The sequence below is a fragment of the Rothia sp. LK2492 genome (assembly GCF_040946345.1).
Lineage (GTDB): Bacteria > Actinomycetota > Actinomycetes > Actinomycetales > Micrococcaceae > Rothia > Rothia endophytica.
In genome coordinates, this window is sequence record NZ_JAYWLX010000002.1 from 56760 (window position 1) to 114430 (window position 57671).

The 57671-nt window shown below is 57.6% G+C and carries 48 protein-coding genes and 1 riboswitch; of the genes, 34 read left to right on the top strand and 14 right to left on the bottom strand.

The window, feature by feature from the left end:
• The first annotated feature begins 87 nt into the window (after positions 1-87).
• The 5 genes from dnaK (at position 88) to VVR27_RS02480 (ending at position 5388) form a co-directional block, all read left to right on the top strand.
• Complete coding sequence (dnaK, locus tag VVR27_RS02460; RefSeq protein WP_368546928.1) at positions 88-1935, top strand: molecular chaperone DnaK; 1848 nt, start codon at positions 88-90, stop codon at positions 1933-1935.
• A 2-nt stretch (positions 1936-1937) separates the two neighbouring features.
• Positions 1938-2534 (top strand): nucleotide exchange factor GrpE, encoded by a 597-nt coding sequence (locus VVR27_RS02465; protein ID WP_368546929.1) that lies wholly within the window; start codon positions 1938-1940, stop codon positions 2532-2534.
• A 110-nt stretch (positions 2535-2644) separates the two neighbouring features.
• The gene (locus VVR27_RS02470) at positions 2645-3664 is read left to right on the top strand and encodes a DnaJ C-terminal domain-containing protein (RefSeq protein ID WP_368546930.1); all 1020 of its coding nucleotides are present in this window, start codon (positions 2645-2647) and stop codon (positions 3662-3664) included.
• 2 nt (positions 3665-3666) lie between these two features.
• The gene (locus VVR27_RS02475; protein ID WP_368546931.1) at positions 3667-4101 is read left to right on the top strand and encodes a heat shock protein transcriptional repressor HspR; all 435 of its coding nucleotides are present in this window, start codon (positions 3667-3669) and stop codon (positions 4099-4101) included.
• A gap of 258 nt (positions 4102-4359) precedes the next feature.
• Positions 4360-5388, top strand: coding sequence for an LLM class flavin-dependent oxidoreductase (locus tag VVR27_RS02480; RefSeq protein ID WP_368547153.1), 1029 nt, complete (start codon positions 4360-4362; stop codon positions 5386-5388).
• A 328-nt stretch (positions 5389-5716) separates the two neighbouring features.
• On the opposite strand, the gene trmB is transcribed toward VVR27_RS02480, so the two are convergent.
• The 6 genes from trmB to VVR27_RS02510 all read right to left on the bottom strand — a co-directional run bounded on the left by trmB (position 5717) and on the right by VVR27_RS02510 (position 12897).
• Positions 5717-6535, bottom strand: coding sequence for a tRNA (guanosine(46)-N7)-methyltransferase TrmB (trmB, locus tag VVR27_RS02485; protein ID WP_368546932.1), 819 nt, complete (start codon positions 6533-6535; stop codon positions 5717-5719).
• A 139-nt stretch (positions 6536-6674) separates the two neighbouring features.
• The gene (locus VVR27_RS02490) at positions 6675-8348 is read right to left on the bottom strand and encodes an alanine/glycine:cation symporter family protein (protein WP_368546933.1); all 1674 of its coding nucleotides are present in this window, start codon (positions 8346-8348) and stop codon (positions 6675-6677) included.
• A 163-nt stretch (positions 8349-8511) separates the two neighbouring features.
• Entirely contained in the window at positions 8512-8916 is a 405-nt protein-coding gene (locus tag VVR27_RS02495) for a hypothetical protein (protein ID WP_368546934.1), read from the bottom strand.
• A 180-nt stretch (positions 8917-9096) separates the two neighbouring features.
• The gene (locus VVR27_RS02500; RefSeq protein WP_368546935.1) at positions 9097-10320 is read right to left on the bottom strand and encodes an MFS transporter; all 1224 of its coding nucleotides are present in this window, start codon (positions 10318-10320) and stop codon (positions 9097-9099) included.
• Between the two features lie 87 nt (positions 10321-10407).
• Entirely contained in the window at positions 10408-11241 is an 834-nt protein-coding gene (locus VVR27_RS02505; RefSeq protein ID WP_368546936.1) for an HNH endonuclease family protein, read from the bottom strand.
• A 216-nt stretch (positions 11242-11457) separates the two neighbouring features.
• Complete coding sequence (locus VVR27_RS02510) at positions 11458-12897, bottom strand: TY-Chap domain-containing protein (RefSeq protein WP_346873474.1); 1440 nt, start codon at positions 12895-12897, stop codon at positions 11458-11460.
• A gap of 150 nt (positions 12898-13047) precedes the next feature.
• Here VVR27_RS02510 and VVR27_RS02515 point away from each other — a divergent pair, with 150 nt between their 5' ends.
• From VVR27_RS02515 to VVR27_RS02525, 3 genes are all read left to right on the top strand, one after another.
• Positions 13048-15378 carry a Tex family protein gene (locus VVR27_RS02515; protein WP_368546937.1) on the top strand — a complete coding sequence of 777 codons (2331 nt, stop codon included), beginning with the start codon at positions 13048-13050 and terminating at the stop codon, positions 15376-15378.
• Between the two features lie 193 nt (positions 15379-15571).
• A complete protein-coding gene (locus VVR27_RS02520; protein WP_368546938.1) occupies positions 15572-16438 on the top strand; it encodes an aldo/keto reductase in 867 nt (288 codons plus the stop codon).
• A gap of 118 nt (positions 16439-16556) precedes the next feature.
• Positions 16557-17390, top strand: coding sequence for an aldo/keto reductase (locus tag VVR27_RS02525; RefSeq protein ID WP_368546939.1), 834 nt, complete (start codon positions 16557-16559; stop codon positions 17388-17390).
• A gap of 147 nt (positions 17391-17537) precedes the next feature.
• Here the strand turns inward: VVR27_RS02525 and VVR27_RS02530 are convergent, their stop codons facing one another.
• On the bottom strand, positions 17538-18848 hold the full coding sequence (locus VVR27_RS02530) for an MFS transporter (protein WP_368546940.1): 1311 nt from the start codon (positions 18846-18848) through the stop codon (positions 17538-17540).
• Between the two features lie 10 nt (positions 18849-18858).
• Entirely contained in the window at positions 18859-22581 is a 3723-nt protein-coding gene (locus VVR27_RS02535) for an SNF2-related protein (RefSeq protein WP_368546941.1), read from the bottom strand.
• A 239-nt stretch (positions 22582-22820) separates the two neighbouring features.
• Positions 22821-22948: riboswitch (SAM riboswitch) on the top strand.
• Positions 22949-22983: 35 nt separating this feature from the next.
• Between VVR27_RS02535 and VVR27_RS02540 the strand changes: the two genes are divergently transcribed.
• The gene (locus VVR27_RS02540; protein ID WP_251380616.1) at positions 22984-23184 is read left to right on the top strand and encodes a nuclease PIN; all 201 of its coding nucleotides are present in this window, start codon (positions 22984-22986) and stop codon (positions 23182-23184) included.
• Positions 23181-23621 carry a plasmid stabilization protein gene (locus VVR27_RS02545; protein ID WP_346873468.1) on the top strand — a complete coding sequence of 147 codons (441 nt, stop codon included), beginning with the start codon at positions 23181-23183 and terminating at the stop codon, positions 23619-23621. Before VVR27_RS02540 ends, VVR27_RS02545 begins: the two co-directional genes overlap by 4 nt.
• A gap of 16 nt (positions 23622-23637) precedes the next feature.
• Here the strand turns inward: VVR27_RS02545 and VVR27_RS02550 are convergent, their stop codons facing one another.
• Entirely contained in the window at positions 23638-24411 is a 774-nt protein-coding gene (locus VVR27_RS02550) for an SDR family NAD(P)-dependent oxidoreductase (RefSeq protein ID WP_368546942.1), read from the bottom strand.
• 101 nt (positions 24412-24512) lie between these two features.
• Between VVR27_RS02550 and VVR27_RS02555 the strand changes: the two genes are divergently transcribed.
• A complete protein-coding gene (locus tag VVR27_RS02555; protein ID WP_368546943.1) occupies positions 24513-26165 on the top strand; it encodes a DUF6350 family protein in 1653 nt (550 codons plus the stop codon).
• A gap of 8 nt (positions 26166-26173) precedes the next feature.
• Here the strand turns inward: VVR27_RS02555 and VVR27_RS02560 are convergent, their stop codons facing one another.
• Positions 26174-26587: a hypothetical protein gene (locus VVR27_RS02560; RefSeq protein ID WP_368546944.1), complete on the bottom strand. Its 414-nt coding sequence runs from the start codon at positions 26585-26587 to the stop codon at positions 26174-26176.
• A 67-nt stretch (positions 26588-26654) separates the two neighbouring features.
• Between VVR27_RS02560 and purN the strand changes: the two genes are divergently transcribed.
• Both purN and purH read left to right on the top strand, forming a co-directional pair.
• On the top strand, positions 26655-27233 hold the full coding sequence (gene purN, locus VVR27_RS02565) for a phosphoribosylglycinamide formyltransferase (RefSeq protein ID WP_346873464.1): 579 nt from the start codon (positions 26655-26657) through the stop codon (positions 27231-27233).
• Positions 27234-27330: 97 nt separating this feature from the next.
• Positions 27331-28935 carry a bifunctional phosphoribosylaminoimidazolecarboxamide formyltransferase/IMP cyclohydrolase gene (gene purH / locus VVR27_RS02570; RefSeq protein WP_368546945.1) on the top strand — a complete coding sequence of 535 codons (1605 nt, stop codon included), beginning with the start codon at positions 27331-27333 and terminating at the stop codon, positions 28933-28935.
• A 206-nt stretch (positions 28936-29141) separates the two neighbouring features.
• Here purH and VVR27_RS02575 read toward each other — a convergent pair whose 3' ends face one another.
• Positions 29142-30899 (bottom strand): substrate-binding domain-containing protein, encoded by a 1758-nt coding sequence (locus VVR27_RS02575; protein WP_368546946.1) that lies wholly within the window; start codon positions 30897-30899, stop codon positions 29142-29144.
• A 150-nt stretch (positions 30900-31049) separates the two neighbouring features.
• On the opposite strand from VVR27_RS02575, the gene VVR27_RS02580 reads away from it, so the two are divergent.
• The 3 genes from VVR27_RS02580 to VVR27_RS02590 all read left to right on the top strand — a co-directional run bounded on the left by VVR27_RS02580 (position 31050) and on the right by VVR27_RS02590 (position 33983).
• Positions 31050-31622: a TetR/AcrR family transcriptional regulator gene (locus VVR27_RS02580; protein WP_368546947.1), complete on the top strand. Its 573-nt coding sequence runs from the start codon at positions 31050-31052 to the stop codon at positions 31620-31622.
• Between the two features lie 187 nt (positions 31623-31809).
• Complete coding sequence (gene glyA, locus VVR27_RS02585) at positions 31810-33093, top strand: serine hydroxymethyltransferase (protein ID WP_368546948.1); 1284 nt, start codon at positions 31810-31812, stop codon at positions 33091-33093.
• 2 nt (positions 33094-33095) lie between these two features.
• The gene (locus tag VVR27_RS02590) at positions 33096-33983 is read left to right on the top strand and encodes a bifunctional methylenetetrahydrofolate dehydrogenase/methenyltetrahydrofolate cyclohydrolase (RefSeq protein WP_368546949.1); all 888 of its coding nucleotides are present in this window, start codon (positions 33096-33098) and stop codon (positions 33981-33983) included.
• Here the strand turns inward: VVR27_RS02590 and VVR27_RS02595 are convergent.
• Complete coding sequence (locus VVR27_RS02595) at positions 33980-34690, bottom strand: GntR family transcriptional regulator (protein WP_368546950.1); 711 nt, start codon at positions 34688-34690, stop codon at positions 33980-33982. The two genes, VVR27_RS02590 and VVR27_RS02595, sit on opposite strands and share 4 nt — an antisense overlap.
• A gap of 74 nt (positions 34691-34764) precedes the next feature.
• Between VVR27_RS02595 and VVR27_RS02600 the strand changes: the two genes are divergently transcribed.
• The 3 genes from VVR27_RS02600 (at position 34765) to VVR27_RS02610 (ending at position 36894) form a co-directional block, all read left to right on the top strand.
• Positions 34765-35217 carry a hypothetical protein gene (locus VVR27_RS02600; protein WP_346873458.1) on the top strand — a complete coding sequence of 151 codons (453 nt, stop codon included), beginning with the start codon at positions 34765-34767 and terminating at the stop codon, positions 35215-35217.
• 90 nt (positions 35218-35307) lie between these two features.
• Complete coding sequence (trpS, locus tag VVR27_RS02605; protein WP_368547154.1) at positions 35308-36342, top strand: tryptophan--tRNA ligase; 1035 nt, start codon at positions 35308-35310, stop codon at positions 36340-36342.
• 15 nt (positions 36343-36357) lie between these two features.
• Entirely contained in the window at positions 36358-36894 is a 537-nt protein-coding gene (locus tag VVR27_RS02610; RefSeq protein WP_368546951.1) for a 2'-5' RNA ligase family protein, read from the top strand.
• A gap of 56 nt (positions 36895-36950) precedes the next feature.
• Here the strand turns inward: VVR27_RS02610 and VVR27_RS02615 are convergent, their stop codons facing one another.
• Both VVR27_RS02615 and VVR27_RS02620 read right to left on the bottom strand, forming a co-directional pair.
• Positions 36951-38285 carry a hypothetical protein gene (locus tag VVR27_RS02615; RefSeq protein ID WP_368546952.1) on the bottom strand — a complete coding sequence of 445 codons (1335 nt, stop codon included), beginning with the start codon at positions 38283-38285 and terminating at the stop codon, positions 36951-36953.
• A gap of 95 nt (positions 38286-38380) precedes the next feature.
• On the bottom strand, positions 38381-39490 hold the full coding sequence (locus VVR27_RS02620) for a mannose-1-phosphate guanylyltransferase (RefSeq protein WP_346873455.1): 1110 nt from the start codon (positions 39488-39490) through the stop codon (positions 38381-38383).
• A gap of 313 nt (positions 39491-39803) precedes the next feature.
• Between VVR27_RS02620 and sdhC the strand changes: the two genes are divergently transcribed.
• The 15 genes from sdhC (at position 39804) to eno (ending at position 57550) form a co-directional block, all read left to right on the top strand.
• A complete protein-coding gene (sdhC, locus tag VVR27_RS02625; protein ID WP_368546953.1) occupies positions 39804-40184 on the top strand; it encodes a succinate dehydrogenase, cytochrome b556 subunit in 381 nt (126 codons plus the stop codon).
• 3 nt (positions 40185-40187) lie between these two features.
• The gene (sdhD, locus tag VVR27_RS02630; protein WP_346873453.1) at positions 40188-40673 is read left to right on the top strand and encodes a succinate dehydrogenase, hydrophobic membrane anchor protein; all 486 of its coding nucleotides are present in this window, start codon (positions 40188-40190) and stop codon (positions 40671-40673) included.
• Positions 40674-40714: 41 nt separating this feature from the next.
• Positions 40715-42478, top strand: coding sequence for a succinate dehydrogenase flavoprotein subunit (gene sdhA, locus VVR27_RS02635; RefSeq protein ID WP_346873452.1), 1764 nt, complete (start codon positions 40715-40717; stop codon positions 42476-42478).
• A gap of 1 nt (position 42479) precedes the next feature.
• Complete coding sequence (locus tag VVR27_RS02640; protein WP_345446280.1) at positions 42480-43265, top strand: succinate dehydrogenase iron-sulfur subunit; 786 nt, start codon at positions 42480-42482, stop codon at positions 43263-43265.
• Positions 43266-43435: 170 nt separating this feature from the next.
• Complete coding sequence (locus VVR27_RS02645) at positions 43436-44650, top strand: amidohydrolase (protein ID WP_368546954.1); 1215 nt, start codon at positions 43436-43438, stop codon at positions 44648-44650.
• Positions 44651-44958: 308 nt separating this feature from the next.
• Entirely contained in the window at positions 44959-46056 is a 1098-nt protein-coding gene (locus VVR27_RS02650) for a BMP family protein (protein ID WP_368546955.1), read from the top strand.
• 187 nt (positions 46057-46243) lie between these two features.
• Complete coding sequence (locus tag VVR27_RS02655; RefSeq protein ID WP_368546956.1) at positions 46244-47851, top strand: ABC transporter ATP-binding protein; 1608 nt, start codon at positions 46244-46246, stop codon at positions 47849-47851.
• On the top strand, positions 47841-49148 hold the full coding sequence (locus VVR27_RS02660) for an ABC transporter permease (RefSeq protein WP_346873448.1): 1308 nt from the start codon (positions 47841-47843) through the stop codon (positions 49146-49148). Before VVR27_RS02655 ends, VVR27_RS02660 begins: the two co-directional genes overlap by 11 nt.
• A complete protein-coding gene (locus VVR27_RS02665) occupies positions 49145-50437 on the top strand; it encodes an ABC transporter permease (protein ID WP_368546957.1) in 1293 nt (430 codons plus the stop codon). Before VVR27_RS02660 ends, VVR27_RS02665 begins: the two co-directional genes overlap by 4 nt.
• A gap of 63 nt (positions 50438-50500) precedes the next feature.
• Positions 50501-50887: a cytidine deaminase gene (locus VVR27_RS02670; RefSeq protein WP_346873528.1), complete on the top strand. Its 387-nt coding sequence runs from the start codon at positions 50501-50503 to the stop codon at positions 50885-50887.
• 112 nt (positions 50888-50999) lie between these two features.
• On the top strand, positions 51000-52298 hold the full coding sequence (locus tag VVR27_RS02675) for a thymidine phosphorylase (RefSeq protein WP_368546958.1): 1299 nt from the start codon (positions 51000-51002) through the stop codon (positions 52296-52298).
• A gap of 36 nt (positions 52299-52334) precedes the next feature.
• Positions 52335-54017, top strand: a complete 1683-nt coding sequence (locus tag VVR27_RS02680; protein WP_368546959.1) for a hypothetical protein — start codon at positions 52335-52337, stop codon at positions 54015-54017.
• A gap of 125 nt (positions 54018-54142) precedes the next feature.
• Complete coding sequence (locus VVR27_RS02685; RefSeq protein WP_368546960.1) at positions 54143-55357, top strand: adenosine deaminase; 1215 nt, start codon at positions 54143-54145, stop codon at positions 55355-55357.
• Position 55358: 1 nt separating this feature from the next.
• Complete coding sequence (locus tag VVR27_RS02690; protein ID WP_368546961.1) at positions 55359-56021, top strand: YabN family protein; 663 nt, start codon at positions 55359-55361, stop codon at positions 56019-56021.
• A 248-nt stretch (positions 56022-56269) separates the two neighbouring features.
• Positions 56270-57550, top strand: coding sequence for a phosphopyruvate hydratase (gene eno, locus VVR27_RS02695; protein WP_251380644.1), 1281 nt, complete (start codon positions 56270-56272; stop codon positions 57548-57550).
• Positions 57551-57671: the final 121 nt, after the last annotated feature.

Consider the following 57671-nt stretch of genomic DNA (forward strand, 5'->3'; position numbering starts at 1 on the left):
AAACAAGACATCTGAGTTGAGTGAAAGGCGCTCAACTTCGAAGATGTCACGAATGTAAATATCAAACCAATACAAGGAGTAAATCTCATGGCACGTGCAGTAGGCATTGACCTCGGTACCACCAACTCAGTTGTAGCAGTCCTCGAAGGCGGCGAGCCCACCGTTATCGCTAACTCCGAAGGCGCCCGCACCACCCCCTCCGTCGTAGCATTCAGCAAGGACGGCGAGGTTCTAGTAGGCGAGGTAGCAAAGCGTCAGGCAGTCACCAACGTTGACCGCACCATCGCGTCCGTCAAGCGTCACATGGGCACCAGCTGGTCCAAGGACATCGACGGTAAGGCGTACACCGCTCAGGAAATCTCAGCTCGTATCCTCATGAAGCTCAAGGGTGACGCTGAAGCCTACCTGAACGACACCGTCACCGACGCTGTGATCACCGTTCCCGCATACTTCAACGACGCTGAGCGTCAGGCAACCAAGGAAGCCGGCGAAATCGCAGGTCTCAATGTCCTGCGTATCGTCAACGAGCCCACCGCAGCAGCTCTGGCTTACGGCCTGGATAAGGGCAATGAAGACGAACTGATTCTAGTCTTCGACCTCGGCGGCGGCACCTTCGACGTTTCCCTGCTCGAAGTGGGTAAGGATGAAGACGGCTTCTCCACCATCCAGGTTCGTGCAACCTCCGGTGACAACCGTCTGGGCGGCGACGACTGGGATCAGCGCATCGTTGACTTCCTGCTGGAGCAGGTCAAGTCCAAGACCGGTGCTGACCTGTCCAAGGACAAGATTGCTCTGCAGCGTCTGCGCGAAGCAGCTGAGCAGGCTAAGAAGGAACTGTCCTCAGCCACCTCAACCAGCATCTCCCTGCAGTACCTCTCCGTTACCGCAGAGGGCCCTATCCATCTGGATGAGAAGCTGACCCGTGCTAAGTTCCAGGACATGACCTCAGATCTGATGGAGCGCACCAAGAAGCCCTTCAAGGACGTTATCTCAGAAGCCGGCGTATCCGTCTCAGAAATCGCTCACATCGTTCTGGTCGGTGGCTCAACCCGTATGCCCGCTGTCACCGAGGTCGTCAAGGAGCTCTCTGGTGGCCGCGAACCCAACAAGGGCGTCAACCCCGATGAGGTCGTCGCTATGGGTGCAGCTCTGCAGGCAGGTGTCCTGAAGGGTGAGCGCAAGGATGTTCTGCTGATCGACGTTACCCCCCTCTCCCTCGGTATCGAGACCAAGGGCGGCGTCATGACCAAGCTGATTGAGCGCAACACCGCGATCCCCACCAAGCGTAGCGAAACCTTCACTACCGCTGAAGACAACCAGCCTTCAGTGTCTATCCAGGTCTTCCAGGGTGAGCGTGAGTTTACCCGCGACAACAAGTACCTGGGCACCTTCGAGCTGACCGGCATCGCCCCCGCACCCCGCGGTATGCCCCAAATTGAGGTCACCTTCGACATCGACGCCAACGGTATCGTGCACGTATCCGCAAAGGACAAGGGCACCGGCACCGAGCAGTCCATGACCATCACCGGTGGCTCATCACTCTCCAAGGAAGACATTGATCGTATGGTCAAGGACGCCGAAGCACACGCTGAGCAGGACAAGGCACGCCGCGAGGCAGCCGAGACCCGCAATGCAGCTGAGAACTCCGCTTACTCCATCGAGAAGCTCATCAAGGAAAACGATGAGAAGCTATCCGAGGGTGTCAAGACTGAGGTTCAGGCTGACGTGGACGCCGTCAAGGCAGCCCTTGAAGGCGAAGACGATGACGCTGTCACGGCAGCATTCGAGAAGCTGCAGGCTTCACAGACCAAGCTGGGCGAAGCACTCTACGCCCAGGCACAGGCTGACGCAGCTAACGCTGACGCCGGTGCGCCCAAGGCTGATGAAGACGATGTAGTAGACGCCGAAGTTATCGACGAAGACGAAAAGAAGTAACTATGTCTGAGAACACCAACGAGCCCCAGGGCCAAGAAGCCGATTCGCTGGAGGAGGCCTTCAGCGCCCCCCCCGCTGACGGTCACCCTGAAGCGACCGAGGGTGTCACCGACGAGGCCGCTGCGCCGGGTGAAACCGGTGCAGCCGCTGAGGCGGGCGAGACTGCAGAAACTTCTGTAGATGCTGCCCTGGCAGCTGAACGTCTCGAAGACCTCCGCCGCCTTCAGGCTGAGTTCACCAACTACAAGAACCGCACCGCCAAGGAAAAAGAGCAGCTGCGCGACTACGTGATTGGCGATGTTATCGCCTCTTTGCTGCCCGTCTTTGACGACATTGACGCGGCTCGCACCCACGGCGACCTGGAAGACGGCCCCTTCTCCGCAATCGCCAAGAAGCTGGATGAAACCCTCACCAAGCAGGGCCTAGTCCGCTTCGGCGAAGTCGGCGACGCCTTCGATCCCCAGGTGCACGAGGCAGTGCTACAGCAGCCCACCGGCGAGGTGGAACCCGACCATGTATCCATGGTTCTGCGCTACGGCTACAAGGTCAACGACCGCGTCGTCCGCACCGCGCAGGTAGCGGTAGCAGTCGCTGAATAAAGCAGACTAAAACCACGGTGGGCGGGCACATCATGTGCCCGCCCACAGCCCTAATTGGGCACCAAAAAACTTTTTCTAAACGATCACCGTCTACCCGAAAGGAGACGCACATGGCTAGTGAAAATTGGCTGAACACAGATTTTTATAAGGTACTGGGCGTCTCTGAAACCGCCTCAGATGCAGACATCAAAAAGGCCTACCGCAAGCTAGCGCGTAAGTACCACCCCGACCAGAACCCCGGTGACGCTGCGGCTGAAAAGAAGTTCAAAGAGATCTCAGAAGCCAACGACGTGCTCTCGGATAAGAAGCAGCGCGAAGAATATGACCAGGTGCGTAAATACGGGGCTGCCGGTTTTGGCGGTGGCTTCCCGGGCGGTGCCGATGGGTTCCCCGGGGGAGGTTTCCCCGGTGGGGCAGGTAACTTTAGCTACAGTACCGGTGGTGGCTCCCAGGGCATCAATATAGAGGACCTGTTGGGCGGAATGTTTGGCGGCGGTATGGGCGGTGGCTCATCCCGCGGCGGCTTCCCCGGTGGTATGGGTGGAGGTTTCCCCGGCGGTTCCGGTGCCTTCCAGCAGTCCGCGCCTAAGGGTGAAGACGCCACCACCAGTGCACGCATCAGCCTCAAGCAGGCCTACGAGGGCGCTGAAGTTAGCGTTTTCCGTCCCGGCGGTTCCCAGACCACAGCCCGTCTGCCTCAGGGCGTCAAGGACGGTCAAAAGGTGCGTTTGCGCGGCAAGGGGCACGCCGGTCACGGCGGCGCTGGCGACCTGCTGGTGACCGTGCGTGTGGACCCGCACCCTATTTTTGAGCGCGAGGGCGATAACGTGCTGGTGCGTGTTCCCGTCACCCTGGAAGAAGCTGTTAATGGCACCATTCTTGAGGTGCCCACCTTAGACGGTAAGAGCGTGAGGCTTCGCCTCCCCGCAGGTTCACCCTCCGGCCGTAAGATGCGAGCCAAGGGCCGCGGCTTCGTGACCAAGAAGGGAACCGGGGATATGCTGGTGATACCCGAGGTGCAGGTACCCACCGACCTGACGGACGAGGCGCAGGCAGCTCTATCCCGTTTCATGGAGCTGGCACCCCAAGGTAACCCGCGCGAAGAACTCTTCAAGAAAGCCGGTGTGTAACCATGGCCTTTGAATCAGACAGACCGGTCTTCGTCATCTCGGTGGCGGCCGAGCTGGCAGGTATGCACCCGCAGACCCTGCGCCAGTACGACCGCCTGGGCCTGGTTCAACCCTCCCGTGCCCCGGGTAAGGCCCGCCGCTACTCTGAGCGGGATGTGCAGAAGCTCCAAGAAATCCAGGATCTCTCACAGTCTGGTGTGTCTCTAGAAGGCATCAAACGGGTCATGGAACTGGAGCGCCAGGTAGAAGCTCTTAAGGCTCGCAATGCTGAGCTTCTACGAGAGAACGAGGCCCTGTTGCACCGCTTGCATGACGGATCACGCGTTTTTGCTGCCGGGGTGTCGGGCGATATCGTGCACCTGGCACGTGGTCAGCGTCTTGTTGCCCGGCCGCGCTCCCAAGCTGTGGTGCTCTACGGCCCTAAGACCGGTAAATAATTAAAAGCTCCTTTCAGGCGGTTATTGACTCCCTGAAAGGGGCTTTTGTTGTTCTGGGCCATTGCATCACCTAATGGCCTGAAATGCGCGTTGTGCTGGCTTGTATTGTCTCTTGTGCCTTTCTCCGCACCGTGAGATACTTTCTTTGTAAAATATTTTATCATCGGATGAAAGGTGAAAATCGTGACCTCAGACCTCACTGCTGACGACATCACTACGTCAACAAGCCTCCGCGATCGCCTACCCTCGGTTACCGACATGGACGTCCAGTTCGGTCTGGATACCTTCGGCGACTCTACCCAAGATCTAGAGGGCAAGTCGCTACATCAGGCGCAGGTAATCCGCAACGTCGTGGAACAGGCAAAGCTGGCTGACCGCGTGGGTATTGACTTCTTCGGTGTTGGTGAGCATCACCGCCCTGACTATGCCGTGTCAGCCCCCGACGCCGTCCTAGCAGGCATTTCCACTGCAACCGAGCGCATCCACCTGGGTTCAGCTGTGACCGTACTCAGTTCCGATGACCCCATTCGCGTCTACCAGCGCTTCGCTACCATCGACGCCATGAGCAAAGGCCGCGCTGAAGTGGTTCTGGGGCGCGGCTCCTTCACCGAGTCCTTCCCGCTCTTTGGCTACAGGATGGAGGACTATAACCAGGTCTTTGCTGAGAAACTCGAACTCTTCTCGCGCGTTGTCACCGAGCAACCCGTCAACTGGAACCCCGGAAACCGCACCCCGCTGGTCAACCAGGAAATCTACCCCAAGACTGAAAACGGCCTTGCACAGTGGATCGCTGTGGGCGGCAGCCCCGAGTCCGTGGCGCGAGCAGCCCAGTACAAGATGCCACTGATGCTTGCCATCATCGGAGGCCCTGCAGAGCGCTTCAAGCCTTTCGTGGACCTCTACCACCGGGCCAACGCGCAACTGGGCAACACCGATCTGCCTATTGCCGTCCACTCACCCGGTCACATTGCAGATACAGATGAAGAAGCTAAGGCGCAACTGCGCCAGCACTGGATCACCAACCGCAACAAGATTGGCGCCGAACGCGGCTGGGGCCCCGCTAGCGCCGCCGAGTTCGACCACGAAATTACTCACGGCTCCCTCTATGTCGGGTCACCCGAGACGGTAGCGCAGAAGATTGCCGCTACCGTCAAGGCCCTGGGTATTCAGCGTTTTGACCTCAAATACTCTAATGGCCCCCTGCCCCACGAGTACTCCATGCGCTCTATTGAGCTCTACGGCACGCAGGTGATTCCTCGCGTGCGTGAGTTGCTGGCTGAGGGCTAAAGTGCGCCGGTTGAAAGATTGAAAGTGTAGCGAGAGCCGGGTTCATCCCGGCTCTCCTTCGTTGAATAATCGCTACTCGTTCAGAAATATGCTGCATTAAAGTCAGGGGCAAACGCCCCGCTTCATTCTCATCGGGTGTAGAGCGATCAACTGAGAAGTAAGACGGTGGCATACCTCAAATCTCAAACGGTGAAAGATGGTTTGCTGATGAGTTCCCTCTTGATGAAGAAGATGCCGCCGAGTCAGTAGGGTGATGGCTTGGGACGACAATGGCCCCTGCTAGCTGTGCTGGTCAGTACCGCTGGCAGGGGCCATTTGAACAAATCTTCTAATTGCGAATGTAGGTCAGGTCGTGGGCACGACGCCCTGCTTCGCTTGCCTTGCGCTCAAAGCTGGTCAGGGTGCGCCCTTCCCAACGCGGTGCCCAACCGCCAATGGGGTCTTCTTCGGTGATGCCTTCACCCGCGTGAGCGTTGGTGAAGTCGGGGTGAGCATCCAGAACTTCGCGCATCACCAGAGCGTATTCTTCCCAGTCGGTAGCCAGGCGCCAGATTCCTCGGGGTTTGAGAACTCGGGCAATCTTATCTGCAAAGCCGGGGGAGACCAGGCGACGCTTGTGGTGGCGTGCCTTGTGCCAAGGGTCCGGGAAAAATACCCACACCTCATCCACTGAGTTCTCGGGTAGCAGGTGATCTAGCAGCTCGGGGGCGTTTGCCTGGGCAACCCGCACATTTTCCACCCCTGCCTGACTCATCTTCAGCAGCAGGTCAGCGATACCCGGGTTGTAGACCTCAACCGCCAGGAAATCATTCTCGGGCACCTGCGCAGCACGGTGCACAACAGCCTCACCCAGACCAGAACCAATTTCAAGCACTAGAGGAGCGGTCCGACCGTAGAGTTTTTCCTGGTCAAAAACAGCGCCCTCGGCTACCGAGGTATCACCGATAGCGCGAGGTAAATCCAGCACGTGGCTGGGGGCGTAAGCGTCCCAGGCCTTCTGACGGCGGGCGGTCAGGCGATCACCGCGGCGCACAAAAGAGTAAGGCTGGCGATGAAAAATCTCGGGTGCCGGTGCGTAGATGTCCTTGCCGGCGGCTGCGCGCTGCGCCTTATCTTCTAAATCTGCCTTCTGCTTGTTGGTTTCCATGACTCTCCCTGAGGTCTCGTGTGCCGGCAGTAACCGGTGCGATGGGCAGGGGCACGGAAAACCTAAGTGCACACCTGCGCCCCGGGTGGGGCAGCTACCAGTTTACCGGGGAAAGTGCGCATGCACGTTGGCGTCGATTCTAAGGTTTACTGGCCCTGGGGTCAGTGGGAGTGCCGAAGGTGGGTTTAGCCTGCTGGATGATGGGCAGTGAACCGGTCTGCAGGGGTATAGAACCGGTCTGTACGTTAGTGAGGTTTACATCGTAGACCGGTGCCGCCTCAGCCGTTGCCGTATGCTCCTCAATCATTTTTTCGGTAATCACTTTGAGGCTGGTGGTGTCCGGGTGTTCAAGCTCGGGGTTCTTCTGGGACAGGTCCACCTGATGGTCAATCTGGGCGTCCAAACCGCCGGGCAGCCCGTACATAAAGCCGTCAATGGTATCCACGGTTGCCTCAAAATTGGGGTCGTGGGTCAGGTATTTCTTAGTCTCCCGTGCTACTAAGCCTGAGAGCAAGAGTAGGCCAATCAGGTTAGGTAGAGCCATCAGACCGTTCATCAGGTCTGAGAAAGTAAAAACAATAGTTAGGGGTGCAATGGCTCCCACACCGCACATAACAGCGAAGGCCAAACGGTAGCCAGTGATGGCACGACGCCCACCACCCAGAGATTCTAGGGCACGCTCGCCGTAGTAGGACCAGCCCAGCACGGTGGAATAACCGAGGAGAACCAGGCAGAAAGCCACGATGTAGCCGCCCCAGGCACCGGGTAATCCGGTAGCGAAGGCTAGGGAGGTCATGGTTGCGGGGTCATCGCCCGTCCAGGTGCCGGTGGTGAGGATGACGAAGCCGGTCATAGAAATGACGATGATGGTGTCCACGAAGGTCTGGGTCATGGACGCTAGCCCCTGGCGCACCGGGTGAGAAGTAGCTGCTACTGCGGCAGGAATGGACGCGGTGCCCATCCCCGATTCATTAGAAAAGAGTGAGCGCTGGGCGCCAATTTGCATGGCAATGAGGAAGCCAGCACCCACTGCGCCGCCGGCGGCACCTTCACCGGTGAAGGCACCTCGCAAAATCATGCCAAAAACTTCGGGAATCTGCCCGGCGTTGAGAATCATAATGTAGCTACCAAAGCCCAGGTAAAGCAGGATCATGAGGGGCACACAGATTGAGGCGACTTTAGACACAATCTTGATGCCGCCTAGGAGAGCGGCGGCAGTAAGTACAGTTAGGAAGATTGCCGTTGTTACCGGTGAGACGCCAAAAGAGTGGTCCAGGTTGGCAGAGATAGCGTTGGACTGGGTCATGTTGCCAATGCCAAAGCAGGCGAAGACGCAGCAGACGGCGAACATGGTCGCCAGGAACTTTCCGAACTTATTGGGGATGCCGCGTTGCAGGTAGGCCTGCGGGCCGCCGGTCAGTTCCCCCATTTTGTCGTAGTGGCGAAAGCGCACACCCAAAAAGCATTCCGCGTACTTGGAGGCCATACCCAAGATGGCGGTGACCCACATCCAGAAGAGGGCACCGGGACCGCCGATACTGATCGACAGAGCTACACCCACAATATTGCCGGTACCCACCGTAGCTCCGAGGGCGGTGCTCATGGCCTGGAAGGCTGAAATCTCGCCCTTGAGCCCGGGCTGCTTGGCGCGGTGTCCAAACTGGATGCTCATTGCCTTGGTAAAGAGCCGAAGCTGGATAAGGCCCAGTCGCAGACTCAAAAAGAGACCTGTCCCTACCAGGAGGGGGAGCAGGAGCCAAGGCCCCCAGATAAAGGAGCTAGCGGAATCGAGTATGTTTTGGAGCGTGTCCATGGTGTGTCCTGTGATGCAAGGGTAGTTTGCCTAGACAGAAATGTATCACGAAATAAACAGTAGGCTGTTGATTATGGCTGGTCACACGGTGTTGTTTGCAGGCACAAAAAACCCCGCACCTGCTGCTCTGAGGCAGCTGGTGCGGGGCTTTATGAATATTGAGCTACTTCTTTGATGAGAAAAGCAGGGCTAGGCCAGCGCCGAGCATGATGAAGTCCTTAGCCAGGCCGTTGCCTTCCTGGGTGGGACGGATGCCGTCATTCTGGGTCATTTCATCGTTGCCGAAGTACATGGTCAGCATGCCGGCTGAGAAAACGGTCAGACCCAGGCCAGCCAGCTTAGCGGGGACGACGGGGAGCAGTAGGGCAGCACCCAGTGCGGTTTCGCCGAAGGCAAGTGCCTTACCAAACTGCTGATTTGAGAGCTTTTCAACGGCAGGGACGCCGGTGGCTGCCATGCCCTTGAGGTAGCCGTAGGTGCCCTCGTCCATATTCAGCTTGCCGATGCCGGAGTTGAGGATTAATGGGCCAGAAGTTGCGCGTAGAGCTGCGTTTGAAAGAAGGCTCATGAAAATTCCGTTCTGTTGGTTTATCAGTATGACGAAAACTTTACCGTGAAAACATTTTTCTGTGAAATCCATCAACGGAAGACACAGGTTTCAAGCGGAAACAGTCTTGCTACTCCCAAGCGTAATCACCATTGCTTCTTAGCTGAAGACGGCACGCCAGGGGAAAGAAAGCTCGTATTTTCACCCTGCTTTTTTGCCCAGGGCTAGAGCTGAAAAAAGAGCAGATACCAGTAGCATGCCCGTGCAGGCAAGGGCAGTGCCTGACCAGCCAGCAGCCGTGTAGAGCAAGCCTGTAGCCCACCCCACGAGAGTAGACCCAGTGTAATAAAAAGAGTTGTAGAGGGCAGTTGCCTGGGTTTTTGCATCGAGGGAGAGCAATCCCACCCAACCAGAGGCAATCGCGTGTGCGGCAAAGAAACCGGTGGTGAGAACAGCTAAGCCAAGCACCACCACCGGCAGGGGACCCGCCAGGGTGAGTAGAGTACCTGCCGCCATGAGCAGGCAGGAGGCCAGAAAAACAGGTTTGAGCCCGTGTCTACCAGTCAGCCGTGAGGCCGCCCCCGATGACACCGTGCCAAAAAGATACATCAGGAAGAGGAAGGCGATGAGGGTGGGGGAGAGAAAATAGGGGGGTGCCTGCAGCTTGAAACCGATGTAGTTGTAGATACTGACCAGGGCGCCCATCAGAGCGAAACCAGCAAAGAAGAGAGCTAGCACCTGCATATTGGTCAGCAGGCCTCTCATTTTGTGGAGGAAACCCGGTGCAGAGCCTACCCCGCTAGATTCTGGCGAGGCGCCAGGTGTTCGCTGACGGTCGTGGGAGGCTGGTATGAGCGTGATAAAAAGAACCGCAGCTAGTGCCCCCACCACCGAGACAGCGAACATGGAGAGCCGCCAGCTCATGACCTCAGAGAGAGGGCCAGCAATGATTCTGCCTGCTAGCCCACCAACACTGGTTCCCGAGATATAAAGCCCGGTAGCAGCAGCGCGCACCGAAGGGTGGGCTTCTGACACAATGACGGCGACAGCCAGACCAGCCACCCCACCCAGAAAGGCGCCCTCAACGGTGCGAAGCAGGAGCATGAGCGGGTAGTGACTGACCCAAGGGGTAAGCAACCCGAAACATGTGGCACCCAGTACTGCAACGGTCATGGTACGCACCCGCCCAAAATGGTCAGCCACCGACGCCCAGAGCAGAGTGCAGAGAGCAAGACCGGCGGTGGCACAGGACATGGTTAGCGCTGCTGTATCTGCAGAAACACCCAAATCCTCTGCAATAGCAGGTAGCAAGGGTTGGGGAGAATAGAGCTGGGCAAACGTGGCAAGACCGGCGGCAAACATGGCGATGAGCAGGCGGCGGTACTCACTCGAGCCGCGCCGATAGCCGGCAAACTCCGTGCTCACTGATGCCTCCTTGCTGAGCATTAGGCGGGGCGTCCTTGCCCCCTTCTATCTTTATCACGGGTAAAGACGACGCTCACCGGATTATTATTAGCGGCTAAATTCCGATCGGTAAGCGGGCTGCTCAGGGCAGCTGCTCAGCACGCGAGCCATGGTACGTTTCTCAGTCGAGGTGACAGACAGCCCGTAGGAGGCCTTGACGGATACTTGGCGGGCCACATATTCGCAGCGGTAGCCCGGTTGCGGCAACCAGGCATCCGCGCTCTTATCGGATTTTTCGGTGTTGGGGCGCTGCCCGGTTGCCTGAAGGTTCAGCGGGTCGTTGGCCAGCAGTACCCGCTTCTCATAGCTCCACTGCCAGGCGCCGCTATCCCACGCATTAGAGAGGGCTACAACGTGGTCGATAGGAACCGCTTCACTGGTTTTAGGGCCTCGTTCGAAATGAATGGTTTCGGCGGTGTAGGGGTCAATAATGGTGCCCGCCATGACTCTGCATTCCCCGTTTTTCTCGAGATCCTGCAGATCGCGGGTCAGCACGTCATTGCGCTGGTCACAGCCGTTAGAGTCTATGTCTGCCCAGGGGTCCCCATAAAGACTCCGTTTGTAGGTGCTCTGAGCCGCGGTGTTGCTCACCTCTAAACCGTTCAGCACATCGGAGGCTTTACCGTAGGTCTGCACCCCGGAGCCGGCAAAACCGGTGCTGACCGACTGACCCCTGCTGTGCCGGGTGCCATTTAGGGCATCCTCAACATCCCAGTTATAGGACTGAAGCCAGAGAAGACCAGCGGCAAGAAGCGTCAGAAGTAAACCTACTGCCAGGACGGCGCGTAGCTTGGTAGGGAAGCTGCCGAACACCCGCACAGCGTTTCTAATCTGACGATCAGTAGGGTTAGGTAGTCTGCGATGGGGGCGGCGGGGAGTCATAAGAGTCTATCCTACTGTGCATTAATTGCCGAGGAGTAGCCGAATCGGACCACCTTCGACCCCGACGGCGAGTTTTCCCTAGCGAAGCGAGCTGAAGCGTCGCGCGTGCGAGCTTGTGAGCGCACAAGAGCAATCGCCATCAGTTAAGCGCTAGCGTGCTGGTTTGAGCTTGATGGGTCTGGTGGTGTGGAGATTCGCGGTATTTTGAAGGGTGTTCTAGAAACTGTCGATGGAGACGTAGCCTTCACCGGTGACCGGCACCATGGGGATTGACCCGGTGCTGGGGTTAGCTTCGAGGGCCTGCATATTAGCCGGGTCATCTGACTGGTAGTAGTCCGGCTGGGTGCAGCCCATGCCATAGCGCATGGCGGCGATGATGTCTTGGGCGGCTTCGCCGACGGAGAGGAAGTTTTTGGTCCACCTGCCGTTGCTCAAGGGGTTTTCCCATCCTGCGGCAGCGAGAACCTCATCGGTGATGGTGACATCGATAGACGTGAATTCGCTGGCTGAAGTGAGCTCGCAGAAGTAGCCTGCGGGGGAGCGTAGCACACTGGCGTAGTTGGTGTAATCCCCGGTTGCTGCTACTGCGGGGGAGATGTAATAGAGGTGCAGTGAGAGGCTCCAGGGTAGTTCTTCGAGGCGCTGCTGCATGACCTGGGTGAGGCCGTCCCAGGCTTTTTGGGTCTCTTCTTCGGTGCTAAGTTTTTTGGGCTGGACTATGCCGATGCCCTGGGCTGTGATGTCATCGATGTTAAGGGGTTCGGTGGGGTCAGGGTGAGTGGTGCTCCGCACGGGCAGGGCAGCTGAGCTACTGAGGTTCAAGGCATCATTAATGAGTGCGCGGCCTTCTTGGAGTGCGGTGTGCCATGAGCCGTATTTAGCGCGGATAGCGCCGAGGTGAGGCGCCTTGTAGTGGCGGGTGGTGGACTCCGCCCAGTGGCCGTACAGCATCACGGTGGGTTTGCGGTCGTACCGCACGCAGTAGTTGAGGAACTCGCCTAGGGCGTTGCGGAAAGTGCGGTCGGTGAGGGAGCTTGCTGAAAGCGAGATACCTTGGTCGGCAGCGTCCGGCGGGCAGATACCTGTTTTGAGGAGGGCAACGGACCAAGAACGGTCCCCCACTCGGCTTTCGATGACTGCGCGGGTGGGGGGCCATTCAAGGGTGCCGCCGCTTAACCGTGCTGCCGGGGCGGGCAGGTTTTCAAGCAGATCATCATACTCAGCTTCGTGGAGCTCAGTGTAGGGGTGCTTTGCCAGATACTTCAGGGCGGCACCCAGCTTGCCCATGATGTCAGAAATATCTTCGGGGGTGGATCCCAGTGAGTCGAGCAGACGGGGCAAATCTTGCAGGATGACGGTGTCAAGGTGAACCGCAGCGTATTCAGGATCTGCCTCAAGGTCGTAGGTTATCGCTACTGCGTACCAGAGTGCTGCCGCCATCATTACATTATTGAGCGTTTGTTCCTGGCGCCCGGTAAAAACCCAACGGTCTGAGGCCATTGCGGCCTCGAAGTGTTCACGGTTGATATGGGGGAAGAGAGTAGTGACTCGAGTGTAGACCTCGGCGTGCGTCCACCCCATTGAGACTAGCCCAGAAAATAGGGACTCATAACGGTCGCAAAAAGCCAGATAGTCGGCGTCATTGGTGCTGGTCATTATGGTTCTCCAAGAGCTGTGGGGTAGCACCCTGAACGGATGTCTTCCATAACTTTAGGGTGGCTAGCGCCTGTATGCTACTAGACAGGCTAACTGTTACGACATGTTTTAAAGCTCACCGCTGATCCGCTTAATGAGAAACTAGGAACTATGACGTTAGCAGGCAGCACCCACCGCACAATTGAGCAGACTATTGCAGATGAGCTGGGGATTAAACTTACCCAAGTTCGGGCCGCTGTACAGCTGCTGGATAACGGGTCTACGGTGCCTTTTATCGCTCGTTACCGTAAGGAAGCTACGGACGGCCTGACCGATGTGCAACTCCGTGCTCTGGAGGAGCGACTGCGTTACCTGCGGGAGCTTGAAGAACGCCGCGAAGCTATCGTGCGCACTCTACACGAGCGGGCGCTTTTGACCGATGAACTGGGGGAAGCCCTGGTCGCTGCAACCACAAAAAATGAGCTTGAAGCGCTCTACGCCCCCCACAAAACCAAGCGTAAGACCCTAGCCTTCCTGGCACGGGAAGCTGGCATGGAGTCCCTAGTGGAGGATCTGCTGGAAGTGCCTTTCGCTTCTGCCTACGATATCGCTCAGGCCTATGTTGAGCCAGAGCTGGTCGATGCTGAACCGGGCACCGTGGAGCACGTGGTAGCTAACGCTGACAATGCGCTAGAAGGTGCCCGCGCCATCCTGTTAGAAGCTGCTTCGACCGACGTCGCCCTTGCTACTACCCTGCATCAGCGTTTTACCCGCCGCGGGGTAGTAACTGCCCGGCTCGTGCCCGGCCAGGAGGTGGCAGGGGCCAAATTCAGTGACTACTTTGAATTCAGTGAAGAGATCCGCCGCATCCCCTCTCACCGAGTGCTGGCGCTACTGCGCGCCGAAAAAGAGGGGGCAGTTAAGATCAACATCGACGTGGACGTACTTCCCCCAGCCAAATCCAAACTGACCGGTGCTGCCCGTGAAGCAGCCGAAATCCTGGCAGAAGAATACGACCGCGAACGCAGCTGGTATGAGCGCACCATCGCGGAGTCTCTTGGTATTGGCGCCCAGGTGCTCAACATGGTTTCTGATGAGGAGCGCGTGGTGGGTTGGCTGACAAAGACGGTACGCCTTGCCTGGCGTCAGCGCCTTTTACCGCGTCTGGCCGGGCAGGTGCGTACTGACCTGTTTGAGCAGGGACAGAAGGACGCCATCGGGGTCTTTGCTTCTAACCTGCGAGATTTGCTCTTGGCGGCCCCTGCGGGAGAACGCCCTACCCTGGGCCTGGACCCGGGCTTGCGCACCGGGGTCAAAGTAGCGGTGGTGGATGGCACCGGGCAAGTGCTAGAGACCTGTGCTATTTACCCTCACGTTCCACGCAACCAGTGGGAGGAGGCTCTAGCGCGCCTAGAAGATTTAGTTAAACGCTACGGGGTGCAGTTGATTGCCATTGGTAACGGAACGGCCTCACGAGAAACCGACCGCCTGGCAGCTGATCTACTGAAGCGCCTGACGTCCGCCGGTGTTAGCGGGGTGCAAAAGGTAACGGTCTCTGAGGCGGGCGCCTCGGTTTACTCGGCCTCCGAGCTTGCCTCGGTGGAGCTACCTGACCTGGATGTATCCCTGCGCGGTGCTGTCTCTATTGCCCGCCGCCTGCAGGACCCGCTGGCTGAGCTGGTCAAGATTGACCCCCAGTCCATCGGTGTGGGCCAGTACCAGCACGATGTTTCACCTGCAGCTCTGGGCCGCGCCCTGGACGCCGTGATTGAGGACTGCGTGAACGCCGTGGGTGTGCTAGTTAACAGTGCCTCACCAGCCCTGCTGGCGCGTGTTGCTGGTTTCAACCGAACCATTGCCGAGAACATCGTGGCCTACCGTAATGAGAACGGTCCCTTTGCCAGCCGCCAAGACCTACTCAACGTGCCTCGTCTGGGCCACAAAGCCTTTGAACAGGCAGCCGGCTTCGTGCGCATTATCGGCGGCACCGAACCTCTGGACGCCTCCGGTGTGCACCCCGAAGCCTACCCGGTCGCCCGCGCCATCCTGGTGGACGCCGATGCGTCGGTCGGTGCGGTGGATGAAGCAGCCCTAGCGCAGCTAAACCCCGCCCACTACGTCACCGACACCCTGGGCCTACCCACCGTCACCGACATCTTTGCTGAACTCGCCAAACCCGGCCGCGACCCGCGTCCTGTCTTCAAAACCGCCCAATTTGCCGAAGGCATTGAAAGCATCAGCGACCTAGCCCCCGGAATGATCCTCGAAGGCACCGTCTCTAACGTTGCCGCCTTCGGAGCTTTCGTAGATATCGGGGTACACCAAGATGGCCTGGTACACGTCTCGCAGATGAGCCGCAGCTTTGTCTCTGACCCGCATACCGTGGTCAAATCCGGCGAAGTGGTGCGCGTGCGCGTGGTGGAGGTAGACCCCAAACGCAAACGTATCTCCTTGTCCCTCCTACTAGAAGACAAACCCGCACCGGCCCGCAAGCGCCGCTAAGTTCATCTGAGATTTATCAAAAGTTAGACCCAACCGCTGATTAGCATAGCAAGGGCGAGCTGACCCTCTCGCCCGGTTCGCTTCGCTCACAAGGTGATTCATGCCAGCCCCATGCCAGCTCGCCCTAAGCTGCACTAACCCGCGGTTAGGCCCCACTGCATGTATAGAAGTTCACCGTCGAAAGGAAGACCTCATGACTACTCCGCTGACTCTGCCCCTTAATGATGGAAAGAGCATTCCGCAGCTGGGCTTTGGCACCTGCCGTATTGCTCCCGAAAAGACCGAGGGCGCCGTCCTAGCTGCTCTAGAAGCCGGCTACCGCCATATAGACACCGCTACTATCTACAAGAATGAGGCCGGGGTAGGGGCAGCGCTCGTCGCTTCTGGACTGGCGCGGCAGGACATCTTTTTAACCACCAAACTCTGGAACACTGACCAGGGGCGTGAGACTGCCCTTGAAGCCTGCGAACGCTCGCTGGAGATCGTGGGGCAGGACTACCTCGACCTTTATCTCATTCACTGGGCGCAGCCTGCCCTGGGGCGCTACCGGGAGTCGTGGGAGGCTCTGGTGGAACTGCGTGAGCGCGGGCTGGTGCGTTCTATTGGAGTTTCTAACTTCACTGGCGCTCAGCTAGATGACATCATCGCAGATACCGGTGTGACTCCTGTAGTCAATCAGATTGAGGTGCACCCCTACCTGGCACAGACCCAGGCGGCAGAGGATCATGCGGCGCGCAATATTCTTACGGAGTCCTGGAGCCCGCTGGGTTACGGGTTGGAACTAGGGGACGAAACCCTGGGTGAGCTGGCAGCTGCTCGCGGCGTAGGAGTTGCCGAACTGATGATTGCCTGGCACGTCGCCCGCGGGTTTGTGGTCATTCCCAAGACCGAGACACCCGCGCGCATGGCATCCAACTTCGTTGCCCAGTTCCTCCCGCTCACACCTGCTGAAGTTGAGACCATCAGCGCCCTTGATCGCGGCCACCGCCTGGGTGGCGACCCCGCTGAAGGAGATGTGGGCGCACCCACCTACAGCGACCGGCGTAGCTTTACCGCCTAAGATCCTCCACCTTTTATGACGCAAGGTGACGGCACTGTTTCACTGCTGCCGAAACCCCTGTTCAGCTAATCCGGCACTCGCCTAGGCTGGAGTAAAGAACATTTAGGAAAGGAAATTCATGACTGTTTCACCCAGCCTCACCTTCAACGATGGCAACGAGATTCCCCAGCTGGGCTACGGCGTCTGGCAGGTAGAGAACGAGACTGCTGAAAAGGTTGTTGGCCTGGCACTGGACGCCGGTTACCGCCACATCGATACCGCCAAGATTTACGGCAATGAAGAGGGTACCGGCACGGCGATTGCTAACTCGGGCGTTCCCCGCGAAGACGTCTTCCTGACCACCAAGGTTTGGAACGATGAGCAGGGCTTTGAAGCAGCTAAGGCTGCCGCTGAGGCATCTTTGAAGCGACTGGGCACTGACTACGTTGATCTGCTGCTAATTCACTGGGCCAAGCCTTCGCAGGGTCTCTACGTTGATACCTGGAAGGCTCTGATTGAGCTACAGAAGGAAGGCAAGACGCGTTCCATTGGTGTCTCCAACTTCCCCGAGGAGCAGCTGCGCGAGATTATCGCTGAAACCGGCGTGACCCCCGCTATTCACCAGATTGAACTGCACCCCTACTTCGCTCAGGAGAACCTGCGTGAGGTGCACGCTGAGCTGGGTATCGTTACCCAGGCGTGGAGCCCCCTGGGCAATGGGTCAGACCTACTGTCTAACCCGGTTCTGACTGAGATTGCGCAAAAGCATGACGCTAGCGTCGCCCAGGTAGTTCTTGCATGGCACCGCGCCATCGGCAACGTGGCTATCCCCAAGTCGGTGACCGCCGAGCGTATCGTTGAGAACTTTGAGTCCCTCAAGGTAGAGCTGACCGGTGATGAGGTTAATGCTATTGACGCCCTCTCCCGTGAAGACGGCCGTATTGGCGCTGACCCGGCAACCATCACCTTCTAAACCCACCCGGTTTTGAATTGTAGGTAGCGGCCCGGCACCTGTGTGTGCCGGGCCGTTTTTGTGCGCTGGTTATTAGTCAACGTGCTGCTTATTACCGAGAGTGCGCCTCTCCGCTGTACGTCCGGCAATAAGGTACATGCTCGCACTTTACACAGAGGACATCTGCCGGGTATCGGGCAAGGGCTCTGGGACGTAGCGCCAGAGGGCAGGCTGCACCAGCGTGGCAAGAGCAATCAGCACGATCACCAAGGCACCACCGGCAAGAGCAGTGGCAGCACTACCCACCAGCTCTGCCGACGCACCGACCAGCGCAAAACCCAGGTTGGGCCCTCCGGCAACGGTGATGATGAACAGCCCCTGCAGGCGTCCGCGCAGGGAATCCGGGGCAGCGGTCTGCAAAATGGTGGAGCGGTAGACCCCACCCAGGGCGTCCGCCCAGCCCATAAACGCCAGGGGAAGAGCCGCCAACAGCAGGGGAACCAAAGACTCGGAGACCGAAGAGCTCACCGGCCGCCCCTCGTAGGCAAGAACCACCAGCCCAAAGACCATGAAGCCGCCACCCCATCCGGCGTAGCTGAGCGTTAGAAAACGCCCCTGGCGGGCGATGCCGCCCAAGAAACCTGAGAAGAAGAGACCTAGCAGGGCACCAGTTGGAGCCGCGGCTAGAAGGAAACCGGCCCCTGCCTCACCGCCGCCAAAGGTCAGTGCTGCCAGTGCGGGGACGAGGGGACGTACCTGGGCGAAAAGCATGCCAAGAATGTCCACTAGGAAGGACATACCTACCACTTTGTTGCCCTTCACAAAAGCGAGGCCCTGGGCCACCGAGCGGAAGCCCCGCACTTTGGGTTGGCCGGTTTCTTCGGGGAGCATAGGGGGTAGTTTGTAGAGCGCCCAGAGCCCGACCATGAAGGCAAAGACGTTAATGAGGTAGGTCCACCGATAGCCCACGCTGGCCACCAGTAAACCGCTGAGTAGAGGCCCCAGACTCATCCCTAAGGTGCCTACGCTCATCATGAGGGTATTAGCAGCGGGTAACAGCCTGCGCTTGACCAACCGGGGAATAATAGCCCCGCGGGCTGCCTGGTTGATGGGTTGTAACAGAGACTCACAGGCAATGAGCGCATAGAGAACCCATACCTGCTCCAGCGCCAGCCAGGCCTGCAGAGCGACCAGCATTGCCAGCACCCACATACCGATAGAAGCGGTCAGAGCCACCTTACGTCGGTCATAGCGATCGGCAATGACACCACCGTAGAGCCCGCCGATAATCATGGAAGGCAAAGCAACCAGCCCAGTTAGCCCGACTGCTGCCGGTGAGCCTGTGAGCGCATAGATTTCCAGGGCAATGGCAACCGCTGTGATCTGGTAGCCGACGGTCGAGAACATGCCACCGAGCCAAATCCGCCGGAATTCCGGTGAGGTTTTGAGCGGGGCGGTATCCATAAAGAGCTTGGGCATGAGCTTTAGTCTAGCTAGTGGTCTGTTGCCTGTCAGTAGAATCTTCCGACGCTGACGTGAGCAGGTCGCGCACCTGGGTTGCGGTGAGTTGACCGCTAAAGAACTGACCCTCGTCTACTACAGCATCGAAGAGTGCTGCCTTGGTGTCCTTGAGTTCCATGACTTTCTCTTCAATGGTTCCCGCAGAGACCAGCCGGTAGACCATGACGTTCTTAGTCTGCCCGATGCGGTGCACACGGTCTACCGCCTGCTGTTCAGCGGCAGGGTTCCACCAGGGGTCCATGATGAAACAGTAGTCCGCGCTGGTCAGGTTCAGACCAAAGCCACCTGCCTTGAGGGAAATCAGGAAGATTGGGGCAGAGCCCTGCTCAAAGGCCTCCAAAATTTCCCCGCGGTTGCGAGTGGAACCGTCCAGGTAGAGGTAGGGGATGCCCATATCAGCCAACCGTTCAGCGATCTTTTTCAGGTAGCTGGTGAACTGGCTAAAAATCAGGGCACGGTGCCCGTCGTGAATAATCTCGGGCAAGTTCTCCTGCAGGTAGTCCAACTTGGAGGATTCCACTGCCCCGTACTTTTCAGCATCAATCAGGGATGCATCCAGAGCAAGACGGCGCAGGGTGGTCAGGGACTGGAAGATGGTAAAACGGTTCTTATCCATGTCCTCCAGCAGACCCAGAATCTTTTGGCGCTCGCGCTGCAGGTGAGTGTCGTAGGCCTTGCGGTGGGCAGGGGCCAGAGGGACGTCCACGCGCACATCGGTCTTCTCGGGCAGGTCAGCTGCCACCAGTTCTTTGGTGCGGCGTTTCATGAGCGGACGCACACGGCGGCGGAGTCTGCCCAGCGCCTTGGTCTCCTCCCCGGATTCGATGGGCGTGGCGTAGGTGTCCTTGAAGGCGCGGGCTGAGGGGAAGAGGCCGGGGGCTGAAATAGAGAACATGGACCATAGTTCCATGAGGTTGTTCTCCATGGGCGTGCCGGTGACCGCGATTTTGACGCGGGCAGGGAGGTCGCGGGCTGCTTTGTGGGCTTTGGTCTTGGCGTTCTTCACGAACTGGGCCTCGTCCAAGATGAGCCCGTTCCACTCCGCGTCCGCACCGATATTAAAGTAGCTGTCCTCGTCCAGACGGAAGAGGGCGTAGCTGGTAACCACAACGTCAGCACCGGCAGTGGTGTCGGTCAGCCGCTGCTTGGACTTTCGGGTAGATTCTTCTATGCCCACCACCTTCAGGCTGGGGGCGAAGCGGTGGATTTCCCGCACCCAGTTGGGCACCACAGAGGTCGGCGCAACCACCAGGAAGGGTGGGAAGCTCGCCTGAGTCTCATCGGCGTCCTGTGTAGCTTTTTCTGCCTGCTCGGCTTCCCACACTGACTTGGCCTGTAAAAAGAGGGCGATGGTCTGCATCGTTTTACCCAGACCCATATCATCGGCGAGCACACCACCCAGATACTGTTCCCAGAGAAAGGCAAGCCACTGGTAGCCCTCTACCTGGTAGGGGCGCAACTCGGCAGCAAGGGCAGTGGGTACCTCTGCGGGGGAGTGGTGGTCAAGATCTAGCAGAGCGGCGACCTGCTCGTCCCAGGTAGTAACGGTCTGGGTTTCAGCCGCTAACTCTTCGAGCTCTTCCCAGAGACCTACCTGGTGGCGGCTGATTTCTAGAGGCCCGCTCTTATCGGAAAGCTCCCGCGCTTCACGTAGCAACTCCTGTAATTTCATGAACTCCGGGCGGTCTAAGGCAAAGTATTCGCCGTTGCCCAGTAATAGGTGGGTCTGGCCCTTAGCGAGGGCTGCCAGCACATCGGCGAAAGCAACGTGCCACTCGCCGGCCTTGATAGCGATGCCCAGACCGAACCAGTCACGGCGGCGGGTATCATCTACGGTGACTACGATTTCGGGGGCTTCATCCAGTTCACGGAACTCCGGTACCTGACCCAGTAGTTCCACCTGAACCCCGTCGATATCCCGGTAGGCGGGTAGATAGGTTTCTAGCAGGGTGCGGGTAGACCAACCTTCAAAACGATTCTTGCCAAAAGGAACACCGGGGCGTACTCGCTTCACTTCTTTCAGCACCCGATGCTCATAGGCAGTATCTCGAATATCTGCCCTGTCCTCACCGGGGTAGCCCAGAGCGTCTAGGGTAATGACCTCATCATCGGTGCCTACCGGATGAGCCGGGTAGTCCCAGTGCCAGCGGGTGGCCGCCTCAAATCCCTGGCTACCGGGGGTGAACTCCACGGTTAAGACCAGTTGTGGTGAGCGGACGGCGGGTAGCTGCACTTTTTCGTCGGCGGTAAAGAGGGGAAGGGACCGGGTGAGCTGGGGGTAGAAATCGCTAAAAAAGGTGGGCACATCGGCGGCAGGTACGGTGACTGATTCACCGGACACCAGAGCTTCGGCCACCGGTTCCAGCGGCTCTGCCAGCGGAATCAAAACCAGCTGGGCCTCAGCGTCGAGCCAGGAGGGGCGGTGGTTCTCACCGTCTACCGAGCTGCCTTTACTGGGCACCGCTACTTCATCGACGTGAGCTAGGGCAGAGGGCAGAGCGGACTCCCAACGGGCAGCGGTGGCAGCGTCCACATAATGTTTTTGGGCAGCCCCACTCAGTGCAATAAAACCGCGGCGGGTGACGCCTAGTTTGTGGGTAAGGTTGGCCGGCAGGGTGTAGCCACCCCAGCGCAGAATGGGGGTAAGGCGCAGCGCATCGCTGCTACTGCCGCGTTCAGGTACTGTTTCAAGGCTGAGCTCTACCGCAGGCTCGTCAGCTACCGCTAAACCTGCCTCTTGTCCGTCGAGCAGGATAGGCAAATTCAACTCATCTGCGGACCGCAAGAGCTGCCAGAGCAGAGAGGAATCAACGTTTGAAATGGATGCCCACTCGCGGTGTGAGGAATAGATGGACTGAGAACCGCGAATGACCGCATAGAATTCGGTAAACCAGCTGGCATGCTCGGGGAGTAAGCCCGTGCCGGACGCCCCGGCTGCTGTGCCAGAGAATTTCTCCCAGGTCAGCCCACCCTTAATCCACTTGCCGCGGGCACCCATCATGACCGGGCGGACCTCCAAACTAATCTTGGGGGCACCGTTATTTTTGCTCCAGCCGTACTTACCCGGCACCACCAGCCGTAAATCCAGGGCGCCGGAGACCCCGTGCGTCCTGCTATCAAAGCTCGGCCGGCTAGAGAGAGAATAGGCAAGAGACCTGCGCCAGGCAGGTAACTTGGGCGCTGTCCCATGAGCAGGCGGCACCGTTTCGGTGGGGTCACCAGCCGGGAGCGCCAGCTCGGCTTCCCTCTGAGCCATCTGCTGCCGCAAGTCCGCCACCAGCTTTTGCTTGTCCTCCACCGGGAGAGAAGTTACCTCGTTTTCAGCAGCAGACCGCCAGGTTGAAGAGCTAGCAGTCAGCGCTTTCTTTGCCTTAGCAGACCGGTCAATGGCGGTCAGCATCAGAGCCACCGCATGCTTGCAGTTATGGGACACCGGGCAAGAGCAATACGAGGTGAAAGATGATGACCCGGCCAGCACCTCAGCCGGAAAGATCACGGTCGTCTCATAAGGCGTTGAACCGCTACCAGCCACCTGACCCGTCAGCGTCCGGGCACCCTCATCGTAGGTGTAGCGCACCACCATACCATCGCGCATATACCGCTGACCGCGCGTATAGGCCCCGTGACCCACTTGCCGAATCAAGGCAGGGGCAGTCACGGGAATCTCGGGGAAAGCAGAAGCGGATGACACAGTAACCTCGGTGCGAAATCTAATAAACCGGGGCAAATTCAAAAGCGGCTAATCGTTGAAGCTCCACTTAGTGGGCGGAAACGAGCGCATTCGACTTCTGAATGAACCTAGTCTTCTAGCTTATCGCAGAAGCAAAGGGTGCAGCTGGTGGACAGGTAGCTATCGGTCTTGATTTGCTCAACCAAATGGTGAGAAACCTGTTTACAGGCTGGGCCGGTGTAGGTTACAGTTTTAACCAGCTTCAAGAGTTTCAACTGCTAAGCTCCGACTTTAGTTGAACGCCAACCCCATGTTCACGGGTGGCTCGGATGACGAAGCGGTCTGCATCGCGCATATCGGCGCTGTTTGGTGTAGACAAGAGCACGTTATGAAAGGAACGCGCACCTTACGCGCAAAGGCACCATGTCAAATGCTCGCCCCCACATCTCTGTCCAGAAGAATATCTCTGCTGCATCTGTACCTGCCCGCGGTGGTTTTACCGCGATGAGTATTCAGGACTACACTCGTATTTCGAACGAGCGTAGCGAGTTCCTGAATTTTTTGCTGGCTCCTAACCCGAGCGGCATCCCTGCTACTGAATACGGTGTTCTGAAAGCTGCATGAGCCAGGTAGGTCTTCTTCTTGATTCGGACGTCCTTGCCGAAATCCGCAAGGTAAACCCGCACCCCACTGTGGTGGCATTTTTGCGCCGCAGCTCCTACCGCACCCTCTACATTTCGGTGCTGAGCCTTGGTGAGCTAAAGGGTCTCTACCCCTACCCCGAGACAGACCGCTGGTTGGCTGAGCTCACCGACCGCTTTAACGATCACGTGCTGGACGTGGACGCCCGAGTCTCCCTGGAATGGGCCGGACGGCACGCCGAACCTAAGTTACACGCGGTGGGCTCAGCGGCGTCCACCCCATTGCCAACCGCTGCTCTGGAAGGTCTGATGAGCGCCACAGCGGCGGTACATGAGCTTGAAATTATCTCATCTAAGGCGGAGGTCTACCGCAGCTGGGGCGTGCCCGCTTCAAATCCCTGGCTCGAAGGCGCCTCATGACATCCCTGCTGTTCCTCTAGTAGTTGCGTGTGCGCGCAATCAGCTTGGCCACCGCTGCCCGGGGCAGAATCTTGGTGAGGCTCACCGCAACTTTGTAGGGTACTGAGGGCACGCAGAGCGCTTTGCCCCGGTGACTAGCAGCAGTGGCATCCGCTACTACCCTCTGCGGGGTCAACCAGAGAAAACCAGGTAGAGAAGGGGCTGCTTGCCCCATGGCATCGTGGAATTCTGAGCGGGTGAGACCCGGGCAGACGGCTGTGACGGTGATGCCGCGCGGCGCGTACTGTAGGTTGGCTGACTCTGAGATAGAGACTAAAAACCTTTTGACCGCTGAGTAGGTGCCGCCGGGGGTGAAGGCTGCCACCGAGGCGACGTTAATGATGCGCCCCCTGCCCCTGGGCAGCATGGTAGTGATAGCGGTGTGCATGAGCAGCAACGGAACTTTAGCGAGAACATCCACCTGGGCAAGGTGCTGCTGGGCAGTGGCAGCGTCGAAAGAGCTGCCTAAACCGAAGCCTGCATTGTTGACCAGAATTTCCACCGGAGCTTCATCCTGCTGTAAACGGGCTACCAGGCGCTCTAAATCATCGGGATTGAGCAGGTCAGCGGGAAGCACCTCAACGGTGACACCGCACTCCGCCCGCAGGTTTTCAGCCAGCTCTTGCAGCGGGCCAACCCTGCGAGCTGTCAGTACCAAATGGTAACCGGCGGCGGCGTACTGGCGCGCAAATTCGGCGCCGATGCCAGCTGAGGCACCAGTAATCAGAACGTAGGATGGGTCAATGCTCATAGGTGCACTTTACCTAACATGCTCAACATCATTCGGGGAACTTGCTGTAAAGGCGCCGAGCGCTTGGGTATCAGCAAACGAAACATGACATGATAAAAGCGATGAAAACACCAGCCCGCCCCCCGCGTTCTTTACCCATGCCCCTGTGGTTGCAGGGTGCCGTTGAGCTTGCCCTCGTTGCAGCGCTGAGTTACCTGGCCGTTGTCTTTTTGTTGGCAGCTGTTTGGTATACCAACGGTTTTGATAACAGCACCTTTGCCGGTGCTACCTCGGTAGCCGGCCATACTTGGTTGCTGGTGCACGGTGTTCCACTGGCTATGGACATCCCAACGCAGGGTGCATTCTCGGCGATTTCGGGCACGATGAGTCTTATGCCTCTGGGGCTGACACTGATACCTTTAGCGCTCTGTTACCGTTCGGGTAGGCGTTTGGCGAGGGCCTCCTATGAGGGGCAATTCTGGCAGCCACTACTGGGCGGTATGGGTGCTTACGCGCTGGTTAGCGTAGCTATTAGTGCGCTTTCAACCGGCGACTACTTTGCCACCTCGCCGGTTTTTGCGGCGCTTATTCCCCTGTGGGTAGTGGCGCTGGGTGTCCTAGCCGGTGGTTACGCGGAGTCAGGCTCCTTGGCTGCCATGATTGGTGTGAATGCTGCCGACTGGGTTAAGAAATTTAGCCAGTATTCCCGCTGGGCTGGCTCTTACATTTGGGCAGCGGTACGTGCTGCTCTGGTGAGTGTGCTGGCGCTGGGAGCTGGCGGGGCCCTGCTGTTGGCGCTCACTGTTTTCTGGCACTGGGATGATGTTATCGCCCTCTACCAGACCCTGCGTGCTGGGGCTGTGGGCGGTACTGCTCTGACTCTGTTGCAGCTGGGTCTCATCCCTAATTTTGTTATATACGCCATGGCGTGGAGCTCCGGGGCTGGCTTTGCTCTGGGCACCGGTACATCGATTGATTTGACCGGCACCGACGCTGGTGTGATGCCCGCCCTTCCCATTTTGGGGGCTCTGCCGCACGCGTCCTACCCACTGGGGCTGTTGGCGCTGGTAGTGCCGGTAGCTGCCGGTGCGGTGGGAGGCTGGTGGTTCTTCCGTGAAGGTGAAAATCACCTGGATGAGTGGTTTGCCCTCAAAATTCGTTTCCGTTGGTATTCTTGGCCGCTCTCTACCCTCTGTCTAGCGATCTTTAGCATGGTTCCTACCTTTACGGTTACAGCTCTGCTGGGCTGGATTGCCAACGGTTCTTTGGGCCTGGGGCGCTTTACCGAGATTGGCCCCAACCCCCTGGTGTTTGGGCTGTATGCTGCGGTGCTACTGGCCGCTGGCATCATGCTGGGTCTGGGACTAGCCCACGTGATGGTGCGTGATACCACCGGTGAGCTTGACCGATTCGCAGAGGATGCCGCCAACCCCAAGACTCGTTTTAAGCGCAAGCGCCGGGGTCAGAAGGTAGCAAGTATTGAGGCTGAGACTCCTGAGACTAACGGGGAAGAAGCCACCGGTTCAGTACGAGCTGAAACGGGAGAAAAAACCACTGATGATGCCGCAGAACTAGACTCGGCAGCTGACGCGGTGCCTGAGGCTGAAAGCGTCAGCAGTGAGATTGAGACGGACGCTGAAGAAACTTCGGCTCCCTTACTGCCTGAGGAAGAGGCCGCTGACACGGTAGCTGGTACAGATACCGAGCCTGCCGAAGAGCCTAAGAAAACCTTCCGGCCGGTCATACGCCGCCCTAAGTCCCGGCGTCGGAGCTAGCTCTTAGGCTAGTTGCCGCCCATAATCTGACTGAAAATACCGTCACTCATTTGTTCGGTGCACTGATTGCTGCGGGCAATGGTGAGCGCTTGCTCTAGACAGGTGGCGTAATTGCCGGCAGTCTCGGGGAAGAGTAATTGAACACCCGATGAGAGGCTAAGAAAGAGCGACCAGACCACGATCATAACCATCAGCAGCACCGAGAAAAAAGGGAACTTAGCCTTCAGCATTTTTACCATGGTGGTGATAGCGAAGCCAATGGTGAGCGCAAAAAGAGGCAGTGCAAGAGCGTTGCCCCACCCCGGAAAGTTGGTCATTCCAAAAGCGAGAACCAGTGACAAGAAGGTGCACCGCGACCAGATGCGGATGTTCTCTAGGGCTTCAAGGCTGGGCGCACTCGGCTGCTCATGGTTCTCAGACATAGATACCACCTTACCGCCCCACTGAAAAGAGCAACATCTCGTGGGTGAGTGAGCTAAACTATAGTCCATGCGTGTTGTTGTAATGGTCTCCGGTTCGGGCACCAATCTGCAGTCTATTGTGGACGCCGTTAAGGCCGGCCAGCTGCCCACCGAAGTGGTGGCAGTGGGGGCAGATAAGCCCTGTCAGGGCATTGAACGAGCCGTAGCCGCCGGTATCGAAACCTTCCTAGTACAACCGGCTGACTATCAAGACCGCCCAGCCTGGAACAGGGCACTAGAAGAGGCAATCGCTGCTTATCGCCCCGACTACATTGTCTTCGCGGGTTTCATGCGCATCGTAGATGCCCAGCTGGTGGATCGTTTTGCTGGCCGTATCATCAACACCCACCCCGCCCTTCTGCCCTCTTTTCCGGGAGCTCACGGGGTGCGTGATGCACTAGCCCACGGGGTGAAAGTAACCGGTCTAACCGTGCACCTGGTTGATTCTGGGGTTGATACCGGCCCCATCTTGGCACAAGCCGCGGTGGACGTCCTGCCCGATGATACCGAAGAAACCCTGCACGAACGCATCAAGCTGAAAGAACGAGCGCTTCTGGTTAAAACTATCGGTCAGCTAGAAGCCTCCCCCTTAAACCCACAGTTTTAGCCCCGCGGGGCTGAGCCCGCGGGTCGGGGCTCTCAAATACGACTCACGTATCTCAACCACCTGCTGCCCCACGCAGCACAAGAAACGGAGTTCATTAGTGAGCCTCATTCAGCTGGATCGCGTACCTCTCAAACGCGCTCTCATTTCTGTTTTTGACAAGACCGGCCTTGAAGATCTTGCCAAAGGTCTGCACGAAGCCGGGGTCGCGATTGTCTCCACCGGTTCCACTGCCTCCACCATCGCTGCAGCTGGCGTGCCCGTCACTGAAGTCTCAGATGTGACCGGTTTCCCCGAGTGCCTAGAGGGCCGCGTTAAGACCCTGCACCCCCGCGTCCACGCTGGTATCCTGGCTGACCGTCGCAAGCAGGAGCACATCGACACTCTGGCAGAGATGGACATTGAAGCTTTTGACCTGGTGGTCGTGAACCTCTACCCCTTCGTCGATACCGTGAAGTCCGGCGCTGATCAGGACGCTATCATCGAGAAAATCGATATCGGTGGGCCTTCCATGGTGCGTGCCGCTGCTAAGAATCACGATGCTGTAGCTATCGTGGTGGATCCGGCCCGCTACAACACCGTGGTGGAAGCTGCCAAAAACGGGGGTTTCAACCTAGCTCAGCGTCGCGCCCTGGCGTCCGCCGCCTTCGCCCACACCGCAGCCTATGACACCGCTGTTGCCACCTGGACCGCAGCCCAGTTTGAAACCAATGACGAGCAAATCTGGCCGCCCTTCGCAGGGAACTCCTTTGAACTGACCGACACCCTGCGCTACGGCGAAAACCCCCACCAGGCAGGCGCGCTCTACACCAACGCCGCCGCCTCCCCGGGCATTGCCCAGGCAACTCTGCTCGGTGGCAAGGCCATGAGCTACAACAACTACGTCGATGGCGATGCCGCCCTGCGCGCCGCCTACGACTTTGATGAGCCCGCCGTTGCCATCATCAAACACAACAACCCCTGCGGAATCGCTGTTAGCTCAGCCAGTGCTGCTGACCCAATTGCTGACGCCCACGCTAAAGCACACGCCTGCGACCCCCTCTCAGCCTACGGCGGCGTTATTGCCGCTAACCGCGAGGTCACCGCAGCCATGGCAGAAACCGTCAAGGGCATCTTCACCGAGGTCATCATTGCCCCCTCCTACAGCGCTCAAGCACTGGAGATTCTGCAGAGCAAAAAGAACCTGCGCATCCTACAGCTACCCGCCGACTTCGCCCTGGATACCCTAGAATACCGACAGATCTCAGGTGGGGCCCTCATTCAACAGGCGGACCGCCTGGACGCAGATGGCGACGCCCCCGAAAACTGGCAACTGGTTGCCGGCGAAGCCGTCGACGCAAAAACCCTAGCAGATCTGACCTTCGCCTGGCGAGCACTACGCTCAGCTAAGTCCAACGCCATCCTGCTGGCTAACCACGGTGCTGCAGTGGGCATCGGCATGGGCCAGGTCAACCGCGTAGACTCCTGCCGCCTCTCGGTAGAACGCGCCAACACCCTAGCCGACGGAGACGAACGCGCCCGCGGGGCAGTAGCTGCCTCAGACGCCTTCTTCCCGTTCGCAGACGGCCTACAGGTACTTTTGGACGCCGGGGTGCGCGCCGTCGTTCAGCCCGGTGGCTCCATCCGCGACGAAGAAGTCATCGCAGCAGCTCAAGAGGCTGGGGTGAGCATGTACTTTACCGGTGCCCGTCACTTCTTCCACTAAGAAGTTTCCGCTGGAGGGCGGGCACCGATTCCGGGCAAAATTTATATCCATCGCTCGCTCGGAATTTTGCCCTCCATCCCGTCACTTCTTCCACCAACACCCCTTGCACACAAAAGGACCCGCTGTCCCCTGGAGAAGTACCCACCTAGAGAGGTACTTTCAGGGCACCGCGGGTCCTTTGCTTCTGGCTCATCTAGCCCGCTGGTTTACTGGGTTGCTTCCTTCGCCTTTTTGGCAGCAACCTGAGTCAAGCCTTCAGAGAAGATCACCTGAACGTCAGTGGGGGAGAGCGCCGGGTAGGCCTCACCGCCGGTGACCGACGCGATAGTCTGGAGCGCCTCCATGTTGGCGTCCTGCGAAATACCAATCAGAAGGATGAAAACAGGCTCATCGGCGTCCTGCTCAGCCTGGATGGTGGAGATAAGTTCCTCTTGAGAGATGGAACCCTCATCGTAGTTCTCACCATCGGTCAGCATAATGACCACGTTGGCTGCCCCGGGTTCGTAATGTTCTTTTAACTCTCGGAAGCCCGCTAGCAGGGTGTCATGCAAAGCTGTGGGATCGGTGCTCCCGATAGACCCTGAGATGCTGGTTCCAGCCTCCTGAAGGAGTTCACGTTGAGTCTTCCCATCGGTGAGCTCTTCCATACCACGCACCGGTACCAGTTTCTGGTAATCGGAGATACAGCCATCGGGTAATGCGAGATTACGGGAGAACTTCCAAAGACCCATAGAATCACGAGCTGGGAAGAGCTGTGACCCTGCCAGCGCGGAGTCCACCGTGAGGTCCATACGGGTCTTATCGGTCCCCTCTACGGGAGTCAGCATAGACCCAGAAGCATCCAGAATAACCAAAGCGTTCAGAGGGGCGGACTGCAGGGAGTAACTCAGCCAGGTCCGCTCCAAAATTTCGGGATCGGTTGGGGTCAGCGGGGTGACACTGCCTAGGGCCCCACCATCCTTTAGAGCTTCTTGCCCGGTGGGCCGCAGACCTGCCTCAGAAAGTGCCTGGTGGCCTTCATCGCTTGCCATAAAATCGCTGATTAGTGCGGCGGCGTCGTCGATAGCGCTATTGGTGCCGGTCGAGGTTCTGTAGAGCGGAAAATCCAGTATCGCTGAGCTGCTACCCGGCGCGGTTGCCTTGAGGGATTCACTGCCGTGTTCTGCGCGGTAGCGGGTAAATACATCCTCGGTAACTACCGCCGCCGGGATTTCGCCCTTCTCAACCTGTGCGAGTAAATCTTCGGACGTAGGGGGTTCGCCGTCCACGCCAATGGTGGTGGCACGCAGGCCCGTACCTTCAGCGAGTTTCTCGGGGGAACTTTGACCAGCTGATACCTCAGCAACTCCCGACATGAATGCCGCGAAAGCACCCGAATTTTGCCGAGGATCCCCCATTTTTGCGGCGTCGCCGTCAGCGAGGGTATCGGTCCAATGATTGAAGTGGGGGGTATCAGCTGCGGTAACCACCACCGCTACCGTTTGAGCCAGTGAATCTGAGATGGAGGTCAGCTCGGTCTTGGCTTCGGCCATGGCCAGCGTGGCACGGGTTGAAGAATCAGGGATCCACAGGTTGGTATATGGGCTGCCGCTTGCCGCCTGCGAAAGCACCTTTCCCGAGCTCTCACCGATATTTACATCAAGGGTGATACATTTTTCTGGATCAACCGGGATTTTTTCAAGAACCTGTGCCATGGTGGGCGTGGTCTCAACGGTGACGTTCCGGGTGGTTGCGCACTCCGGAGGCAGAGCTTGCTGAGACGGTGAGGTTCCCCTACTCTCACCTTCAATGAGATGATTAGCGACTACTACTCCGCCCGAAAGCAGAATAGTAGCTGCTGCAGCAGTGGCTGCCCATTTCCGGATGGTTTTCTTTCGTTGTTGCTCGCGCATTGCGCGCCGCGACGGTGAGCTATCCACGGTATTGCCTTCCCCCATGACGATACGGAATACACGTGCGGGCACCTATGCCTAGTAGGCCAGGCAAAGGGGCATGGTTGGCGCGTATTCCCTAGTGCGCCACAATATTCTTTCAAAGTCTAGCAACAAAAGGGGATGTTTATGTGCGGAGGCACTGGCGCACCTGGGTTATCAAGGTGTCCTAAAATAGGGAACGTGCCGAAAGTCAGTCAAGAATATATGCAAAATCGCCGTTCCGAAATTGTGGAGGTGGCTCGGTCTCTTTTTGCCCGGAGCGGCTACCAGCAGGCTTCAATGAGCGAAATTATTGCTGCGACTGGTCTATCGGCCGGAGCTATTTATAATCATTTTTCGAGCAAAACCGAGCTGATGTCTGCTGCAGCCCGTGTAAATCTAGACAGGTTTACTGCTTCCTCTGATGAATTGCCCTGGGACTTTGTGGAACATTGCTTGCGAGAACTACAGACCGACCACCAGCTCACCCGTTTTTTTGCTATCACCTGGGGTGAGGCTGCGACCGTCCCTGAAATCGCGGCGGTAGTTGACGAGCAACTGGGGCAGTTGAGAGATCGTATGATAGCGGTTTACCGACGGTGGGCTGAGGCTGAACTGGATCTGACCGGTTCTGAACTGGAAATTTGGTTAGACATGCTGGCAGCTGCTGTGCTGAGTGTTTTTACCGGTTTTGTGATGCAATCGACTGCATTAGCTAACTTCGACGCTGACCGCTATTTCGAGTTTGCACGCACGATTTTGCGTCAGGGCTAGACCCGGCCACTCTTCTCTGTGAGTTCAGAGCGGACGATCTGCCGCAATTTCTCAGATAGCCATGTCTCAATTGAGCAGACGGGGTGCAGCTCACATACACTTAATCCTTAGAACCCCACCTGTTTACGGGTGGGAGTCTGCCCATTGTGCCGGGCAGCGCCTGATTCACTACACCAAAGGATGTGGCATGACCAACCTTTCCCCGAACGTGACCAATCTGCCCCTGGCAGAGGTAGACCCTGAAATTGCTGAAGCGATTGCTGCTGAGCAGGGCCGCCAGCAGAACACCCTAGAAATGATTGCTTCAGAGAACTTTGCCCCGCGCGCGGTTCTTGAAGCCCAGGGTTCCGTTCTGACCAATAAGTACGCTGAAGGCTACCCGGGGCGCCGCTACTATGGCGGTTGCGAGCACGTGGACGTGGTGGAGCAGCTAGCTATTGACCGCGCTAAAGCGCTTTTTGGTGCTGACCACGCTAACGTCCAGCCGCATTCTGGCGCCCAGGCGAATAATGCGGTGATGCATGCTCTGCTCACCCCCGGGGATAAAATTATGGGCCTATCCCTAGCCCACGGTGGTCACCTGACGCATGGCATGAAGCTGAATGTGTCTGGCAAACTCTATGAAGTGGTTGCCTACGGCGTAGACGAAGAGACCGGACGGGTGAACATGGACGAGGTTCGTGAGCTGGCTCTAGCGGAAAAGCCTAAGGTAATTATTGCCGGCTGGAGTGCCTACACTCGCCAGCTAGATTTTGCTGCCTTCCGTGCGATTGCTGATGAGGTGGGAGCCTACCTCTGGGTTGATATGGCGCACTTCGCGGGTCTGGTCGCGGCCGGCCTACACCCCTCACCGGTGCCCTATGCCCATGTGGTGTCCTCAACCGTGCATAAGACTTTGGCTGGCCCCCGATCGGGCTTCATCATGTGCATTGAAGACCTCAAGAAGAAAATCGATTCGGCGGTATTCCCCGGTCAGCAGGGCGGCCCCCTCATGCACGCTATTGCGGGTAAGGCAACCGCCTTTAAAATTGCTGGCTCTGAGATGTTCAAGGATCGCCAGCAGCGCACTCTTGAGGGAGCTAAGATTCTTGCAGAGCGCCTATCTCAGCCAGATGTTGCTGAGGCGGGTATTAGCGTCCTAACCGGTGGCACCGGTGTGCACCTGGTGCTGGTTGATCTGCGCAACGCTGCGATTAACGGTAAAGAGGCAGAGGACCTGCTGCACGAGGCAGGCATTACCGTGAACCGCAACTCGATTCCCAACGATCCCCGCCCGCCCATGGTGACTTCCGGCCTGCGTATCGGTACCCCTGCGCTGGCAACTCGCGGTTTTGACGCTGAGGCCTTCACCGAGGTTGCAGATATTATCGCTGAAACCCTCAAGCCTGGTGTTGACGTTGCTGCACAGCGTGAGCGCGTCACCGCCCTGTGCGAGAAGTTCCCTCTCTACTCCGGCATTGAGGAATGGTAAGGATGGCTGCTCAGATTCTTGACGGTAAGGCAACTGCAGCCACCATCAAGCAGGAGCTCGCCGAGCGCGTTGCTGCCCTCAAAGAGCGCGGTCTATCCCCCGGTCTGGCCACCGTTCTGGTAGGGGATGATCCTGCCTCACACTCCTACGTGGGTGGTAAGCACCGTGACTGCGAAGAGGTGGGTATTGCCTCCCTCCGCGTGGAGCTGCCCGAGACCGTCACTCAGGAAGAGTTAGAAGCAGAGCTGGAGCAGCTCAACAGCGATCCTGCCTGCACCGGCTATATTGTTCAGCTACCCTTGCCCAAACACATCGACACCCACCGTATTCTTGAGAAGATTTCACCCGAGAAGGACGCGGACGGCCTGCACCCCACTAATCTGGGGCGCTTGGTGCTGAACGTGGGGGATGAGCTGAATTCACCTCTCCCTTGCACCCCCAACGGAGTCATTGAGCTGGTGGAGCGCCACGGAATTTCCTGGAAGGGCAAGAAAGTGGCGGTACTGGGCCGCGGTATTACCGTGGGTCGTCCTCTAGGTCTGCTACTAACTCGTAAGGAAGTTAACGCAACTGCTACCCTGGTGCACACTGGCACCGAGGATGTCAGCGCAGCCCTGCGCGAGGCGGATGTGATTGTTGCTGCTGTGGGTGTACCCCACGCGGTGAAAGCCGACCAGGTTAAGGACGGCGCCATCTTGCTGGACGTTGGTGTCTCACGAGTTGAGGATGCCGAGACCGGTAAGAAGAAGCTGACCGGTGATATTTCCCCGGAGGCCGTTGCTAAGGCTAGCTGGTACTCACCCAACCCCGGCGGCGTCGGCCCCATGACCCGGGCTATGCTGCTAGTCAACGTGGTTGAAACCGCTGAGCGTATGGCGGATGCCGCTTAGCGTTCTACCTGCACTTCAAAGTCATAGCGGTCTGCGCGGTAAAGAGTCTGAGTGCTCTCCACCGCCAGGCCGCGGCTTGTAAAACCAACTTTTTCGACGCGTAGAGCAGCGGTTCCCTGGGGCACTTCTAGCCAGGTGGACTCTTGCTTTGTGAGGTTGGTAGCCGAGATGCGCTGGAGAGCTGATTCCACACTGTATCCGCTGCGGCGCAGCTGTGCATCAAGAGATCCGCTCACCGCGGGTTGTAGATGGGCAAAAGCCTCGGGTAAAAAATGGGCCGTCTCCAGTGCGACTGGGGCCCCGTCAGCGCTGCGCAGGCGCTTCATTTCAATGACCTTTGCGCCGGCGTCCAGGGTTAAATCTCTGGCAACGAGCGGCGGAGCAACCACCATGTGGCAGGAGATCGTTACCGATTGAGGCCTGTGACCGCGGGCCTTCATATCCTCGGTAAAGGGACGCAGAGACGGTGCTCTCACGGTGTTGTGCTGTGCAGCAACAAAAGTGCCCGACCCCTGAACGTGATAGACCAACCCTCGGTCAGCTAACACCCGCAGGGCTCGCCGCACAGTATCTCGCGACACCCCAAACTCAGCTTGCAACTCGCGCTCCGCGGGCAAGGGGGAGTGGGGCGGCTGGGGCTTGATATAACGTTCCTTTACCGAACGCGCTACCTGCACATACTTGGTTTCACGTGTAATACCGGTCATACTTCCAGTCTAGGTGCTGAAAAACTGCTCGGGCAGTTCACTACGCCGCTATTTCCTTTGACATAATGGTGAGCATGCAAACAAACGGCTCAGAGAACATAGCGCAGCAGCAAAGCAATAAAACCGTGCTCATTGGAGCAAGCATCGGTATGGGAATCCTGGTGCTCCTTTTGGTATGGGCAATCTTGCAGGCAGCCCATGAGGAGTCAGTCCTGGGGTGGATCCTAGCGGGTGTTATCACTGCCTGGCTGGGCTTAGCTATTTATTTACTGGTGAGCGTCAACCGTACGTTGATTGCCCAGCGTAAGGCCTATGAAAACCACGCAGAGAAGCGGGCAGAGTATGAGGCTGATGTGCATACCGAAAAACTGGCGCACTCCTTCCAGATTTGCCTGGTCCAGTCCAAGGTTATTGCTGAGCAGCTCGAAGCTGATGATGCTCACTCGCGTGACATGATTGACCGAGCTCTGGACACCATTAACTTCACCGCCAAAAACGGCATGGAACTTGCCAAAGAAGGCGCGTAAGCCCCAAGGCCAACCCCACCGACTAGCAGCTTGAAAGCCCAGCCTTTTCAGCACAAAGGAAACCCCGTGAGCACCTCACAGCCTGAACAGATGTCAAAAGCCTCTATTCCTCATGCAGCTACCAGCGCTCCCCGCGCCTTCTCGGGCGCCCAGCCCTCAGCTGATTCTATGCACCTGGGTAACTATATTGGGGCCGTTAATAACTGGGTGACCTTGCAGCAGGACCACGACTGCCTTTACTTCATCCCCGATATGCACTCCATTACCGTGCCTCAGGACCCCGTGGTACTTTTAGAACGCACCCGCAAGACAGCTGCCCAGTACATCGCTGCGGGTATTGACCCCGAAAAGACCCCACTCTTTGTGCAGTCTCACGTACCCGAGCACGCGCAGCTTGCCTGGGTGCTGAACTGCATTACTGGTTACGGCGAAGCAGCGCGCATGACCCAGTTTAAGGACAAGGCAGCCAGGCAGGGTGCTGATAACGCCTCGGTAGGTCTTTTCACCTACCCCGTTCTTATGGCCGCTGACATTCTGCTTTACCAGGCGGACGTCGTGCCGGTGGGTGAGGACCAGCGTCAGCACCTGGAGCTTACCCGCAACCTTGCTCAGCGCTTCAACTCCCGCTTTGGCGACACCTTTGTAGTGCCGGAGCCCAAGATACTCAAAGAGACCGCCAAGATTTACGATCTGCAGGAGCCGGGCAACAAGATGAGCAAGTCGGCAGCCACCGACAAGGGCATTATCTGGTTGCTCGATGACCCCAAGAAGACCGCTAAGAAAATCAAGTCAGCGGTCACCGACGCGGGCACAGAGATTTCCTATGACCGCGAGAATAAGCCCGGGGTCTCCAACCTGCTCTCCATCTACTCCGCCGTCACCGGCCGCGATGTTGACAGCATCGTCGCTGACTACGAGGGCAAGATGTACGGCCATCTCAAGGTTGACCTGGCAGAAATCGTGGTCGAAGAGCTCTCTCCCATCCGCGCTCGCGTGCTAGAGCTCATGGATGACCCTGCAGAGCTCGACCGTCTGCTGGCAATCGGTGCTGGCAAGGCTCGCGAGATTGCTTCGGTGACGATCAAGAACGTTTACGACGCCGTGGGCTTCTTGCCCGCCCAATAGGTAGAGTCGCAAACAGTGGCGGTGTCACCAACCCTGCTGACCGGTGGTGGGTACCTGAGTATTATTGCTCGGGTGCCTCCGCCCCTTGCCGAGCGTATCGTCAAGTGGCGGCGTGAGCACGGTATGGTGGGCGCGGTTGCCGAGAGCTGCCATATCACCCTTCTTATTGCCCAGGACAGCGCGGATGAGGGGAAGCTTGGGCAGCTAGAGGCTGCCCTGGCTGGGCACGGAGCAGTTGAGGTAGTCCTGGGGGAGCCTGAGTCCTTTCAACCGGCTAGCCCGGTCACCTATCTGCCCTTGGCCCGCGGGTCGGACTACTTTAGATACCTACACAGCCGTTCCGTTGAACTTCTGGGGAAGTCAGAATCGCCCTTCCCCTATGAACCGCATCTGACTCTAGCTCATGGTCTTGAAGAGGCCGCCCTGGCTAGGTCTCTGCGTGATTTTGCCGGGCTTGATTCACAACTCACCAGTTTTATCATCGATCAGCTACAGGCCTACCGCTATACAGAGGAAACCTGGCACCATCTAGCAGATATCAGCCTGCACTAGCATCGCAGGCTAAAACCCCGCAGTCCTGCCGTTTATTCGGCGGGGCGGTGAGGGAGCTAGTGCTTGTGCTCTACCTCTGCTGATATTTTTGTAGATGCGGTGCGGGAGATACCGTTGATTTCATTGGGTACCTCAGGTAGGTCAACTGATTCAAAGACTTCAGCTTCGCCCTGAGCAATTTTTGCTAGGGAAATGACGTGTAGTTTCTTGCTGGCGGGGTCGGTGACATACGCGGTGTGACCGTCCACCCAGATAGCAGGGCGGGGGTCCTGCCAGACGGTAGATTCTTCCCAGGAGTCCATAACATCAACAGCGCCCAGCTCAGCGCCGTCCTCAGCATAGAAACGTAGCTTGCCGTCGGTGGTGAGCAGCAAGTGTTCGCCCTGCTCACCGCGGGCTAGAGAGCGGAAGGTGTAAGAAACGCCCTCAGGTAGCGCTACCTTGGTGCGGGTTTTGGCGTCGGTGTCGATGACAGAGAACTGCTCGGGGCGTTCAAGCTCAGCCTCTTTATCGGTCTTGTAGTCAGCTAGGACGAAGTGGGAGGCCTTAGAGCCTACCTGGTTTCCGGAGCGGGAGTAGGGGTCTTCTGGGTTGCTGACTTTGGTAAAAGCACCATCCTTGTAAATGAGGGCACCGTCCTGGCACCCTACGGTGATGATGCCATCTGCAGCAACTGCCTCGCCGTGAATACCCGGGCATTCCTTGTTTTCAACGATAGTCTTGCCCTCAGCATCGACCACAGCTGCACCGCTGCGTTCTTCATCGTTGCCCGCGGCTACCAGGTAGCGGTCATCTTCCAGGGGAATAGCTAGGCCGTGATGGGGCTCAGGGAGTGTCACAGTGGTTGTTTCAAGTGTGGAGACCGTACGCTGATCTTCGCCGGTCAAGTCGGCTGGGCTATAGATGTCGAAGGTGCCGGTTTTATCCGCAAACATCGCGCCTTTGCCGTAATCCACTATGACGTGGCCGGTACCCTCGGCTGCAAAGCTCAGTGATGTAAGGGTGGGAGCGGTGGTGTAGTAGTGGTCGTGGTCTCCATGCTCCTGCGTCCAGGCGCCCATGTCCAGCATGGTGTAGGAGCTGCCATCTGCCACCACCATATGACGGTTATCCCCAGCGGGGTTGAGCCTCAAAAAACCTTCTTTTTCAATGGTTTCGAGCACCTCAAAGGTCTTGCCATCCAGGACCATGAGCCCGCCGTCATGGGTTAGTGCTAGGCGGGAGGAGGGTGCTGATGCTTCTTTAATCTCTGTCTGGGCTGTGGCGCTAGAAGTTGCCGATGAAGTGGTAGCTGGGGTGCTGGAAGGGGATGCCGAACTGCAGCCTGCCAGCGCAAAAGCGGCAATGCAAGTGACAGCGGATAGGATTAATCGGTGTTTCGGTGTATGCATAAAAACAGCATAACTTAAATGAGAATCATTTACATGAGAAGATTAAAAAGAATGGGAGCCACCTTGGTGGGCTCCCGTTCCAGTGTTGTTATAGCCTAAAGCAGGTTATTCAAGCCCTGTTCTTTGAGCTTTGCCACGGTGTTTTTCACGCTCTGCGCGTCATCCCTTACGGTGACTAGGAGTGCATCAGCGGTATCAACAATCACCACATCAGACATACCAATCACCGAAATTTTACGGTGGGTATTATTGACGATAATTCCGGTGGAATCCTCGGTAATGACATTATTTTTATCACCCAGGACAAAGAGATCGTCTCCGGTTTTCTCGATATTCAGACGGGCAACCGCGTCAAAGTCACCAACATCGTCCCAACTGAAGGAGCCGGGAACCATGGCGACATCACCTGCTGCTGCAGCGGGTTCCGCCACAGCATAGTCAATGGCGGTCTTAGGTAGAGTGTCCCACAGTCTGTTCATGGTGGCGTCGCGTTCTGGAGTGTCCCAGGCACCGGCAATCTGCATGATCCCTGCGTAAAGTTCCGGCTCATTAGCTTCAATATGCTTTAGCATGAGCTGGGCTGGAGCTACGAACATGCCTGCATTCCAGGTGTAATCACCGGTTGCAAGATAAGCGCTTGCGGTCTGGGCATCCGGCTTTTCCACGAACTCCTCGACGGCAAGAGCATGGGGGGCATCCTTGGCACCCAAGCTCTTGCTGGCCTTAATGTAGCCAAAAGCGGTGGAGGGTTCGGTTGGTTCGATACCTATGGTTACAACCTTGCCGGTGGCAGCGGCAGCAACAGCTTCACGAACTACCGCCTGGAAGTCTTCAACCGGGTCAATCACATGGTCAGCAGCAAAGGAGCCGATAATTGCTTCGGGGTCCCGCTGGTAGAGAATTGCGCTGGCAAGACCGATAGCTGCGGCAGAATCCCTGGGCGATGGTTCGAGCACGAGGTCTGAGCCCCGGAGCTCACGCAGTTGCTGGGTGACAGCATTAGCGTGGGCCTCGCCGGTAATTACCATGACCCCATCAGTTGCAAGATCAACTAGCCGATCATAGGTAGCACGAAGCAGGGAAGAGCCTGTTCCGGTCAGGTCAAGAAGGAATTTAGGTTCTACCGCACGAGAGAGGGGCCAGAGGCGTGAGCCCACTCCGCCGGCCGGAATGAGGGGGTAGAACCGTTCAAGTGGTGTTCTCATCGTGTCTAAGTGTACCGATAAATAACGTCATATTGCTGAAATGTTAGAGAGGTGTACGCCCACCCTTGCCGGGCGTGTAGACATGAACCCCGTGGGATACCCTGCGGTATCGCGCAGAAAAAGGCAATAAAGTCATTAAAAATTGCCCTAATTTCCGGTCAATGAGCTAAGGATCTGACTGACACAATGTCATTATCACTCCTAAAAACCTGCTAACCTAACTGTTGAGTAGAACACACACTAGGTTGTTGTGCGGGTAGCTCGCGCAGGCAGGTTAGAGCTGCTTCAACCGCATTACACAGGAGGTTATTCAGTGCCGAATACATCCAAGGGCACGCTGTACCGTGGCCGCGAAGGTATGTGGTCATGGGTTGCCCACCGCATCACCGGTATTGCTATTTTCTTTTTCTTGCTGGTCCACGTCCTTGATACCGCGGTAGTCCGTGTATCTCCGGAGGCCTACAACGTCGTTATGAGCGTCTACAAGAACCCCATTATGGGTGCCGGTGAAGCTGTACTAGTTGCAGCTATCGTTTATCACGCTTTTAACGGTATCCGTATCATCCTCATTGATTTCTGGAAGAACGGTGCCCGCAACCAGAAGGGCATGCTGTGGGGTGTGCTCGTTCTCTGGGCAGTCGTCATGATTCCCTTCATTATCCGTCACGCAATGCTCGTATTTGGGGGTCACTAGGCCATGGCAACACCGCTGAAAACTAAGATTTCTGTTCCCCGTAGCCGCGATCACAGCATTTCGGGCGTTAAATACAACCGTTCATCTTCTAAGCGCAACAACTTTGAGATGGCAGCCTGGCTCTACATGCGCATCTCTGGTGTGCTGCTGGTTGTACTAATTTTCGGTCACCTCTTTGTCAACCTCATGATGGGCGAAGGTGTGCACCGCATCGACTTCGGTTTCGTGGGCGGTAAACTCGCTAACCCCTTCTGGCAGGTTTGGGATCTGCTGTTGCTCTGGCTAGCTATGCTTCACGGCACCAACGGTATGCGCGTCATCATTGATGACTATGCAGAGAAGGACGGCGTACGTTTCGTTCTTAAAGTTGCGCTCTTCCTCGCCTCAGCCTTCGTTATTCTTCTGGGCACCCTGGTCATCTTTACCTTTGATCCCTGCCCCGCTGGTGCTGATCCTGAGCTTCTTGCGTCCTTCTGCGCAGCCCCCTAAGTTTTCTAAGAACGAGACACTGAAGAAAGAAGCATTGACTAATGCAGGTACATAAGTACGATGTCGTAATTATTGGTGCCGGTGGTGCCGGCATGCGCGCAGCAATTGAAGCTGGTCAGCGCGTCCGCACTGCTGTTCTCACCAAGCTTTACCCTACGCGCTCCCACACCGGTGCAGCCCAGGGTGGCATGTGTGCAGCCCTTGCCAACGTCGAAGAAGACAACTGGGAATGGCACACCTTTGACACCATTAAGGGCGGGGACTACCTCGTTGACCAGGATTCAGCAGAGGTAATGGCTAAGGAAGCCATTGAAGCCGTGCTGGATCTTGAAAAGATGGGTCTACCCTTCAACCGAACCCCTGAAGGACGCATCGACCAGCGACGCTTTGGTGGCCACACCCGTGACCACGGTAAAGCACCCGTGCGCCGCTCCTGCTACGCAGCAGACCGCACCGGCCACATGATTCTGCAGACCCTGTACCAGAACTGCGTTAAGCACAACGTTGAGTTCTATAACGAGTACTACGTGCTCGATCTGGTCATGGTTGAAGATGAGGACGGCGTCCGCCGCCCCGCTGGCGTGGTCTCCTACGACCTGGCAACCGGTGACGTCCATGTCTTCCAGGCCAAGTCCATCATTTTCGCCTCCGGTGGCTGTGGCAAGATCTTCAAGACCACCTCTAACGCCCACACCCTCACCGGCGACGGCATGGCGATTGCCCTGCGCAACGGCATTCCCCTGGAGGATATGGAGTTCGTACAGTTCCACCCGACCGGCCTGGCTGGCCTGGGCATCCTGGTCTCAGAGGCAGCCCGCGGTGAAGGCGGCATCCTGCGCAACTCAGACGGTGAACGCTTTATGGAACGCTACGCGCCGACCATTAAAGACCTAGCACCCCGCGATATCGTTGCCCGCTCTATGGCTAACGAAGTGCGTGAAGGCCGCGGCTGTGGCCCCAACAAGGACTACGTCCTTTTGGATCTCACCCACCTGGAACCCTCACACATCGATGAGAAGCTGCCGGACATCACCGAGTTCGCGCGCACCTACCTGGGTGTTGAACCCTACACCGAGCCTGTGCCTGTGTTCCCCACCGCTCACTACGCAATGGGTGGCATCCCCACCAACATCAAGGCTGAGGTTCACGCCAACTCAGAAGACATCATCCCCGGTCTCTACGCAGCCGGTGAGGTAGCCTGCGTGTCTGTACACGGTTCAAACCGCTTGGGCACCAACTCCCTGCTGGATATTAACGTCTTCGGCAAGCGCGCCGGTATGTACGCTGCTGAGTACGCTGCAAGCGCTGACTTCCTGCCTGTACCCGATGATGCAGCCGACGAAACCCTCGCCCTGCTCAATCAGATCCGCAACGGCGAAGGCGCTGAAAAGGTAGGCCAGCTCCGCAAGGAACTGCAGGATGTTATGGACGCCGACATGCAGGTATTCCGCACCGAAGAGACCATCCACAACGCCGTCGACAAGATTGTTGAACTCGAAGAGCGCTACAAGAACATCCAGGTCCAGGACAAGGGCAAGCGCTTTAACCTGGATCTGCTCGAAGCTGTTGAACTGGGCTTCCTCTTGGAACTTGCCAAGGTTATGTCGGTCGCTGCCCTACATCGCAAGGAATCCCGCGGCGGTCACTTCCGCGAGGACTACCCCGACCGCGACGATGCTAACTTCATGAAGCACTCCATGGTCTACCGCGATGAGACCACCGAGATGGAAGGCATCAAGGGTCTGCGTTTCGACACCAAGCCCGTGACCTTCACCCGCTACGAACCGATGGAGCGTAAGTACTAAAATGGCTGATTTTGAAGCACGTGAACCAGAATCAAAGGTTCAGCTAGCATCTGAAACCGGTGGTGCGGGCGCAACGCCCACCTTTGACATCACTGTTCAGGTACGCCGCTACGACCCCGAGCTGTCGGCAGAAGTGCACTGGGACGAATTCCAGCTCACCATGTACGGCACAGACCGCGTACTGGATGCCCTGCACAAGATTAAGTGGGAGATTGACGGTTCGCTGTCCTTCCGCCGTTCCTGCGCACACGGTATCTGTGGCTCGGATGCCATGCGCATCAACGGCCGCAACCGCCTAGCCTGCAAGACCCTCATTAAGGACCTCGATCTGGCTAAGCCGATTACCGTCGAGCCCATCAAGGGTTTGCCCTGCGAGAAGGACCTCATCGTCGATATGGAGCCCTTCTTCCAGGCCTACCGTGAGGTGATGCCCTTCTTGGTCAATGACACCCACGAGCCTGAGCGTGAGCGCTACCAGTCCCAGGAAGACCGTGCTCGCTTTGATGACACCACCAAGTGCATCCTCTGCGCGGCCTGCACCTCGTCCTGCCCCGTTTTCTGGACCGACGGCCAGTACTTCGGCCCGGCAGCGATCGTCAACGCCCACCGTTTTATCTTCGACTCACGCGATGACGCCGGCGATATGCGACTAGAAATCCTCAACGACAAAGAAGGCGTCTGGCGCTGCCGCACCACCTTCAACTGTACCGAGGCTTGCCCCCGCGGTATTGAGATCACCAAGGCTATCGCCGAGGTCAAGCAGGCAATTCTCGTCCGCTCACTCTAGCCGCTAGAGCATCGACAGGACGCCGCCGCGTCTCACCTGCCATCAGGGTAGGGGAGCGCGGCGGCGTCCTGCATCTGGTGAAGAAGTGTCACAGAAGCGTCATAGAGAGGGTGGTGCTTCACGAGCGGTCTCACTTCGCAGGATTGCGGGGCAGGGGCTATCTTAGATGTATGTCTTCTTCAGCAGCGATTACCCTTGATGTGAACTCTCCAATCTTTGGGCAGCGCCTTCGCACGCTCGCCCCGGAGCTCATCCGCTTCCGCCGTGAGGTGCATGCCAACCCCGAGTTGTCCTACCTGGAGAAGAAAACCACCGAGCGCATCTTTAGCGCTCTGACTGAGGCCGGGTTGAAGCCTCAGCACCTCAAGGGCACCGGTTGCTATGTTGATGTGGGGGAGGGACCTTTCGCGGCAGCCTTTCGTGCTGACATTGATGCGCTACCCATCCAAGAGGAAACCGATTTGCCCTACGCCTCCACAGTCAATGGGGTCATGCACGCCTGCGGGCACGACATCCACCAGACCGTCATGTTGGGTGTTGCCATCGCCCTGCACCGCCTGCACCAAAAAAACCCGCTGGGTGCTAGCATTCGTATTATTTTCCAGCCGGCTGAGGAACAGCTGCCTGGCGGCGCTGTCGATGTGCTGGCTCAAAGAATCCTAGAGGGCATGCCCCGCGCCTTTGCCCTGCACTGCGACCCCAAGGTGGATGTGGGCAAAATCGGCACCCGTATCGGGGCGATTACCAGTGCGTCTGACACCATTAAAATCAGCCTTAAAGGCCGGGGCGGTCATACTTCGCGCCCGCACCTGACCGAAGACATCGTTTATGCTCTGAGTCAGATCGCCATCAATGTGCCCGCTGTGCTCTCTCGCAAGACTGACGTGCGCAGCGGGGTTTTGGTGGTCTGGGGCCAGATTGAAGCGGGGGTGGCCCCCAATGCCATCCCCTCCACCGCCTTTCTCGCCGGGACCATGCGCTGCCTGGATGCAGACGTCTGGAAGCAGGCGGGTTCAATGCTTGACGAAGTGGTTGAACAGATTGCTGCCCCCTATAACGTCGAGGTGGAGCTAGAGCATTTCCGCGGCGTCCCGCCGGCAGTTAACACCGAAGACGAGGTTGCTATGCTCGAGAACGCTGCGCGTGCCGAGCTGGGGGAGGACGCAGTGGTGCTGGTTGAGCAGTCTATGGGCGGCGAGGATTTCGCCTGGGTGCTACAAGAGGTGCCCGGTGCGCTTATCCGTTTGGGTACGCGTGTACCCGGGGGTTACACCTTTGATCTGCACCGCGGGGACTATGCCCCTGATGAACGTGCCATTGAAGTTGGGGTGCGCGTCATGGCAGCTACTGCCCTCCGCGCTATCCGCGCTGAACTAGTCCGCTAGAGGGCTACCCTCCCTAGAGAAATGTTGCACGGCCAAGAAAGGGAATATTTTAAAAAACCTTGAACTGGCCCGTCTCTATTCCGGTATCCGGCTACTGCCGCTGTGATTAGCGTAAATAATGGGGTATTCACTCAGGGGCACCCAGAAGTGTAGCCTGGTTCACTTGTATGCTGGGCGGCCGGAGATGAATAGAAACTTAAATCACACTAAGATGTGTTGTGTTACGCAAAATATTCTCTGGGGCGGGTTAAAACACCGGCGCAAGGTTGCGCAGGGCACGCTTTCAGAACCGTACGAAAAGGACTCTCATGGCTTTCTCACGCAAGCACATTGCATCAACCGGTTCACTGCTGGGTGTCTCCGCCCTCCTGCTTGCAGGTTGTGGAGCGGCTCCCGAAGAATCATCATCAGCATCCGGGGAGTCCAGCGACTACCTTGGTTGCATCGTATCTGACTTTGGTGGTTTCCAGGACAAGTCCTTCAACCAGAACTCCTACGCTGGCGTAAAGCACGCTGAGACCGAGTTCGGTATTAACGTGAAGGAAGCTCAGTCCACCGCTGAGACCGACTACGCCCCCAACCTCAACGAGATGGTCCAGGCTGGTTGTAACCTCACCGTTACTGTGGGCTTCGGTTTGGCTGATACCACCAAAGAAATCGCCGAAGCTAACCCCGATCTGCACTTCACCATTGTGGATGATAACTCCATCGAGCTGGATAATGTGCGCCCCATTGTCTTTGACACCGCTCAGGCTGCTTTCCAGGCCGGTTACGTTGCTGCAGCACAGTCAAAGACCGGCAAGGTAGCTACCTACGGTGGTATGGAATTCCCCACCGTTACTATCTTCATGGATGGCTTCGCGCAGGGTGTGGAGTACTATAACGAGCAGAAGAACGCAGACGTTGAGGTTCTGGGCTGGAACAGCGACAGCCAGAGCGGTACTTTCACCGGTGACTTTGAGGATGCCACCAAGGGCAAGACCAACACTCAGAACTTCCTTGACCAGGGTGCTGACGTCATCATGCCCGTTGCTGGCCCCGTAGGTTCAGGTACTCTTGAAGCTGTTAAGGAATACAACGCATCAAACCCCGATTCACCCGCATCTGTTGTATGGGTTGACGCTGATGGTTTCGAGACCAACGCTGACTACCAGGACATCATCCTCACCTCTGTCATGAAGAAAATGGATGACGCTATCACCGAGACCATCAAGGCTGACATGGACGGTAACTTCACCTCCGAGGCTTACATCGGTACTTTGGAGAACGATGGTGTGGGCTTGGCTCCCTTCCACAACTTTGATTCCGAGGTAACTGACGAGACCAAGGCTGAACTGGACAAGATCAAAGAAGATATTATCTCCGGTACTATCAAGGTCGAAACCGCTGGCTCACCCACCGCATAACTCCTAGCGGTTGAGCCATAGTAAATGCGGCTCGCACTTCCCCTAGGGTAGTGTGAGCCGCTTGTTTGCCCCCTGGTTCTTTCCTCGGCAAGAGACCAGTTAGACTAAAGCACGACGTATACGCGAAGCCACTCCAGTTTGCCGCTGGGTAAGGGGCTGCGCCGGTTCTTACACAGAAAGCCACTCGATGAAACTCGAACTGCGCAAGGTTGCTAAACGGTTTGGTGATTTTACCGCTAACGACAGCATTGACCTGACCGTCACCCCTGGCACGGTTCACTGTCTCCTGGGGGAAAACGGGGCGGGTAAATCTACTCTGATGAACGTCATCTATGGTCTCTACCGCCCTACAGAGGGTCAGATGCTCATTGATGATCAGCCGGTGGAATTCTCCGGGCCTTCGGATGCAATGGCAGCCGGTATCGGTATGGTGCACCAGCACTTTATGCTGGTCCCCGTGTTCACGGTGGCAGAAAACGTAGCCCTGGGTGCTGAATCAATCAAGGGCGCCACCCTTGATCTTGAGTCAACCCGCAAGAAAATCCGTGAAATCTCTGATCGCTACGGCTTCCATGTAGACCCGGATGCGGTGGTTGAGGATTTGCCGGTGGGCGTTCAGCAGCGCGTTGAGATCATCAAGGCACTGGTGCGCGACGCTGAAATCCTCATTCTGGACGAGCCTACCGCCGTCCTTACCCCTGCGGAAACTGATCAGCTGTTGGGCATTATGGATCAGCTGCGCAAGGACGGAAAATCTCTGCTCTTCATCTCACACAAGCTGCGTGAGGTGCGCGAAATTTCTGATGATATCACCGTGATTCGCCGCGGTAAGGTGGTTGGTCACGCCCAGCCCACCATGTCAACCACTGAGCTGGCTTCCATGATGGTGGGCAAAAATGTTCAGCTAACCGTAGATAAGGACGCAGCCCAGCTCAGTGACAAGGTCTTTGAGGTTAAAAACCTGACCCTGATGGCAGATAACGGTGTGCCTCTGCTCAAGGATGTCAGCTTTGAGGTGCGCGGCGGTGAGATTCTTGCTGTGGCTGGTGTGCAGGGTAACGGGCAGACCGAACTGGCAGAAAGCATTATTGGCCTTCACCCTAAGGCAACAGGCTCTCTGAGTCTCAACGGCACCGAGCTGTTGGGCATGAGCACCAAGCAGGTGTTACGCTCTGGGGTTGGCTTTGTGCCTGAAGACCGTAGCAAGGACGGGCTCATCGGCTCCTTCTCGATTTCTGAGAATCTGGTGCTCGACCTGTTTGATACCCCTGAGTTTTCTTCAGCCGGTACTCTCAACCGTTCAAAGATTTCAGCTAACGCTGATCGCGCTGGTACTGAATTTGATATCAGAATGGGCTCTAAGGAGCACACTGCATCCACCCTATCCGGCGGCAACCAGCAGAAAATCGTTGTAGCGCGCGAGCTGAGCCGGGACCTGCAACTTTTTGTTGGCTCCCAGCTCACCCGCGGTGTGGATGTCGGTTCAATCGAATTTATTCACAAACGCATCGTGCAAGAACGCGATAAGGGCGTGCCCGTTCTCATCGTTTCTACCGAACTGGATGAGGTCTACGGTCTTGCCGATCGCATTGCCGTCTTCTTCCACGGTGAGCTGATGGGCATCGTCCCACCGACCACCCCCAGATCTGTGCTGGGCCAGATGATGGCAGGTGCCACCTACGAGGAGGTGCTGGCAGCTGATACCGAGCACTCAGAGGCATCGAGTGTCTCTGCTGCTAAAACCCAGGTAACCGAGTCTGCTCCGTGGGCAGAAGGAGAAGAGAATGAGCGATAAGCAGCCCGCTGCCCAGCAGGTAGACCCTGCTCTGGCAGCCGACACCGACGCACCGACTCCTCCTCAGGATGTCCCTTCGCAACTGGTGGAAACCCAGAAGCCCTCCCTCTTCGCCCGGATTGTTGGCGGTAGTATTGGCCTCTCTATTGGCGCAGCACTGGCTGCTTTCATTGTGGGCGGCCTGCTAATTGCTGTAACCGACCCCGCGACTCAGGCAGCATCACGGTACTTCTTTGCGCGCCCGCTGGATACCCTTGCCGCTGGGTGGAGCGCTGCTTATGACTCCTACGTAGCTCTTTTGCAGGGTTCAATCTTCAACCCCAACGGCAGGAACTTCACCCAGCAGATTCGTCCGCTGACAGAAACCTTGACCGTTGCAACACCGCTCATTTTTGCAGGTCTGGCCGTGGCACTGTCCTTCCGAGCAGGTCTCTTTAACATCGGTGCTCAGGGCCAGATTATTCTGGGTGCCATCGTCTCAGGTTGGGTAGCCCTGAACGCGGGCCTCCCCGTTCTCGTTATGGTTCCCTTGATTCTGCTGGGGGGTATCGTTGGTGGCGCTATCTGGGGCGGCATCATTGGTGTTCTCAAGGCTCGCACGGGCGCGCACGAGGTCATCCTCTCTATTATGATGAACTACATCGCTGCCAACCTTTTGGTCTACCTGCTGAAGACTCCGTTGCTGCAGCGCGAAGGTAGTTCTAACCCCATTTCAGAGAAACTGGGCGAGAACGCACTCTTCCCGCTCCTGCTGGGCCCGCAGTTCCGTCTGCACGCAGGTTTCTTGGCGGCGCTCCTAGCAGTAGCTTTCGTCTGGTGGTTGCTAAATAGATCTACCGTCGGTTTTCGCCTGCGCGCGGTGGGCGCTAACCCCAACGCCGCCCGCACCGCCGGTATCTCCGTGGCATCGGGCTACATTGTGGTGATGGCTCTATCGGGTGCTTTGGCCGGTCTCGCGGGCGCAGCCCAGGTAGCTGGAACCGAAAAGGTGCTCTCTACCGGTATTGCGGCGTCCCTCGGCTTTGACGCCATTACCGTAGCGCTACTGGGCCGCTCCAAGCCTGTGGGCACCTTCTTCGCAGCTCTTCTCTACGGAGCCTTCCGCGCCGGTGGCGTATCAATGCAGGTCAGCACCGGTACCGACATTGACATCGTCTTGGTGCTCCAGGCTCTTATCGTTCTCTTTATTGCCGCACCTCCGCTGGTGCGCGCAATCTTCCGTCTGCCCGACCCCACCGGGGCACCGCGCACCAAAAAGAAGAAGTCCGCATCTAAGGCAGTGGAGGCAGCAGCATGAGTGTCGTAGCTACTCAAAACACTAAGGTCTCAGCTGAGACCGAAACCGGTGTTGTGAAGAACTGGAAAAACCCGGTTATTTACACGGTCCTGGCTCTGCTCTCGGTCTTCTTGATTGGGTTCCGTGCCCCTGAGAAGACCATCAGCCTCGGCATTTCCGACGGCGTCCGCTGGTTCCAGGCCGAACCTCTGCAGATTAACCCCCAGGTTTACGGCTGGATTGCTGTAGCGATCATGCTGGCTCTAGCCGCCTACGCTCTGGTAACAACCAACACTGGTAAGTTACTAGGCCGCTGGGTAGCCCCCCTCTTTTGGCTTACTTTTGTCACCGGTCTATTGGTTTGGGCTATTGGTTCTACCGCCAAACCCTCCCTGTCATTGGTCTCACTGCTGACCGGTGCGGTAGCACTGTCTATCCCCATGATTTTTGGTTCCATGGGTGGTCTGCTCTGCGAGCGCTCAGGCATCGTCAACATTGCTATCGAGGGTCAGCTGCTCTTCGGCGCTTTTTCGGCGGTGCTGGTTGGCTCTCTCACCGGTAGCCCCTGGGCAGGTTTATTGGCCGCTATGGCCGGTGGCGTGCTGGTTTCGGCTGTCCTGGCCCTCTTCTCCATCAAATACCTGGTGGATCAGGTGATCGTGGGCGTGGTGGTTAACGTACTGGTCTCGGGTCTCACCGGCTTCCTCTTTGCACGTGTCCTGCAACCCAATGCACCCACCCTTAACTCTGCGCCCAAGCTGCCTAGCTTCGAAATCCCCGTTTTGTCACAGATCCCTGTCATCGGACCGGTACTGTTCGACCAGAATGTTCTGGTCTACCTCATGTACTTCGTCGTAGGGCTGATTTGGTTCGCGCTCAACAAGACCAAATGGGGTCTGCGTACCCGCGCGGTGGGTGAACACCCCAAGGCAGCTGACACTCTGGGCGTTAACGTCAACCGACTGCGTCTGATGAACGTGCTGCTGGCCGGTGCCGTAGCCGGTATGGGTGGAGCCTTCTTCACCCTGGTGTCGGTGTCAGCCTTCAACTCTGACATGACAGCGGGGCAGGGCTACATCGCGCTGGCCGCACTCATTTTTGGACGCTGGACTCCGGTGGGTGCCCTGAGCGCAGCCCTTCTCTTTGGTTTCTCACTCAACCTTCAGTTCGTGCTCTCCATTCTGGGCACGCAGGTGCCCACCGAGCTACTGGCAATGCTGCCCTATCTGGTTACCATCTTTGCGGTGGCAGGTCTGGTAGGCCGTTCACGTGGCCCTGCAGCTGTGGGCACGCCCTACGTCAAGGAATAACGACCGACGAATGGCTACTGCACGATAAGAGTGCGGTAGCCATTGCTGTCTAAGGAAGGCATGATGACTTCAATTAACTGGGATGAACTAACAGATGCGGCACGCCGTGCCTTGGCCACCTCCTATGCTCCCTACTCCAAGTACCCGGTGGGTGCTGCTGCACTAACGGAGGACGGCCGCATCGTCTCTGGCGCCAATATCGAGAACGCCTCCTTGGGTATAACCCTCTGTGCCGAGTGTTCGCTGATCTCTGATTTATTTCGTACCGGCGGCGGTAAACTGATGGCCTTTGCCTGCGTGGACGGGGCAGGGGAGCCGCTCATGCCCTGCGGACGTTGCCGTCAGCTGCTCTATGAACACAGTGCCGCAGGAATGATGATTAAGTCTGCCGGTGGAATCATGACCATCGAGCAGATGTTACCCGATGCGTTTGGCCCCGAACGGCTCTAAACCAGTAGACAGCTGCTTTAGACGGGTAAGCACTAGCTTCAACTGGCATACTGGAAGATAGACAAAACACAAAGAGGTGGGGCGAAATGGCCCTGTTGATGAGAGGACGCGCGTGAGTAACGAGGCTTTTGACGCTGTAGATGTCATCCGTACCAAGAGGGACGGCGGGCAGCTATCGAATGATCAGATTGATTGGGTCATTGATGCCTACACCCGTGGTGTAGTAGCTGATGAGCAGATGAGTGCCCTTGCCATGGCAATTTTCCTCAACGGCATGAGCCGGGCTGAAATTGCTCGGTGGACCGATGCCATGATTCGTTCGGGTGAGCGCATGGATTTCTCGTCCATCATTGGCCCGGGCAAGAAGATTGCTACCGCCGATAAACATTCCACCGGGGGTGTGGGCGATAAAATCACCCTACCTTTGGCCCCTTTGGTAGCCGTCTATGGGGTTGCGGTGCCGCAGCTATCTGGCCGCGGGTTGGGCCATACCGGTGGAACCCTCGATAAGCTAGAGGCCATTCCCGGCTGGCAGGCTAGTATCTCCAACGAGCGAACCATCGATATTCTAGGTTCTATCGGTGCAGTTATTTCTGCCGCCGGCTCAGGGCTGGCGCCGGCTGATAAGAAGCTCTACGCACTGAGGGACACCACCAGCACCGTTGAAGCCATCCCGCTCATCGCCTCATCCATCATGAGCAAGAAAATTGCTGAAGGCACCGGGTCTCTGGTGCTCGATGTCAAGGTTGGCTCGGGCGCTTTTATGAAGGACATTCAGCAGGCTCGCGAACTAGCTGAGGTCATGGTGGGACTGGGGCAGGACGCCGGCGTCACTACCAGTGCGCTGCTCACCAACATGGACACCCCCCTGGGCCTGACCGTAGGTAATGCCTGTGAGGTTGAAGAGTCGGTTGAGGTTCTCGCCGGTGGCGGCCCAGCGGATGTCGTTGAACTGACGCTGGAACTAGCGCGGGTGATGCTGAGGAACTCTGGCGTAGATGCCGACCCCGCTGAAGCTCTTAAAGATGGGCGCGCCATGGACAAGTGGCGTCAGATGATTTCAGCCCAGGGCGGTGACCCTGATGCTGCCCTGCCGGTGGCTCGTGAAACCCATACTGTACTTGCTCCGCAGGCCGGCACCCTGACCCGCTTAGACGCACTCTCGGTGGGTGTGGCGTCCTGGCGTCTTGGGGCTGGCCGAGCCCGCAAGGAGGACGCTGTGCAGCTAGCTGCAGGTATCAAGCTTCACGCAAAACCCGGGGACACCGTGACTGAGGGGCAACCCCTGATGACCCTCATGACCGACACCCCTGAACGGTTTGACCGTGCCCTGCAGTCTCTTGAGGGTGCATGGGATATTAATGGCCAACTGTCAGAAACTTCCATCATCCTTGATCGTATTAACGCCTAGCGCGCCACTCCCTAGCCAGAAAAGAGAAGATAAGCCATGGGTCTCTTCAGCCGTAAAAAAGATCAGCAGCGGGCAGCTGTAACCGCACCTCGCGATGTTCTAGCTCCTGCCCTTATTGCACCTTCGGAAGAGTCTGCGCGTGCCACCGAGCAACAGGCAGAAGTAGGCGGTGCATTGCGCGCTCTCGCGCAGAAGATGCGCGCCTCCGCTGATGGACAAATTACCCTCCACCTGGTTCAGCAGGGGAACGATATGAGCTACACCTTCTACCAGCGGGGCAACGAGCTAGAAAAAGGTAGCGTGCTACCCGGTGGCGACTGGTTTACTGAGGTCGCTGATCTTTACGTTGATGAGGAAAAGGGCGAGCGCGGAGCCTTTACCCGTGCCCTCATTATGGTGAGCCCCGCTGTTGCCGGGGAGGAACAGGTGCAGGCCTCTTTCATCAATTCTGAAAAGGGCAGCAGCCACAACCTGAACTACGCCCTAACTGCTGATGAGCCGGTAGCGTCCTCTGAGCAGGCTCAGGCTGAGCCGGTTGAGACGGAACAGGAGTCAACCGAGGTAGAGCACCTTGAGACAGCAAGCGTGGCGTCCGAACCTGCCCCTGAGGACGGCCCGACTGCAAGTAACCCGGGGGAGCGTGAATCGGCTAGCCTAGCGGCATCGAACGAGGCCGAAGAGAGCGCAGATGAGCAGGCGAACACTCATAAGGCTGAGTTCCTGGCTCCCCCGGCTACTTCTGAAGATACTTCTGATGCCACAATCGAGAGCATATCTTCTGAAGGCCCCAATGAGGGCACCGCAGCTGAGGTTGGGGGTGCACCTGCGAGTCAACAGACCGAGGTTCCTGCCCAGCTTACTGAAGCTCCTGGCCCAGCCGAAACTGAAACAGAGGGGTCCAAAGAGTTCAACGCTGCCTCTGAAACCGCTGGAGACCGTGCCGATAGGAATGAGACCCTAGAGAACCCCGAGAATCATAACCCTGCTGCCGATAGTCCTGCAGACTCACAGGATGAGGAAGAGAGCACAGCGGTAGCTCCCGTTCTACCCCTGGGCGGTCCCAGCGACCTGCCCATCCATCTCGATGATGACGCTTTTGATACCCACGATGAGCAGACCGTGGTCGCTCCGGCAGCTGCCTCCCGCCCTGCCCTGGCATCGGCACCGCTTGATGCCCCCAGTGCGGGCGCTAATGTGGACGTCGCTCCCTCCTTTGCCGCCCAGAGCTACACCAAGCCCTCAGAAACCACCTTGGCTGAAGGCAACCTGGTGCTGACCGAAGCAGAGGTCGTCTCCCGCTTCGCACCTGCCTACGATACTCTCTTTGGTGAGAACGGCACAGCGCTGGATGTCTCCACGGTGCTGATTCGGGTGCGCTCGCTGGGCTCCTACTACGATGCTCTAACTCACGTGCGCCGCAACGGCTTCTGGGAACAGGTGCGCACCTTTGACCTGGTGCCCGAGGAAACCTTGGCTATCTTGCAGCTCAAAGCTGATTCTTACAAGGAGGGGAGCGGCTCACCCCTGGCCATCAATATCCGCTTCACCCCCGGTGTGCCCGCAGCAGTCAGTTTCGACTACAACGATGAGGAAGCGTTCATCAGCTACCCTGAGCGCCTGCCCGCCCAGCAGTACGTTGAAGAGCTGCGCATGTTCCCCCGCACCGGCGCTAACATCCCGGCGCATATGAACGACGCGCTGGCGTCCTGGACCTTCTAAAACCCACTGTAGTTCACCGCCCGGTCACTGCCTGCTAGCTACCATCTGCTAGCTGATCATGCAGCGCCCGGGCGGTTTCTGTACACTGGCACCAAACCTATGACACCGAGAATAAAAGAGAAACCGTGACGCAAGAACCTACCTGGATTCAAAAACTGCCCAAGATTAGCCTTCACGATCACCTGGACGGTGGGGTGCAGACAGAAACGCTGATTAAGCACGCTGCGGAGATTGGTCACGAATTACCTGCCACAGATCCCCAAGAGCTAGCCGTCTGGTTCCGTGAGGCAGCTGACTCCCGCTCACTAGAACACTATTTGGAAACCTTCGAACACACGGTGGCGGCCATGCAAACTGCCGAGCATCTGCGTAAGGTTGCCCGCGACCACGTGGTGACACTGGCAGCAGACGGCGTCATCTACGGGGAAGTGCGCTGGGCACCGGAGCTTCACACCCGCCGCGGGCTGAGCCTGCAAGAAGCGGTAGAGGCCGTTGCTGACGGGCTCATGGACGGCATGGAATACATCGGAACGCTGGGCGGCCGCATTCTGGTTAACCAAATTCTCTGCGCCATGCGCCAGAACGACCGGGGCCTAGAAATTGCCCAGCTTGCCGTGGCTAACCGCCAGATGGGCATTGTCGGCTTTGACCTGGCAGGCCCAGAAGCAGGTTATCCAGCCAGCCTCTTCACCGAAGCCCTGGACTACGCCGCCGCCCACTTCATGCCCGTTACCCTGCACGCCGGTGAAGCCGATGGCCTCAAATCTATCCGCTCAGCCCTCGTTGACGGCCGCGCCCGCCGCCTCGGTCACGGCGTCCGCATTACCGAAGACATCACCGCCCGCACCGTTGCCGAGATTGACCCCGAGGGCACCCTTATGCCCGGCGCTGACCGCGAGGCTACCGTACTGCAACTGGGCCCCGTGGCTGAATGGGTGAAGAACCAGCGCATCGTCCTAGAATGCTGCCCCTGCTCTAACCTGCAAACCGATGCCGCCCAGAAAATTGACCTGGTGGGCACCGGGGCCGCTTTCGACCCGGCACGCACCCACGAAGAGCATCCGCTGGCCCTGCTCTTCTCAGCCGGCTTCGCCGTCACTGTCAACCCGGATAACCGTCTGATGAGCTCCACCAGCATCACCCGAGAATTCGTTGAACTCTCCCGCAGCGCTGGCTTTGGCATACCCGAGTTCTTCGAAATGACGCTCAACGCAATCAACGGGGCCTTCTGCACCTTCGACGAAAAGCAGGCACTCATGCAAAGCGTGCAGAGTGCCTACGCCCAAATCTCCCGGGAACTCCAGCAGGCAGAGCAGTCCCCAGCAGAGCAGGAAGGCTAGAATGAGCCAGCTTGAGAACGCAGGCAGCCAATTCCAACGTCTGGTTACCATCATGGATACCCTACGCAGTCCCGGCGGCTGCCCCTGGGACGGCGAACAGACCCACGAATCCCTACTGCGTTATCTGGTAGAAGAAGCCTACGAAGTGGTGGAAGCAATCGAGGCCCCCGCTGGAATCGACCGCGCCCTGCTGAAAGAAGAGCTGGGGGATGTGTTGCTGCAGGTGGTCTTCCACTCCCGTGTAGCCGAGGAAACCCCGGCCGAACAGGGTGGCTTTGACATCGTGCAGGTGCTTACCGCCCTCAACGACAAGCTTGAACGCCGCCATCCTCACGTCTTCGGCGACGAAGAAGCGGCCACGGGCGATGACGTGCTGACCCGCTGGGACGAACTCAAAAAGAAGGAAAAGCCCGAACGCACCGGCCCCCTGGATGGAATCCCACCTCACCTCCCTGCCTTAGCCCTGGCCGAAAAAACCCTGTCCAAAGCCTCCAAAGCTGGGTTGCTCGACCCGGAGGAAATGGGTGCTGGCTCTAGCTTCACTACCGAAGAGGAACTGGGGGAGCACCTGCTAACCCTGGTCGCCGCCGCCAAAAGCCGGGGGCTGGACGCCGAACGTGCCCTGCGCACGGCGACCCGCAACCTCATCGCCCAACACAGCTAGAGTCAAGGCAGCTTGGTGTGCCCCTCCTTGCGTTCTATTTCGTGAGCAATGTGGGTAACCGTGGGTAAAGAGCCACTAAACCCTCTGCTATTTGCCGAAATATTAGTGGGAATTAGTGAATTTCTGTTTGCTTATGTGGGTTTTTTGGTAGACTAAAGGCATAACCGTGCTTCGGAGCTCACCGCCCGCCGGTGGGGCTCGAAGCGCAGATTAGCCATTTTCATTTCTATCCTTCAAGGAGCATATTCATGGCTTTGATTACCGCAGTTCACGCTCGTCAGATTCTTGACTCACGCGGCAACCCCACCGTTGAGGTTGAGGTTCTGCTCGAAGACGGCGCTTTTGGCCGCGCAGCAGTTCCCTCAGGTGCATCCACCGGTGAGTGGGAAGCAGTAGAGCGTCGCGATGACGATAAAGCTGTTTACCTGGGCAAGGGCGTTCTCGGTGCTGTTTCTGCAGTAATCGATGAAATCTCCGAAGAAGTTATCGGTATCGACGCTTCAGATCAGCGCGCTGTTGACGCAGCCATGATTGCTCTTGACGGCACCGACAACAAGGGCAAGCTGGGCGCTAACGCTATCCTGGGCCTGTCCATGGCCGTCGCTAAGGCAGCTGCTGAGTCAGCTGACCTGCCCCTCTACAAGTACCTGGGTGGCCCCAACGCTCACGTCCTGCCCGTTCCCATGATGAACATCCTCAACGGTGGCTCACACGCTGACTCCAACGTTGATATCCAGGAGTTCATGATCGCTCCCATCGGTTTCGATACCTTCTCAGCTGCTCTGCAGGCTGGCGTTGAGGTCTACCACGCACTAAAGAGCGTTCTGCACTCACGCGAACTCTCCACCGGTCTGGGTGACGAGGGCGGCTTCGCACCCAACCTGGATTCAAACGCTGCTGCGCTTGACCTGATCATCGAAGCTATCGAGAAGGCTGGCTACAAGCCTGGCGAGGAAATCGCACTGGCTCTCGACGTTGCTTCATCAGAGTTCTACAACGATGGCGCCTACGACTTTGAGGGTCAGAAGCGTTCAGCTGAAGAGATGTCACAGTACTACGCTGACCTGGTCGCTAAGTACCCCCTCGTGTCTATCGAGGATCCCCTGGACGAGAACGACTGGGACGGCTACAAGACCCTGACCGAAATGATCGGCGACAAGGTTCAGATCGTTGGTGACGACCTCTTCGTCACCAACCCCGAGCGTCTGGGTAAGGGCATCGCTGAAGGCGCTGCCAACGCACTGCTGGTCAAAGTAAACCAGATTGGTTCACTGACCGAGACTTTCGACGCTATGAGCCTGGCTCAGCGCAACGAATACCGTTGCATGGTTTCACACCGTTCAGGTGAGACCGAAGACGTCACCATCGCTGACCTGGCTGTTGCTACCAACGCTGGCCAGATCAAGACCGGTGCTCCCGCCCGCTCCGAGCGCGTTGCTAAGTACAACCAGCTTCTGCGCATCGAAGAAGAACTGGGCGAGCAGGCTGTTTATGCGGGCAAGGGTGCTTTCCCCCGCTTCGCTAAGTAGTCTTTAGCTTAAGCACAAAGCCGGCAGGCGGGTTTGCCCGTCTGCCGGCTTTTGTATGCCCACCGGTCTGTCAGCAAAAGGCGGTAGACTGGTGAGGCACAGATCAGCGACGAGGGGAGCG

Bases quoted from the DNA above. Each gene is read 5' to 3' on its own strand.
- glyA (WP_368546948.1), top strand. From the start codon at position 31,810: ATGACCAACCTTTCCCCGAACGTGACCAATCTGCCCCTGGCAGAGGTA.
- VVR27_RS02505 (WP_368546936.1), bottom strand. From the start codon at position 11,241: ATGACTCCCCGCCGCCCCCATCGCAGACTACCTAACCCTACTGATCGT.
- VVR27_RS02510 (WP_346873474.1), bottom strand. From the start codon at position 12,897: ATGACCAGCACCAATGACGCCGACTATCTGGCTTTTTGCGACCGTTAT.
- VVR27_RS02690 (WP_368546961.1), top strand. From the start codon at position 55,359: ATGAGCCAGCTTGAGAACGCAGGCAGCCAATTCCAACGTCTGGTTACC.
- VVR27_RS02495 (WP_368546934.1), bottom strand. From the start codon at position 8,916: ATGAGCCTTCTTTCAAACGCAGCTCTACGCGCAACTTCTGGCCCATTA.
- trmB (WP_368546932.1), bottom strand. From the start codon at position 6,535: ATGGAAACCAACAAGCAGAAGGCAGATTTAGAAGATAAGGCGCAGCGC.
- VVR27_RS02660 (WP_346873448.1), top strand. From the start codon at position 47,841: ATGAGCGATAAGCAGCCCGCTGCCCAGCAGGTAGACCCTGCTCTGGCA.
- VVR27_RS02555 (WP_368546943.1), top strand. From the start codon at position 24,513: ATGAAAACACCAGCCCGCCCCCCGCGTTCTTTACCCATGCCCCTGTGG.
- VVR27_RS02645 (WP_368546954.1), top strand. From the start codon at position 43,436: ATGTCTTCTTCAGCAGCGATTACCCTTGATGTGAACTCTCCAATCTTT.
- VVR27_RS02480 (WP_368547153.1), top strand. From the start codon at position 4,360: ATGGACGTCCAGTTCGGTCTGGATACCTTCGGCGACTCTACCCAAGAT.
- VVR27_RS02620 (WP_346873455.1), bottom strand. From the start codon at position 39,490: ATGAGAACACCACTTGAACGGTTCTACCCCCTCATTCCGGCCGGCGGA.
- sdhA (WP_346873452.1), top strand. From the start codon at position 40,715: ATGCAGGTACATAAGTACGATGTCGTAATTATTGGTGCCGGTGGTGCC.
- trpS (WP_368547154.1), top strand. From the start codon at position 35,308: ATGTCAAAAGCCTCTATTCCTCATGCAGCTACCAGCGCTCCCCGCGCC.
- dnaK (WP_368546928.1), top strand. From the start codon at position 88: ATGGCACGTGCAGTAGGCATTGACCTCGGTACCACCAACTCAGTTGTA.
- VVR27_RS02470 (WP_368546930.1), top strand. From the start codon at position 2,645: ATGGCTAGTGAAAATTGGCTGAACACAGATTTTTATAAGGTACTGGGC.
- VVR27_RS02540 (WP_251380616.1), top strand. From the start codon at position 22,984: ATGTCAAATGCTCGCCCCCACATCTCTGTCCAGAAGAATATCTCTGCT.
- VVR27_RS02525 (WP_368546939.1), top strand. From the start codon at position 16,557: ATGACTGTTTCACCCAGCCTCACCTTCAACGATGGCAACGAGATTCCC.
- VVR27_RS02655 (WP_368546956.1), top strand. From the start codon at position 46,244: ATGAAACTCGAACTGCGCAAGGTTGCTAAACGGTTTGGTGATTTTACC.
- VVR27_RS02670 (WP_346873528.1), top strand. From the start codon at position 50,501: ATGACTTCAATTAACTGGGATGAACTAACAGATGCGGCACGCCGTGCC.
- VVR27_RS02520 (WP_368546938.1), top strand. From the start codon at position 15,572: ATGACTACTCCGCTGACTCTGCCCCTTAATGATGGAAAGAGCATTCCG.
- purN (WP_346873464.1), top strand. From the start codon at position 26,655: ATGCGTGTTGTTGTAATGGTCTCCGGTTCGGGCACCAATCTGCAGTCT.
- VVR27_RS02665 (WP_368546957.1), top strand. From the start codon at position 49,145: ATGAGTGTCGTAGCTACTCAAAACACTAAGGTCTCAGCTGAGACCGAA.
- VVR27_RS02490 (WP_368546933.1), bottom strand. From the start codon at position 8,348: ATGGACACGCTCCAAAACATACTCGATTCCGCTAGCTCCTTTATCTGG.
- eno (WP_251380644.1), top strand. From the start codon at position 56,270: ATGGCTTTGATTACCGCAGTTCACGCTCGTCAGATTCTTGACTCACGC.
- VVR27_RS02640 (WP_345446280.1), top strand. From the start codon at position 42,480: ATGGCTGATTTTGAAGCACGTGAACCAGAATCAAAGGTTCAGCTAGCA.
- VVR27_RS02680 (WP_368546959.1), top strand. From the start codon at position 52,335: ATGGGTCTCTTCAGCCGTAAAAAAGATCAGCAGCGGGCAGCTGTAACC.
- VVR27_RS02475 (WP_368546931.1), top strand. From the start codon at position 3,667: ATGGCCTTTGAATCAGACAGACCGGTCTTCGTCATCTCGGTGGCGGCC.
- VVR27_RS02560 (WP_368546944.1), bottom strand. From the start codon at position 26,587: ATGTCTGAGAACCATGAGCAGCCGAGTGCGCCCAGCCTTGAAGCCCTA.
- VVR27_RS02615 (WP_368546952.1), bottom strand. From the start codon at position 38,285: ATGCATACACCGAAACACCGATTAATCCTATCCGCTGTCACTTGCATT.
- VVR27_RS02650 (WP_368546955.1), top strand. From the start codon at position 44,959: ATGGCTTTCTCACGCAAGCACATTGCATCAACCGGTTCACTGCTGGGT.
- VVR27_RS02550 (WP_368546942.1), bottom strand. From the start codon at position 24,411: ATGAGCATTGACCCATCCTACGTTCTGATTACTGGTGCCTCAGCTGGC.
- sdhD (WP_346873453.1), top strand. From the start codon at position 40,188: ATGGCAACACCGCTGAAAACTAAGATTTCTGTTCCCCGTAGCCGCGAT.
- VVR27_RS02515 (WP_368546937.1), top strand. From the start codon at position 13,048: ATGACGTTAGCAGGCAGCACCCACCGCACAATTGAGCAGACTATTGCA.
- VVR27_RS02545 (WP_346873468.1), top strand. From the start codon at position 23,181: ATGAGCCAGGTAGGTCTTCTTCTTGATTCGGACGTCCTTGCCGAAATC.
- VVR27_RS02465 (WP_368546929.1), top strand. From the start codon at position 1,938: ATGTCTGAGAACACCAACGAGCCCCAGGGCCAAGAAGCCGATTCGCTG.
- VVR27_RS02530 (WP_368546940.1), bottom strand. From the start codon at position 18,848: ATGCCCAAGCTCTTTATGGATACCGCCCCGCTCAAAACCTCACCGGAA.
- VVR27_RS02595 (WP_368546950.1), bottom strand. From the start codon at position 34,690: ATGACCGGTATTACACGTGAAACCAAGTATGTGCAGGTAGCGCGTTCG.
- VVR27_RS02590 (WP_368546949.1), top strand. From the start codon at position 33,096: ATGGCTGCTCAGATTCTTGACGGTAAGGCAACTGCAGCCACCATCAAG.
- VVR27_RS02600 (WP_346873458.1), top strand. From the start codon at position 34,765: ATGCAAACAAACGGCTCAGAGAACATAGCGCAGCAGCAAAGCAATAAA.